The organism is Phaeobacter sp. CECT 5382 (assembly GCF_001457775.1).
Classification (GTDB): domain Bacteria; phylum Pseudomonadota; class Alphaproteobacteria; order Rhodobacterales; family Rhodobacteraceae; genus Pseudophaeobacter.
Window position 1 is genome coordinate 168,331 of sequence record NZ_CYSG01000007.1, and the last position, 46,558, is coordinate 214,888.

The following is a 46,558-nucleotide window of genomic DNA, read 5'->3' on the forward strand; positions in this document are numbered from 1 at the left end:
GATGATTGGCAACCACGATCATCGCGATACCTTTCGCCAAGTTTTTCCAAAGCATCCAGTTGATGCAAATGGGTTCGTCAACCATGCTGAAACCATCGAAGGTTGCCGGTTTATCTATCTCGACAGCACTGGCGACAAAACCCACGCCGGGCATTTTTGCGCCGCCCGTCTGGACTGGCTGGAAGCAGAATTGAACACAGCCCCGCACGCACGGATTTTCATGCATCACAACCCTATGCTGCTCGGCTTGCCAGCGGTTGATCAGATCGGGCTAGTTGCGCAGGATCGCCCTGGATTTCATGCCCTGATCGATCGCTTTTCAGACCGGATTGATTTCATTCATTTCGGTCACGTGCACGCCCATATCTCCGGTCGTTTCAAGGGCATTCCCTTTGCCTCGGTTCCCTCGACGGGCAACCAATCGATCCCTGACCTGCAAGAGGAGGTTTTCCTCAAAGGGGCCGGTATGGATCCTGGATATTTCGTCGTGCTTGCCCAAGGCCGAGACACGATCATTCACCAGGTTCCCTTTTCCTGGGATGGCCAGGTCAACCTGTCCGGAGTGAGTTGGGAGGATTGGAGAAAGCCGTCCCTAGCCGGGGCATAGGGACAAGACTGCGCCAACCGAACACAGGTGGATACAGCCCCACCGGACGGTGTCCACCATTAGGAACGGAGCCCGGTTTTGATCCCCGCGCGCTCGGAATAGCGTGACTTAGTTGGAGTAGCAGCGTGAGCGCTGACCAAAACCCGCAGGCGAGCAAATGTAGCTGCCGTTTCCAACTGCAACCCGTTTCCGGCGGGTTTGCGTGCCGCGTGAGGGCGCCGCGTTCAACAGGTTGAGCCCGCTGCTGGCAACGCGTACGTTGCTGACGGAACTGCCAACGGTTGCGGCCTTGGGGGTTGGGGAGGCCTGTGTCTCAGCCGTCGCCACGAGGGGCGCGACCGTGACCGCGCATACGATAGTTGCCGCATAAAACATGCGGCTGAATTGGAAGAACATCACTGTCTCCTGCCTGTATTGCCCTACATTTACCGGACTAGTTTTGTTCCAGTCTCGGCTCGTTTGGTGATGTGAGACATACCAAAAACTTGCTCCGGTGACAAAAACTTTACCGCAGCAACTATGAATCTAAGGTCAATGAAGGTTCGCTTTGGACAAGCGACAGGACAAATTCAATCCTTTTGATCGAAGCATATGTCGGCTCCGATCGGCTAAGTTATTGCAGTGAAAGCCGTCCACCGTGAAAAGAAAAACCAATGCCGTGCGCAAACCGCTCAAGCGGCAATCCGCCACTTCTGTTGCACGCCAGCCGCGCTTACAACCAGAAATCTATCTATTTCTCGCTGAAAATCCACCAGAGCGAGACCCGCTCCGCTGTCCGGGCCCATACTCAGGTTACTGCCCCAAAGCTGCCTCGCGACTGCCCAGCGAGTTCTGTGGGAAACGCCAATCCGGCAACCCATAATCATTCGGCCAGGGGTGCACCTCTTTTTGGTTGAAATAGACCACCGCTTGCAATTGCGAGAATTCCTCCAGGACTAGGCGCACTTCATTGTTCCATTTCTGTACGTAGTCGTCTGTGCCAACAAAGCCCAACTCCGCAACCGCGATCGGTAGATCAAACTCCAAGGCCCGTTTGTAGCGCGGCTCAAAAATATCGCGGAAGCTCTGCTCTTTGCCAAGCACATCCACTTCCCAGGCCTGCAGGCCAAAAACCGAAAGCCCGATGACATCGGCATAGTCTTTGCCGGGGAAGTAATCCGCCAGTTCCTCGTAGCCCAGCGGCGACCACATATAGTCGAACTTGTCAGATTGTTCGCGGCAGACATCAACGACCCGCCGATAGGCCGTCACATAGGTTTCCGGAACCCAATCGGCCCAGATGAACTGCCCCGAAGGATCCTCCATCTCCTGCGCCCAGCGGATGGTGACGGGGCTTTCAAACTCGGCCAGCGCACCGCAAATGGCGCGCATGTTTTCATCATAGAGCCCACTGGCAATCCCTGCGATCAGGATTTCCGGCGTATTGCGCTCGTCCTGGGTCCAGGTCCAGGGCTCAATGGTGACAAGAACCGACCGGCCACGCTCAACCGCATAGGCATCCGCATCCGCCAGAGAGGGCAAGAAGACATCCTCCCAGGGCAGGAACAGATGTTCGATCTGGACATTGCTATCTTCCGAGAAGCCGCCATTGGGGTCATAAACTCCAAAGGGCAGATCACCCGGAGGCGCAGCCAAGGATGCCGTTGCCCAGCCTGCAATGACTGGGAAGATGGCGATCCCCTGCAGCATGGTGCGGCAGCTTTTGGTAAAATATCGCGTCATTTTCCCTACTCCTTTTGATTTCCGGCACCGGCCGTCTTCCAGCCCGGATCGTAACTCAAAACAACTCTGCCCGGCCCGCCCAGACCGGCGCCTGCGACGGCATATTGCTCTCTTATCAGTCTGAAGGGTTCCAGCCCCTTAGACAGGGCATAGAGGCTTTCTAGCCCCCGTTCCTGTAAAGAAACCCCAGCGAGGCAGATCAGCAGCGACGGCACCGAGATCTTGGCCAGGTTGGCAGTTACCGCCTGGCTCGTTGCAAATCCTGTGGCAAACTTCGTGACAAATGGCACTTTTCGGAAATGCTGAAATACAATAACGGCGACAATTGCCGTGTAATATATCCCATTAATTGCGGTCAAAAGATAGAAACCCTGCGCATTGCGCAGACCGTCAACCAGCAAAACCGGTAGCAGACAGCCCAGCGCCAGAACACCATAGACCAGAAGCAGGCGCATCGGCAGCGTAGACAGCATCGCCTGGGCCGCCTCGCCCTTTGGGGTGATACGAAAGTCGACAAAACCGCCAAATATCCGGTCCCGGATAGCCATCACACAGCCGAACAGTACCCAGGGCCATTGCAGCCCCAAAAACAGTGTCTTTTCCCAACTGAGGACAGCGCCATCAAACGGTCGGAAATAGCCGTCTGCCCTAAGCAGTGAGGCAATGGCAAGCAGAGCCAGAACCTGAGGAATCGCGTGCAATAAAAAGGCCGGGTAAGTCACTTCGGCATAGCGAAAATCAAACAGCACTGCGAGCACTGGCAAAGCGTAGAACAGCGCCATGAAAAAGGCAAAACAGGGGTAAAGCAGCTGGCAGAACAAGAACAGAAATTTGAGCCTGAGTGATAGCTGCGAAAGATACCCAGGCGTAAAACGCAGCAGGATCGTCACCAAGCTGCGAGACCACTGAAACTCCTGCGTACACAGGTCTGAAATTGTGGCTGGGCCATCTCCTTCGGCAATCGCGTCCAGCGCGTGTACCCCCCGCCAGCCTCCGGCGTTCAGGATCATCGTGGTGGAATGATCCTCCGCCAACTCCGGCCCCAACCCGCCCACCGCCCGCAGCGCCGCAGTGCGCACCGCATAGTGTGATCCGATGCACATGGGCGACATGGTTCCGGAATAGCCCGCCTGAAAGATGCCGTGAAAGGCCGCCTCGGTGTGCAATCTCGTGCGTGCTGCCCAGCTATCAGCAGCATTTCGCGAACAGATACTCGGAGCACTTACATAGCCTACGCAGGGAGCGGAAAAGCCCCGCATGATCTCTTCCAGATAAGTCGGGTTGGGCACATGGTCAGCATCCATCTGCGAGACAAAATCATATCGATCATAGCCGTAAACGTCATAAAAATAGGCCAAATTCCCTTCTTTACAGCGCGTACGGCGCGGCCATTCCTTACGATGGTAGCCGACCTGCCCTTGTCGGCTGGACAAAAAGACACCATGGATCCGGCACCATTCGAGGGTCTCGGCACTGGGGTTTTCATCCGCCAGCCAAGTGTCATGGGGATAGCTCTGCTTCAGCATCGCCTCCAGCGTGATCTTCAGCACCGAAAACGGCTCCGAAGAGGTTTTGGTGACAATCATTGCCACCCTGGTCGTCGCCGGATCAGGTGCCGCTGCCGCCGGGACCATCGCCCGACGAAGAACAACAACAAAGAAGACCTGCAGAAACGACAGCCAGCTCAGGCCCAGCGTCGCGACCCAATACTGCAACCCGGTGCTGTTGTGTCCCGGGCTGAGCCACCAACCCCAGAACCAGAGCGCGGCCGCCAGCCAGACCAAGATGAGCAGGTCGTATTTCAGCTTTGCCCGCCCGGTGAAGACCGGCTTAAGCCCCGGAGTGTTCGGCCGCGGCAGGCCAATGCCAGACGCAGGGCCAGGATCTGGGCCGACGCCAGGGGCACGCTGAATGTCAGGCGCAAAGGTCATCTTGCACCTCCAATCCGAAACTTGGCGCCGCATCGCGCAGGATCGTCAACAGATCCGATTGGCGTGTGACAAAATCCAGCATGCGGGCAGCGCATCGGGTATCAGCCACAAGCATCGGTGGATCACCAGCGCGGCGCGCGGCTGCCTGCCACGGTACTTGGCGCCCGGTGACCACCTCGATTGCGGCGATGATTTCGCGGATCGAATGCCCCGTACCGCTGCCAAGATTGAGCGCAAGGTTCTGACCACCCTGTTCCAGGTTTTTTGTCTTCAGTGCCTTTGTCGCCAACACATGGGCCCGCGCCAGATCAGAGACGTGGATATAGTCGCGGACACAGGTGCCATCGGGAGTGTCATAATCCGTGCCGAATACCTTGAGCGCCGGACATCGCCCCGCTGCCGCCATCAAGGCGAGAGGAATGATATGGGTTTCAGGCGTGTGGCGTTCCGCTAGGCGACCGGCCGGATCGGCCCCACAGGCGTTGAAATAGCGCAATATGGCAAACCGCAGCCCCCAGCTGGCAGCGTGATCACGGATCATATCCTCGCAGATCAACTTGGTTCTGCCATAGGGGTTGATCGGCTGTTGTCTGGTTGTCTCGTGGATCGGCTGGGTCTCAGGTGTGCCATAGGTCGCACAGCTTGAAGAAAACACCAGATCTCTGACCCCCGCCTGTTGCATCGCCGCCAACAGCGCGATCATGCCGCCGACATTGTTGTCGTAATACAGTCCCGGCTCGCGCACCGACTCTCCGACATAGGCGGCCGCAGCAAAATGCATGACCGTCTCGCAATTATACTGCATCATCACCTGAGACAAAGCTTCGGTGTTGCGAATGTCCAGCGGCACGAAGGGCCCCCATTTGACCGCATCGGCATGACCTGTGCGCAGATTGTCGACAGCCACCGGCTGATAGCCTGCCTCGGCAAGATGCAGACAGGCGTGACTGCCGATAAAGCCGGCACCACCGGTGACAAGAACGCTGCCCCGCCTCATCTGACCATCAGCGGAACACTTTGGTGCCGCCCCTCCGCTTCGGCTCTGAAATAGTCGATGGTCTGATCCAGACCCTGATCGAGATTGACCCTTGGGAACCAACCAAGATGCTTTTGAGCGCGGCAAATGTCGGGGCGCCGCTGCTTCGGGTCATCCGTTGGCAGATCGACATGGACAATTTTCGACCCCGAAGGGATCTTTTCCAGCACCAGGGCGGCCAGTTCCGCCACCGTGAACTCATTCGGATTACCGATATTCATTGGCTCAAAGGACGTCGCCGGACCGTGCATCAGGGCGATCAACCCATCGACCATATCTTCGAGATAACAGAAGGATCTGGTTTGAGAACCATCGCCGTAGATGGTGATCGGCTTGCCCGCGAGGGCCTGATTGATGAAGTTGGAGACCACCCGGCCATCTTCCGGGTCCATCCCCGGACCGTAGGCATTGAAAATGCGCGCGATACGCAGGTCAATGCCAAGGCATTCGCGATGCTCGTGAAAAATCGTCTCTGCGGCCCGTTTCCCTTCATCGTAACAGGATCTGGGACCCACTGTATTGACGTTGCCCTGATACCCTTCCGGCTGCGGGCTGACTTCCGGGTCGCCATAGACTTCTGAGGTCGACGCCTGCAGGATCCGGGCTTTGGCCCGACCGGCCAGGTCCAAAAGATTAAAAGCCCCATACAAATTGGTCTTCATCGTCTGGATAGGGTCCGACTGATATTTCGGCGGCGAAGCCGGGCAGGCCATGTTGAAGATATAGTCAATCTGGCTATCAATCTTTATCGGATCAACGACATCATGTAGTACAAAAGAGAAGTTGGGATCTTCCATAAAATGGCTCAAATTGCCAATCCGCCCGGTCGATAAGTTGTCCAGACAGATGACCCGGCAGCCGTATTCAAGATAACGGCCACATAGCCGAGAACCCAAAAACCCGGCACCGCCAGATACCAAAATACTCTTTCTTTTTCCGCGCCCACCCGTGGAATGCCGATTTGGCCCGGAGACAGATTTTAGACGTGTAAAACTGGTAACAGAATTCATATTAAACGCTCCCAATGGAACGCGACATGTCATGCCCTGCTCGAAATTGGACGGATCAGGTTCTCGGTCTTTTAAACACCTGCCTGATCTCACCGCCGACATCGGAACATAAATAGTTCCCCCAAACGGGCGCGTCGTAATCGTGATGCCGACCTCAGCCAGCACCGTCAAGTATCTCTAAATATTCATTAGTTTGTCAAATATTTTAGGAATTTTTTTCACTTTGGCGGTATTTTGGCCCATATTTCTCCACTAGCAAAACTATTGGTTGTGCCAATTGCAAATTATCACTCATTAGGAATCAAATTTCCTCCACTAATCCAAATACCATCAAGACAGAATCACTCACGGCATCCTCTTCAAAAAACGAAACGAAAAAATCTCCTGTACTCTTGACCCACCTTTATCCACATAAAAATGGGAATGACTTTCACCAAATCGCCCAAACACGAAAACTGTCCAGGTACAATTCTGGGTTCATAATTTTAGAACTGATCGAAAATAAATTTCGAATTTCAAAACAAATATCGGCAGCACCGATCTTCCAATATAGCGCGCGACGAAAAGCATCACTGCTCACGAAAGGCGCGGATCATGCTATCCGTCACTGGTTTCATCAGATACTCCACAAAAGTCCGCTCTTCGGTCTGGATCATGATCTCAGCCGGCATACCCGGTGTCGGAGTAAAGCCTCGCACCCGATCCAGTTCGGACGGTGGCACCGAAACCCGTGCGACATAGACCTCCTGCGGCAACTCCTGACTTTTGTCGAGAATAGCATCCGCCGAAACATAGAAGACCTCCCCCGACAGGATCGGAGTGGTTCGGGCATTTAACGCCGTCAGCCTGACTGTGGCCTCCTGTCCCTTTTGCACCACGTCGATTTCGGTGCGCGGGATGCTGACCTCGATGATCAAAGGCTCCCCCGTCGGCAGAATTTCGGCAATTGCCTTGCCACTTTCGACCACACCGCCCGGAGTATGGTAATGCAGCGTGATCACCGTCCCGGAAACCGGGGCCAGAACCGTTGATCGGCGCAGCACGTTTTCCGCCCGTCGGGCTTGTTCACGAACGCTTTCTAGCTCGGATTGCACCAATTGCAGTTCATCCAATGCCGCGCCCTGTCGTTCACTGACCGTCTGCGCGATCTGGGCATCATAGCGCCGGACCACCTCTTCGATTTCATCCACCTCGGAGGTCAACCGCCCCACCTGCCCTTCGGCTTCGGCAATCGCGCGGCGGATCGTGTTCACCTCGGTGCGACGTACTAGCCCGCGCTCAAGCAGATGCTGTTTACTCTCGAGATCTTCTCTCAGAATTTCCATCTGGGTCAAAGTTGACGCAAGCTGAAGTGCATAGCCATTGGAGCGCACATTGAGTGCTTCGGTGCTGCGTTCCAGCAAAGCAATATCATTGCGCAGTTGCCGCGCAGCTGCATCAAACACGATCCGCTGCGCATCCAGCATTGAGGCCACATCGAAGTCGGCCCGCAGGTTTTGTAAATGATTGGGAAAACGCAGGGCATCGGCGCCGGAATGCTCTGCCAGAATTCGTGCCTCCATGGCCTCCAGCCGCACCTGCCGCAAAAATAGCTCGCGTTCCGTTGCCAAAGCTGCGGTTTCATCCAGCGTGACAATAGGTTGGCCCTGGGTGACTGTATCGCCTTCCTTTATCAAAATTGCACTGATGATGCCGCCTTCGAGGTGTTGAACGATCTTGTTGCGGCCGGTGGCGACAAAACTGCCCTGTGATATGACCGCTGCGGCCAACGGCGCCTTGAAGGCCCAGAGCCCGAAGCCACCGAAACTGACAATGAGCAGCGTGATCCCAAACACGATATGTTTGGCGACCGAGCGAGGCACATTTGCGTACCATTCAGCTGGTTCGGCATAGACAGTGATATCAGACATTTGGCTGGCCTCCGGAATTGTTCTGGGATTGCGGCAGATTGCCCCCGCCCTGGCTGCGTTGCGCCAGTTGTTGCAACACTTGTTGGCGGTATCCGAACAAGGCAACATTGCCGTCGGCCAGCAGCATGATCTTGTCCACCACACTCAGCAAAGAGGGTTTTTGCGTGATCACAACAGTGGTGATGCCATTTTCCGAAGCATGTCGGATCGCATTCGCCAAGGCCCTGTCCCCGGCGGTGTCGAGGTTCGAATTCGGCTCATCCAGCACCAGAAATCGCGGATTCCCAAAAAAGGCACGCGCCAGCGCGATCCGTTGTTTCTGCCCACCAGACAAGGGCGAACCATCCGCCTGCACCATGGTTTCATAGCCGTGCGGCAACTGCGCGATCATGTCATGCACATCTGCCAGAAGGGCCGCGCGGTGAATATCTTCGTCGCGGGCATCCCCCCGCATTCTGGCGATATTGTCCTTGATGGAACCAGGAAACAGCTGCACGTCCTGCGGCAGATAACCGATATTTTCGCCCAGCTGCCGTGTGTCCCAATTGCGCAGATCCATAAGGTCAAGCCGCACATTCCCCGATGTCGGCAGGATCGACCCGACCAACATCTTGCCCAACGTCGTCTTGCCGGCGCCGGAGTTGCCAATGACAGCCAGGGATTCACCCGGTGTCAGGGAAAACGACAGCCCGTTCAGGACCACCTGTTTGGTTCCGGCGGGCACATAAAGCAGCCGCTCCACATTGAGCCGCCCTTCGGGATTGGGCAGGCGCAGTTTCTCAAACCGCTGCACCGATTTATGCATCAAGAGACGCACCCGGTCATAGGCTGACCGGGACAGCAAGAACCCATTCCAGCCTTCGATCGAGCCTTCGATGGGACCAAGGGCCCGCCCGGCGATGATCGAAGCGGCAATCACCATACCGCCGGTGATTTCGCCCTGAATGGCGAGATAGGCACCCCAGCCAAGCATGGCAATTTGGGTCAGCAACCGGGACGCACGCGACACCGCCGCCCAGAAAATATTGCGATCCTGCGCCCGGACCTGTGCTTGCAGCGAATTGGCCGTATCACGCCCCCAAAGCGCGACAGCTTCAGGAACCATCGCCAGCGCATTGATGATCTGGCTGTTGCGCGACATCGAATCCAGATGCATATTCGCGCGGCTCTGCGCGATATTTGCCTCGGCAAAAGGCTTAGCCGTGGCCTTTTGGTTGATAATGGCGACCACCATCAGGATGAGCGCGGTGACAATGACAATCATCCCCAGATGCGGATGCACCAGGAAAATGGCAAAAATGAAAATCGGGGCAAAGGGGACATCCAGAAATGAGATCAATGTCCCGGAGGTCAAAAACCCGCGCAATTGCTGCAAATCACCCAGGGTCTGATATTGCCGACCGTTGTCCTGTAGCGAGGCATGCGCGGCTGCACTCAGCACCGGAGCGCCCAGCCGAACGGCGACCTCGACTGCGGTCCGCATCAGAATGAAACGGCGCACAGCGTCAAAAATCGCCTGCAGCACCACCGCCCCCACAATGAGCACGGTCAACATGACCAAAGTGTCAAGCGATCTGCTGGTCAGCACCCGGTCGGAAATCTGAAATAGATAAATCGGGATCGCCAGAACCAGCAGATTGGTGGCACAAGTCAGAACCATGACAAACCCGAGATTTCCACGCACCACCCGCATCCCCTTGGCGAGCTGTTCGACAAACTGATCAGGATTGGCGCGCTTGTGGAAATCCGGCGAGGCCCCCCGGTCACCGCCGCCACCGCCGCCACCATTGCCTCCTCCTGAGGAGACAGGCGGCTTGCCGCCCCTGCCCGGCTTCAGGATTGGCCCGGTATCGCCCTCGATCTGCTTACCTGGCAGCGGCTGAGCGGAGGTTCTTTGCGTTTCGCGAATGGGCGTTTCAGGGCGGGGGTCTTCCCGAATGGGATCTTCCGGAATGGGCGCCTTTCTGTCGACTCGTTGTTCGTCGACCCGTTGTTCCGGGCGCAATTTGAGTGTGTCAGGGGAGTGAGTGGTGGGTTGAGTGGTGGGCTTTTCGGCTTGTTTTTCGCGTCCTTCAACTGCTTTTCCCTGCGAGAAGGCATCATTTTCAGGCGCGTTTGTTCTGCTAATTACATTCATGAAATTCAGTTCCTGTTAGGCAAGCATTGTTTGCATCACGTCAGCTGAGGAGAAATCTTCAGGCGCGGTGGCCATGATCGCATCCTCACCCGGAGTGACCTCTGGCTGGAGCATGTCCTCAGCCAGAAAAGCCACGGCTTCAGAGGCAAGCGCGGAAAGATCGACGCCAATGGGATCAGCATCCGTATCGATGAGTTCAGCCTGATAAAGAAGCGCGTCGTCATAGACCTCGCCACCGACCGAGACCGTTGAATCGGTGCCATATTCGTGGATAGACGCCAGATTGATCACCGCATTGGATCCCGCCGTGACGTTGATCTCGGCTCCGGTTTCGCCCTCCAGGTTGGCCATAGCGAGGTGCACCTGATCTGAATCTCCCAGAATATTGGTCTGTTCGATCCAGTTGACCGCCATCAGGTCGCCTTCGACATAAAGAACCCGAAGAACGTCGATGCCTTCAAAAACCGGATCATTTGCAACGGCACTGTTGAAGCCCACGTTCCCGGCCTCAAGGCTTTCGGAGGCGCTTTCCATTGTGGTCGACATCTCTTCGTGCGTGTCCAGACCGATGCCATTGATCGTCGCACTGTTGAACAGCAGGTTGTCGCCGGATCCGATACTGGTGGGTGTGCCGTCGGAATAGGTCACCCAGTCATTGTCGATCAGCACATTCATCTGGTTGATCCAGTTGACTGAAATCATGCTGCCGCCTGCAAAGATCAAATCATAACCAAACCCCAACTCAGACAGGCTCGTGAGGTTGGCCACTGTGTTGTCACCCAGACTGATATAGGTATTGGTGCTGCTGAAACTGATCTCGGCACGGTCGTGATCCGTTTGGAAACTGTATTGATTGACATAGTTGTAGCTGATCAGATCGCCTTCTATCCGGGTGACCGCCCAGTTCGATGGTAGCCCGGTATCAGCCTCTGTTGTATCAGTCTCTGCTGTGGCCTCATCCTCGGAGGCCTCTGCAGTTTCATCGACTTCCTCGTCGGTGGGAAGCGAGCTGATAAAACTCATCCCGGCGCCGCTCAGCACGGCAGATGCAGTCAAACTGCCCGCACCAGCGCTGTAGCTGCCAGTGTCGCCACCACTGTCGTGGTTCACCAGGACGTTGACCTGTGCGATCACCTCAAGATTGATCGCATCCCCCATGACCGAAATCATCGGTGCATCCAGCCAAGCGGAATGGATTTGCACGTCGTTGACCATCGTGTTGCCGCCGACGACCACCGTATGCCCGGCCTCTATGTGAAAATCACCGGCACTACCGTCGTCTGTATTGAGCCCCTCAAAAGGATCTGGCCAGACATAGTCTTCCTCACTTGCGTTTTCGCCGGAATTCTCGCCAGGTGCCGCATCTGGCGCGCCTTCCTCTCCCGCACTGACATTTGAGCTGTCTTTTGAGCTTGCGCCGCTGCCATCATTAGGCTCGTCTGCAGTTTGGGCTCTCAGATAGGCTGGCAGAACCTCGTCCAGGCGCAGCAAATCTTCAACAGCCCCTCCATTTATATGTAGACCAAAAGCATCGTCTCCCTGCAGGATAGTTGTTGTCACACCGGAAATCGTGCTGGCCTCGACAGAGGTGATTTGCGCATGCAGCGCTAAAGCATCCGCCGTCGCCGTCTCACCTGGCTGCAGAAGTTGAGCGCTGACAGGGGCAGCAATCGCGGTCGCCACAGTTTGATACTGTTGCAAGGCCTCCAGGTAGGTGCTCGGATCGGCAAAGACAGTCTCGCCATCCCCGAGCAGCAGAAGGTCATTGTCAGACAAGAATGCACTTTGAAGGGTAATCACAGCAACACTGCCGGGAGGTTCCAGCACCAGCTGGGTATTTTGACCGTTCCAGACAGTTGAAAAAAGCGTCAGCGGGGCCACTGGCAGGGCAGATTCAACCGCGTTGCTTGGCAGATAGTCAGCGAAATTCACAATAACAGAAGCCGCCGGGCCAGAAGAATTCTCTTGCAGCCATGCAGGTGTGTAATCAAGGTTCGGCGCGAACCCTTCCAGCCGGTAACCCGCCTTGAAAGAAGCCGTGATCGCGTCGATCTCGTTGTTTTCCAGGTCTTCTGCCTGCAACGCCTTGAACTTGCCATAGACGTCGCGCAAACGCACCTCTTCCACACTGGTATGAAAAATACCGATCAAGTGGGCGACCATTTCGGTCGTTTTGTCCATTAACATAGCAGCCTCGCTTAAAGCCAAGTGGCTGCTCACCTCATTAAAACTTTGCTTTTGCCGCACGGAACCCTGCGGACGGTCGTCTAAAAAAACTTATTAAAAAAGCGGACCTGAGCCCGGGTTTCTCCGGGCTCAGGTCATTTCTTTATCGGCCTATGCGCCGTCGCCATCATCGCCGATGTAGCTGGAGCTGAACGAGCCGCCAACAACTGTCATATCAACAGTGTTGCCCAGCACATTGGCCCCCATCACGACGCTCTGGTTAAAGGCTGTGGTGTCAATCTGCGATGCCGCGGACGCAAAGGATTCACCGGTGACATAGCCGTCATCACCGTTGTTCGATCCCCACATGCCGGCGTTGCCACCGTCACCGCCGCCACCTGCAAAGGCATTGCCACCGCCACCGGCAACGCCGCCGGAAGCTTGGGTCCCGCCAGCATAGGCATGTCCGCCGTAGCCGTCACCGGTGTCACCACCCCAGGCATGGCCGCCGTAGCCGTCGCCGCCGTTTCCACCATCAGCTTCGTTGTCGCCACCGTAGCCTGCGGTGCTGGCATAGGCACCCGATGCCGCCCCGGCATCGCCACCTGCGCCACCGTTTGCATTGCCGGAATCAGCCCGACCTTCGCCTGCACCGGCAGCACCCGAGATAGCCCCGGCTGCACCGCCATCGCCACTGGTGCCTTCACCGTTGCCAAGACCTGCGCCAATCGCGCCGGCATCAGCATCTCCGGTTTCACCGTTTTCGGCACCCGCAAGACCAAGGTTCAGCAGTCCAAGCCCGCCACCGATCGCGCCGGCATCTCCAGTATTGCTGCTGTCAGCCCCAGCGCCAGCTGCGCCTACGCCTGCACCAACGCCATCGGCATTGCCGCTATCGCCACCGTCTGCGCCGGCACCGGACAGGCCGGTTCCCGCGCCCAGAGCAGCAGCCAGGGACCCTGCGTCGCCGCCGTCATCGCCTTCAGCATCCGCATCCGAAGAGGCGCCGCCAAGACCAAGACCAACACCGACGGAAGTCGCACCGCCACCGTTGCCACCGTTGCCGCCAGCTGCGGATGCATTACCACCAGCACCGCTGGTTCCTCCAGCCGCACCGGCGATGCCGCCAAAGCCCAAACCACCCAAGGCCGTACCGCCATGCGTATCTGCGCTTCCGTCACCTTCGCCACCGGCTGCACCAGCTGAGATTCCATCATCCGCGTCCGCTTCCCCACCTTTCGAGGTGTTGGTTTGCGACATCGAGCCACTGTTGCTGATGTTGGATGCGGTATCGTTGTCATCCAGATTGTTGGTCTGCGCATTGACTGTCGCCGAGTCGTTGCCCGCACCGTTCAGGGCATCGTCCAAGATGTCCTCAAGGTTCATGTCATCGCCTGGGCTGTAGTTCATGTCACCGTCGGCCATGACAAAATCTCCGGCTGACGAATTGTGCAGATCGATATCGGCAAAATCATCGTCGGTCGGCATCCAACCGGTTGTGTCCACAGTCACCGATACGGCAGTCTCGGAGGTATTCGAGTTCGCATTGCTATTGAGATTGCCGTTTGCATTGCCATTCAGATTGCCATTGCCATTCAGACTGGCGTTGGCATTCGAGCTGGCATTTTCGTTGGCGTTACCATTTCCGTTGCCGTTCAGGTTGCCATTACCGTTGCCGTTCAGGTTGCCATTGCCGTTGCCGTTCAGGTTGCCGTTGCCATTGTCGTTTTCATTGTCATTCTCGGACGACTGAGCTTGACCCTGAAGCTGGGCCTGCAATGCGGCCTGGGCCTGACCCTGGCCCTGTAGCTGGTCTTGATCCTGTTCCTGATCCTGGTTGCCATTACCATGATGTGGGAACATGAAGTTGTTGTTTCTTGAACCTGGCATTTCTAATTCTCCGTAAAAAATCATCCACGGGATCGCCACTCTATCAAAAGCGACCTACGCGCAGATATGTAATTTCTGTCTATTTAGAGGTTGAGATTTTGATCAGGAATGTTTGATTGAAGCGCTCTAACCAACCATTCCCCAGCGCACCACTCGCGCAAAAATTGAAATTATCCGTTCGCATTCCCCCCTTTAAATTCCCATGCAAATACCGTCATCACAGTTGTACTGCGTGGCCAAATTTTCGTGTCTGAAGAAGTGAGTCGCAGAGAAAAATTCCGACCCCTTAACGTTTTCTCAATACATTGCGAAAATAATTTTGATCACTCAGTAATCTCAAAAGTGTCGTCAAACTGGCCGCCTTCAGGAAGCTGGACAATAGGATTAGCCAAAAATAAGCCGACTAATCATTGTTTTCACTTAATTTTTTAGAGAACCTCTGCAAAAACCCTCTCAAAAATCGGAAGAATCATCGCTCGTTCGCCATAGGTTTCTGGCCTAAACGGCTCCCCCAGAAGCTGAACAGATCAATGTGTTAGGTGGACTTTAACCAAAAGTTTCGGTAAAAATACTATCCGTTCCTATTGCCACAATCATATCACGTGCTTTCGCTGAGTATTTTCCATGACGAAACGCAGCAGAACTAACCCTGGGAGAAATTACATCTCTCCGGTCGATGAGCAGAACGCCAAAACATAGAACCGGCATCAACCGGTATTTTGAAGTTCAAGTTTCTGAAGCGTGTCGACTCACCTGCGACATGGCAGATTCTCCATCGGGGAAGAGAGGCTATTAAAAATGAATGTTGAGTATATATTTACCCAAGACCCCCAAATCGGGTCTCAAAAATTAATTGGAGCTTTCTTCGGAAGCCCCCTGTGCTTTTCCGACACCCTTTTGAAAATCACCGACGGCGAAATCAACAACATGCGGTTTACCCGTCTGGAAGATATTTCTGATCTGGAACAGATCAGACACAATGCCAGCGATGAACAACGCGGATCAATACGAAACATTCTCGTTGACGAGTCGATGCTGGAGGCTTTCTGCAAGGATTTCTCCGGGCTGCAGAAGGCCTTTCCATGTGCTCAATTCGCGCTGGCCTACCGGCAGCAGCAGAATGCGCGTCACCTACTGACGTTGGCTGCGGAACAGAGTGAACTGCGGCAGATCAGCCTATTGCCGATGCATCTGGAAGTGGACCGTTGGCTTTCCGTTCTCCGACTTTTGATTTGCGGCGAACACTACGTTCCCTCTGAATTGATAGTCCCGCAGCAGCAACAGGAGGCGCCCGCCCCTATTCATGAACACTCCCGCAGCCCTGACTGCGACGTCTCGAAAGGACATTCTGCTAATACCGAGGCGGTGGAGCCCAGCGAAACGGTCCATTTGACAGAACGTGAAATCCAGGTACTGCGATCTGCGGCCGAGGGAAAACCAAACAAGATAATCGCCGAAGAATTGCGGCTATCTCCGCATACGATCAAACTTCACATGCATCACTTGATGGCCAAGCTCGGCGTTCACAATCGTACTGAAGCCGCAATCTGGTTCTTTGATCACCAGCATGAGGTCGCAGGTTCATAGACATGGCTGAAACTTCCACCCCAATCGATTTTGACGACTTCCTGCTGTTGATTGGAAAGCTGAACTATACGTGGACAAATACAGAAAGCTTGCTCATTCATTTTATTGCTGGCCTCTCCAAGATCGATAAGGAAACAGCCACGGTCATTTTTCTGACCCTGAATACCACACGTGCCCGGATCGATATTGTGGAGCGGTTGTCAAAACTGGACCGTATCCCGCAAAAGGAGCGCGAGCGGATCCTTTCTTTAACCAAACGCATTCAGGGTCAGTCCTCACTGCGTAATCGCTACAATCACTGTATCTATGCCTTTGACAGCGAAGGTGGCAGCCCGCGTTCCATTTTGATGCGAATTGCTGACCGGAAGGATCGGTTGGTTATGGGGCAGATGAATGCCCTGGATCAGTCGGCGGCCGAGGGCGTCGAAGAGGCTGTTTTCGCTCTGCAGCAGATAAACCAGGACATCTGGCAGAGCATCCGGGACCTCAGATACCCCCAATAACCTGCATCCCGAGGCTTTCTTGGAGCGATCTGGATCTCATGCACGATGAACGGCTTCATTGCAAATGATCTATCCTGAGACGACCCTTGCAGAGCAAATTACCTTTGCGCGGAATGAAGGGCTTCGAACACCAAAAACCACCCTGCCGTCCAAGGTGCTAGAGGCGTTTTCTTGCCAAATGAAGATAGTGGCGGGGAGACAGGGATTCGAACCCTGGGAACGCTCTCACGTTCAACGGTTTTCAAGACCGCCGCATTCGACCACTCTGCCACCTCCCCGGTCTGCGGGCGGTTTAAGCGGATCAGCTGCATCGCGCAAGAGGAAATCACCCCAAGGCGCGCATCCAGTGACGCGACCAGCTCTTACTGCCCCAGTCCTACATCTGATCAAGCCAGTCTTGCACTGAAGTGGCAGGGGGAAAACGCGCAAGAACACGCCCATACCCCGCCTTTCCCGACCGTTTCAGGCCGATACTCTCTGCACAGGGTTTTCACAGCACACAACGCAGGCTATCATTCCGCAAATCACAAGGATGACCGGTAAATCCGGCGAGCCGCGCAAAAGCGCAAACGAGCACAGGCCGAACCTGAACAGGCCAAACGAGCACAGGCAAGGGAACCCCCATGACAAGAACCATGCCGACAAGAACCATGCCCGCTTGGATATCAGGCGCAAAGATCTTTGTCGCTGCCACCTCGATGCTGGCACTGGCGGCCTGCGAAGAGGGGGCGAACCTGGGGTTCCTGAAGCCCAAACCAGAAACCACCGAGACAACCGGGTCTAGCAGCACCAAACTGGTTGAGCGCGACGTCGAAGCACCGGATGTCTTTCAGGTCACCGAAGCCGGGCTTTGGGATGGCCGTCCCTCGCTTGGCGGGGTTTGGGTGGCGCATCCGGACGCGCAGGAGCCCGAGCGCGTCATCATTCGCAACAGCAGCAATGGCAAGTTTGTCATTGGCGCCCTGTTTCGCCGCGAACGTGAAATCCCCGGCCCCAGGCTGCAGGCCTCCTCGGATGCGGCTGCGGCCCTTGGTATGCTGGCCGGTGCCCCGGTTGAGCTGAACGTGACGGCCCTGCGCCGCGAAACAGAAGAGCTGCCGCCCGAGCCAGACGAGACCTCCCCGGCTGACCCGCTTCAATCCGAAGCTGCCCCATTGGGCGCGGCCGAGGCCGCAGCCCTGAACACCGGCGATATTGCAGCGACACCGCTAGACCCGATTGCCGGTGCAGCCGCCGCCATCGAGGCGGCCCCGATATCAAAACCGGCAGCCGCTGCCCCAGCTAGGGTTTCCCCGCTGGAGAAACCCTTTATCCAGATCGGTATTTTCAGCGTCGAAAGCAACGCCAAGAACACAGCCGCACAGATGCGCAATGCCGGGTTGATCCCCGAGGTGCTGGAGCAAAGCAGCAAGGGCAAACCCTTCTGGCGTGTTGTTGTTGGCCCAGCCCAGTCCAAATCGGAACGCAGCCAGCTGCTCAAAAGCGTCAAGGCAGCAGGCTTCAGTGATGCCTATGCCGTCACCAACTAGCCTCTGGAGATCCCTACCGTGAGACAGATGGTCAGATCCTTCGTCCCCCTCATCACCGCCGCAGGGCTGGGCCTATGCCTGAGCGCACTGCCGCTGGCGGCCTTTGATACCAAGGCCCGTGCCGCCTATATCCTGGACCAGGGCACGGATACGGTGCTTTTGTCCAAGAACGCCGACCTGCCGCTGCCGCCGGCCTCCATGTCAAAACTGATGACGCTCTATGTTGCCTTTGAAGCCCTGCGCGATGGACGTCTCAATCTGGATGAACGCCTGCCTGTCAGCGCCCATGCCATGGGCTATGGCGGATCCACGATGTTTTTGGACACCACCGACCGGGTCCGTGTCGAAGATCTTTTGCGCGGCATCATCGTGCTGTCGGGCAATGATGCCTGCGCGGTGATTGCCGAAGCCCTGAGCCCGGATGGCACCGAAGCGGGCTTTGCCCGCTACATGACCAAACGCGCGCATGAGTTGGGCATGGAAAATGCCAGTTTCGCCAATTCCAATGGCTGGCCCGCTGCAGGCCATCGCATGTCGATGCGCGACCTTGGCATTCTGGCGGAGCGTCTGATCGAAGACTTCCCGCAGTATTACCCGCTGTTTTCGGAAAAAAGCTTTACCTTTGATGGCCGTGCGCCTTCCAACACCCGCAACCGCAACCCATTGCTAGGGCTGGGTATCGGCGCAGATGGGCTCAAGACCGGGCATACCTCGGAAGCAGGCTATGGCTTGGTCGGGTCCGCCATGCAGGGGGATCGCCGGGTGATCTTTGTCCTCACCGGCCTCGACAGCACCAAGGCCCGCGCAGAGGAGGCCGAGGCCGTGGTTAACTGGTCGTTTCGCCAATTTGCCAAGAAAACTGTCGCCAAAGCCGGTGTCCCGGTCGCCCGCGCAGAAGTCTGGCGTGGAGCACAACAATCGGTAGGGCTCGTGCCGGAAACCGATCTGGAAATCCTGCTCCCGGCACTGTCAGGCAAGGAAATCGCCGCCGAGGTGGTCTATACCGGACCAATCAGTGCGCCCATCAAGCAAGGACAGAAATTGGCGGAACTGGTGTTGCGGCCGGATGAGTTGCCAGAGATGCGTCTGCCGCTGGTCGCGCAACAAGATGTCGCCACGGGGGGCTTTTTTGTCCGTGTCAAAACCGCCGCTCAGGTGCTATCCAAACGGCTGATAGACGGACCAGAGGCCAGCCAGTGAATAAAACCGCCCCGAAAGCTGCGTCAGGCCTGTTCCTGACCTTTGAAGGTATTGATGGGTCGGGGAAATCCACCCAATGCAGGATGCTGGCCGAAACGCTGCAGGCGCGAGGCTACGACGTGGTGCTGACGCGCGAGCCTGGCGGCTCTGCTGGAGCCGAAGAGATCCGCCGTCTGGTTTTGGAAGGCGACCCTGACAAATGGTCTGCCGAGACCGAAATTCTGCTGTTCACCGCTGCGCGCCGTGACCATCTGGAACGCACCATCCTGCCGGCACTGGCAGCAGGCAAAGTGGTGATCTGTGATCGTTTTGCCGACAGCACCCGGATGTATCAAGGCCTGTCACGCGGCGATCTGCGCGCCACGGTCGACCAATTGCATGCGCTGATGATTGGCCGTGAACCCGACCTTACCCTGCTGATCGACATGGACCCTTCCACTGGCCTTGCCCGCGCCAAGGGGCGTCAGGGTTCCGAGGAGCGGTTCGAGGATTTCGGGGTTGAGCTGCAGGAAAAGATGCGCGCTGGTTTTCTGGATCTCGCAGAGGAGTTTTCCAGCCGGTTCCACATCATCGACGGGGCCCAAAGCATTGAAGCCGTTGCTGCTGATGTTTTGCGGGCCACAACGGCTGCTCTGACTTCAGATGCCCAGGCTTTGCAGCCATGAGCCGTGCGCCAAAACCCCAAAATGACGAAGACCTGCCTCGTGCTGACCAGGCCCCCGGGGCGCCGCACCCGCGCGAGACTGCGCAGATCTTTGGGCAAGATCAGGCCGAACAGGATTTCCTGACAGCTTTTAATTCCGACCGTTTGCATCATGGCTGGTTGCTGACTGGGCCACAGGGGATCGGCAAGGCAACACTGGCCTGGCGCATTGCCCGGTTTCTGCTGGCAACACCTCCTGCCGAAGACGGCCTGTTTGGCGCGCCACCTCCCGTCACCTCTTTGTCTATCGACCCTGATCATCCGGTTTCCCACCGCATTCATGCGCTGGCCGAACCCGGCCTTGCGCCCATCACGCGCAGCTATAACGATAAGGGCAAGCTGCGCGACCAGATCGTGGTAGACGACATTCGCAAACTGAACCGGTTCTTTGGCCTGTCAGCGACCGAAGGCGGCCGCCGCGTCGTCATTGTCGATGCCGCCGACGACATGAACACCAGTGCGGCCAATGCGCTTTTGAAAATGCTTGAAGAGCCCCCTGCCCGCACCACCATTCTGCTGATTTCGCATCAGCCCTCGCGCCTGCTGCCCACCATCCGGTCACGCTGCCGCACATTGCGACTGGGGCCGCTTTCACCAGAAGACATGCAATCGGCACTGGCACAGGCCGGAGCCGACCTACCCGAAAATACGGAACACCTGGCAGCGTTGGCTGCAGGATCTGTTGGCGCGGCCCTGCGGTTGCTGAACCTGGGTGGGTTAAAAATCTATGCAGAGCTGATCCAGATCCTCGACACGATGCCACGCTTGGACCGCCAGCGTGCCATGGCCCTAGCCGAGGCAGCCGCACAGCGTGGCGCTGCGGAAAAATTCGAATTGCTGCTCACTCTGGTTGAAGTCTCTCTGGCCAGGCTCGCACGGACTGGTGCCACCGGGAAGCCCCCCCTCCCCGAAGCCGCCAATGGAGAAAGTGCCGTTCTCGCACGACTGGCAGCAGACCCACAAAGGGGCCGCGCCTGGGCTGATTTGTCTGCCGAAGCCACGGCGCGCGCGCGCCATGGTCAGGCGGTGAACCTTGACCCCGCTTCACTTGTCCTAGATACGGTTTTTAAGATGCAGGACACCGCGTCCCGTTGACCTTTCAACAGGCGGCGCCCGGGTATCCGGCCAAAGACACGACGAGGCAGGCATGAGCAGCACGACCCCCCATATCACCGCCCCCCATATCACCGATAGCCACTGCCATCTGGATTTCCCGGATTTCGAAGGGGAGCTGGACAAGGTCATCGCCCGCGCCGCCGACGCAGGCGTGACCCGCATGGTCACGATCTGTACCAAACTGAAAAACGAACCCGCTGTGCGCGCCATCGCCGAGGCCCACGCGCCGGTGTTCTATGCCGCAGGCACCCACCCGATGAGCGTCGCCTCGGAACCGATGGCCAGTTATGAAGATTTGGTCACCCTGGCCGATCACCCAAAATTTGTCGGCATTGGTGAGACCGGTCTGGACTATCACTACACCGCCGAAAGCGCTGAGGTGCAGCAGCAGTCCCTGCGCACCCATATCGCGGCCGCCCGCGACACCAAACTGCCGCTGATTATTCATGCGCGCGATGCCGATGACGACATGGCACGGATCCTGCGCGAAGAGATGCAAAATGGCGACTACACCTGCGTCATGCACTGTTTCTCCTCTTCAGCAGAGCTGGGGCGGGCAGCTCTGGAACTGGGGTTCTATCTGTCGATGTCGGGCATAGCCGCCTTCCCCAAAAGCCAGGATTTGCGCGACATCTTTGCAGCCGCCCCACTGGAACGCATTCTGGTCGAGACCGACGCGCCCTATCTGGCACCGCCACCGCATCGCGGCAAACGCAATGAGCCCGCCTATTCAGCGCTGACCGCACAGATCGGTGCCAAGGCATTCGGGATTGAATACGCCGATTTTGCCGCGCAGACGCAGGCCAATTTTGATCGCCTGTTCTGGAAAGCCGCTCAGTTCGAGGCCGCCGCCTGATGGCAGAGCTGCGTTATACCATCCTGGGCTGCGGCTCTTCCGGCGGGGTGCCGCGGCTTGGTGGCCACTGGGGCGACTGTGACCCTAAAGAGCCCCGCAACCGTCGCCGTCGTTGTTCGATGCTGGTCGAGCGCGACGGCCCCGACGGCACCACCACGGTGCTGATTGATACCTCACCCGATATGCGCAGCCAGTTGCTGGACGCTGATGTCGGGCGGCTTGACGGCGTGGTTTATACCCATTCCCACGCAGACCACGTGCATGGCATTGATGATCTGCGCATGATCGTTTTCAACATGCGCGCCCGCGTACCGGTCTATGCCGATGGCGACACCCAGAACGCGCTGCTGTCCCGCTTTGGCTATGCCTTTGTGCAGCCCGAAGGCTCGCCGTACCCACCCATTCTGGATCTGCGCACAATCGACGGCGCTTTTACCATCGACGGCCCTGGCGGTGAAATTCCGTTTTTACCATTTGAGGTCAATCACGGAGCTATTGATGCGCTGGGGTTTCGCATTGGTCAGCTCGCCTATCTGCCAGATGTCGCAGAGATCAGCGAAGACGTTACCGAAGCGTTGGAAGGGTTGGACTGCTGGGTACTGGATGCGCTGCGCCGCACGCCGCACCCAACCCATTTCAGCCTGGATCAGGCGCTGGCCTGGATTGACCGGATGCAGCCCAAACGCGCTGTGCTGACCAATATGCATATCGATCTCGACTACGCCACAGTCAAAGCAGAAACCCCGGACCACATTACCCCGGCCTTTGACAGCATGGTGATCCACTGCCCGCTTTGAAAGCACAGTGGCCAGAACACCTGCGCTGAAATAAAAGATATTTACCGCCTCCCCTGCTGGAGAAACCGATGCTGCAAAGTTTGATTGACGTTATCCTACCGGTCTTTCTGGTAGTCGCCGCAGGCTATATTGCAACGCAAAGGACGCTCTTTTCCCCGGTGCAAATCGATGGGCTGATGAAGTTCACCCAGAGCTTTGCCATTCCCTGTCTGCTGTTCAGTGCCATTGCCAATCTGGATCTTTCGGCCAGCTTTGATCCCAAGCTGCTGATCAGTTTCTACACCGGTGCGGCGATCTGTTTTGCTGTCGGCCTGATGGGCGCGCGGTTGATATTCAAACGCGACTGGGAAGACTGCGTTGCCATTGGATTTTGCTGTTTGTTTTCAAATTCGGTCCTGCTGGGCCTGCCAATTACCGAACGCGCCTTTGGCCCGGACAACCTGACCGGCAACTATGCCATCATCGCTTTTCATTCGCCCTTTTGCTACGGCCTCGGCATCACTGCGATGGAGATCGTGCGCAATCGCGGTGGCGGTGGATTGAAGACAGTTAAATCCGTGCTGACAGCGATGTTCAAGAACGTGCTGATCTTGGGCATCGCGCTCGGCTTTGCCTTTAATCTGTCAGGTCTGATCGTTCCCGAGGCAGTTGATGCTGCATTGCAGTTGCTGATCCGCGCGGCACTTCCCACCGCGCTCTTCGCTCTGGGTGGGGTGCTGGTACAATATCGCCCCGAAGGCGATCTGCGCATCATCGCATTTGTCTGCTTCATCGTTTTGATGCTGCACCCCGCCATTGTCTGGACGCTGGGCACAAGCCTTGATCTGCAACAGGATCTTTTCCGCTCAGGTGTGCTGAATGCCGCCATGGCCACCGGGTTCAACGGCTATATTTTCGCCAATATGTATGGCCGGGCCAAACGTGTGGCGGCATCTTCCGTTTTGATCGCCACTGCCGCGTCAGTCCTGACAGTCTGGTTCTGGCTTTTGGTCCTGAGCTAAGCCCTAAATTGCGGGACCTTGAAATCCCAAGGCCCCGCAGTGATTGTTTTTAAACCTGCCGCTCAATCGCCGTCTGCAATCCCTGCCTGACGCAGCCGCGCGCGCCGGGCACGATACGTGGGCAGCACCACCAGAACGGCCGCCAGCACCAACAAGGCCAGCGTCATCGGCCGCTCCAGCAAAAAACCCAGCCCGTCATAAAGCTGCATCGCCCGAGAAAAGTTGTCCTCCAGCATCGAACCCAGAATGAAGCCGATCAGCAACGGCGCCAGCGGGTAGTCCGCAAACCGCAGCAGGGTGGCGCAGAAACCAAAGCCCACAAGGATCAGCAGCTCTGTTGCATTGTTCTGGCCGATATAGGCCCCCATGAGGGTAAAGAAAAAAATAAATGGGATCAGATAGTTGCGCGGCACCTCCAGCACCTTGGCGATATAGGGGATCAGGGGCAGGTTCAGGATCAGCAGAACCAGATTACCGATGTACATCGAGATGATGACCGCCCAAAAGATTTGTGGATCGTCCAGCATCAGGCGCGGCCCCGGGGTGACGTTGAGTGCAACCAGCGCCCCCAACAGGATCGCCGTGGTGCCGGACCCCGGAATGCCCAGCGTCAACAGTGGCACAAAGGATCCGGTACAGGCGGCGTTATTGGCCGTCTCAGGCGCTGCGAGCCCCTTGATCGAACCTTTGCCAAACTCTGCCTGTTCTTCCTTGGTCGCTAGATTGCGCTCAACCGCGTAGCCCAGAAAGGAGGCGATCGTAGCCCCTGCCCCCGGCAAGACGCCGATAAAGAACCCCTGTAGTGACTGACGGCCAATGACCGGAGCAATCTGGCGCGCCTCATCGCGGCTGATACGCAGATCCTTGATCTTGCCATCCTCAGCGCTACCAGCGGCCTTGGGGGGATGCATCACGAGAAACAGCGCTTCTGGCAGGGCAAACATCGCCATGGCCAGGGTGATAAAGCTGAAGCCCGATTGCAGATCCATCACGCCCATGGTGAAGCGTGGCATGTTGAACAAGGCGCCTTCTCCCACGGTCGCCATGATCAGCCCCAGCAGGGTCATCAGGATCGCCTTGGCCACCTGGCCGGTTCCGGCAAAGGCCGCAATCGCCGACAGGCCAACCACCATCAGGGCGAAGTATTCGGCGGAATGAAACAGCAAAGCCACCGACGACAGCGCCGGCGCAAAGATCATCAGCAACAGCGCGCCAATGGTGCCCCCTGCAAAGGAAGCAATGGCGGCAATAGTCAGCGCCTTTCCCGCCTTGCCAGCCCGCGCCATCGGATAGCCATCGAACGACGAGGCTACGGTGCCCGCCACCCCCGGTGCATTCAGCAAGATCGACGAGGTCGAGCCGCCAAAGATGGCACCATAGTAGACACCGGCCAGCAGGATCAGCGCCGCAGACGGATCGCCCAGCGAGATCGCAACCGGGATCATGATGGCGATGATCGACATCGGCCCCAGGCCTGGCAACATGCCAATGAATGTGCCGATCAGACAGCCACCGATGACCATCAGAATATTGGTGAGCGACAGCGCTGTTCCAAGGCCAATCAGAATACCTTCGAGCATAGTGTCACCCTCCCAGACCAGCAGGCAGTGGCTTCAGGTAGATCCCCAGAACGCCCTGCACCAGATACCAGACAACCCCGGCAGCTATAGCGGCCACGGGGATCAGAATATGCAGCTTGCGTTCGCCCAAAAGGGCCGCCCCACAGCTAATGAACCCCACAGTTGCGAGCAAAAAACCCAATGGCCGGATCAGCAGCGCATAGGCCACCATCAGCGCCAAAAGCCCCAACGCCTGTTGCCAGTTACCGGAAAAGATCCGCTCTGTGACGGACTGGCGCGGTACCTGCGCCGTTCTGTCGCCTGCCTTGGGCTGTTCCAGCCCCAGCACAATCACCCCAGCCGTCAACACGGCCAGCACCGACAGCACCTTGGGAAAGGTGCTGGGCCAGATTGGATTGAACTTCATGAAGGGCGGCAACAGCCCGTCCATGGTAAAATAGGCCGCATAGCCATAGGCCAACGAGATCATCAAAATGATCAGCGCGATCCAGCGATCCAACGCCATGATCCCCACCTCCTGCTGTGATTGAGTAGCTGCCACGTCCGCCATCGCGCGGCTGTTCAAAGAACGCGCCCGAAAGATCCGGACGCGTTGGACTGTTATAGATGTTTCAGAAAAAACCGGACTTACAGGAAGCCGAGTTCTTTCATCAGATCTCCGATGGCTTTTTCCTGACCTTCGAGGAAGGTTTTGAAGTCAGCACCTGAGTTGTGGATGTTCACCCAACCGTTGCGGGCACGCACCTCTTCCCATTCTGGCGTGTCATACATTTTGGCGATGGCCGCCTCATACATTGCCAGTTTGTCCGCAGGCAGGCCGGGGGCCGCGAAAAATCCTCGCCAGTTGACGAATGAGGCGTCAATGCCCTGCTCCTGCATCGTGGGCGCGCTTTCATAGGCCGCAACGCGGTCATTTGCCGTAACGCCGATGATCTTCACCTCACCCGCATTGGCCAGATCGACGGCTTCTGAAAAACCCGTCGACAGGGCTGCGATCTCGCCGGACAGCAGGGCTGCCATGGCTTTGCCGCCTGCGTCATAGGGGATGTATTTCACGCCTGTGGGGTCTTCGCCTGCGGCCTTCATCACCATGGCCGCGACGAGATGATCCATGCCGCCGGGCACGGACCCGCCACCAATGGCGGTCTTGCGCGGATTGGCCTGATAGGCCGCCAGCAGATCACTCATTGAATTGATCGAACTGTCCTTGCCAACCACAATGGCGGCATAGTCACCGATGGTGCCAGCCACCAGCGTCAGATCACGAAAGTTATGCGGGAACACCCCGGTCAGTGACCGGATCACGATGGGCGTGGAATTCACCATCAGGGTGCCGTGGTTGCTGTCAGCGTTTTCGATCAGATAGCCAATCGCCTTGCCACCGCCACCGCCGGACATGTTTTCAAACGACGCGGTGCCAACCAGCCCTGCCTTGGTGAGGGCTTCGCCAGTTCCGCGGGCCGTACCGTCCCAGCCACCGCCCGCACCGCCGGGGATCAAAAAGTGGATACTGTCAGCTATTTTTTCTTCGGCCCAGGTGGGTGTCGCCACCGTCAGAGTTGCGAGGGTCAGCGACGCGGCTGCCATCACCGCACGTCGTGTCAGATCCTTTGTCAGGGTCAATGTCATTATTTCTCCTCCCGTTTGACATTTGGCGGTCGCACCGCCCATGACTGAAAGGGAACACGCCAAGCTGACGCCAAGCTGTCATACAGCAAGCGTGGCACCACAAAGCACGAGAGCCACTGATGCGTTTCCTCCTGGTCGAAGACAATGCAAGCCTCGCAACTGCAGTTCTGGACCGGCTGCGGCTGGATGGCCATGTGGTGGATCACGCAGGCGATGTCGAGACCGCTGAAGGCTTTGCCGCCACCATGGATTACGATTTGATTTTATTGGATATTATGCTTCCAGACGGGGATGGTCGTGACTTTTTGAAACGCCATCGCGCCCGGCAGGAAAAGACCCCAGTCATTGTGCTGACGGCGCGCTCCGAAGTGTCGGACCGGGTCGGGGTTCTGGATCTTGGAGCAGATGACTATATCACCAAGCCCTTTGATTTTTCCGAACTCGAAGCCCGGTGCCGAGCAGTGCTCAGACGTCATGGCGGCAATGGCTCAAACCAAAAGCGATTCGGGGATCTGCTGTTTGATCCGATGGGTGGCACCCTGACTCTGGGCACAAAAACCACATCTCTGCGCAACAAAGAGCTGCGGCTTTTGGAGATTTTCCTCGCCAGCCCGGAGCAGATTCACTCCAAGACCAAGCTGGTGGACCGGCTGTTTTCCTACGACGAGGATGTGTCGGAGAACGCAATCGAAGTCTATGTGGCGCGACTGCGAAAGCACCTGGCTGGGTCCTGCGTCAGCATTCTTACGGTGCGTGGCCTAGGCTATCGAGTCTCGCAGGAATGAGCCCTGCCCCTAACCCCGCACCCCAGCGCCCTGGGGCGGCTGCAAAAACACCGGGCAGGCTGCGCTCCAGCGGATCTTTGCGCCGCCGACTGGCCCTACAACTGGTTGGCAGCGCCGCCATTTTGGCCTCAGTGCTGTTTTTTGCGGTCCTGGGATTTGCCCGTGATCTGTCGCAACGCAGCCATGACAGCATTCTCTTCGCCTCGGCCACATCGATCCTGGATTCTGTTACCGTGCAGGGTGGTGAAGTCACCCTCGACATCCCCTATGCGGCCCTGTCGATGCTAGGCAATATCAGTGATGACCGGGTGTTTTACCGCGTGACCCTGGATGACACCCTTTTGACTGGCTACCCGGATCTGCCAGTTCAGGCTACGCCCCCAAAGGGCGTGCCGATCACAGACAGGCGGCAGGGTGAGCCAAGTTTCCTCACCACCCGGTATCGCGATAGCAGCCTGCGCATGGTGACGCTCAGTCGGCTCATGGCCCTGCAGGAGGGCGCGCGGGAGATATCAATCTCCGTGGCCCAGACCCGCGATGGTCAGGCCGCCGAACTCGCAGCTCTGACCCGATCCGCTTTGCAGCTGGGCGTCGGTTTTTTCTTGATTTCAGCGCTTCTGGCATTGTGGACGGCGCAGTGGAGCATCCGCCCGCTGGATGTGCTCACCGGGGTTGTGTCGCGCCGTGGCCCCAAAGATCTGCGCCCTGTCAGGCACGCCGTACCGACCGAAATGTTACCATTGGTGCATTCCCTCAACCGGTTTATAGAACGTCTGCGCATCTCGCTCACCCGGTCAGAAGATTTTATCGCCGAGGCAGCACATCGGGTGCGCACGCCGCTGGCCACGGTACGCACCCAGGCAGAGATCACCCTGCGGCGGGTGGATAAGCCGGAAAACCGGACTTCTTTGCGCGAAATGATCCGCGCCATCGACGAAAGTTCGCGCGCAGCAGGGCAGCTTCTGGATCACGCCATGGTCACCTTTCGCACCGACAGTCTGGAACGCAAACCCGTTGAGCTGAGTGCGCTGGTAGCCGAACTGGTGGACCGCCTGCGCCCGGTGGCAGAACTGAAAGACATTGATCTTTGCTGTCACACCCGAAATGTGCCCGCCTTGCCCGGCGATGCCATTCTGATCCAGAACGCTGTGCGCAATATTCTGGACAACGCCATCAAATATTCCGCGGCAGAATCCCGCGTCGATGTCACGGTTCACCAGACGGCTCTGGATGCGGTCGTCACTGTCACCGATGCCGCGGGTGGCTTTCCCGATCCTGACACGACAGCGCTCACAGAACGGTTTGTGCGCGGCAGCAATTCCGTCGGCACCATCGGCTCTGGTCTGGGGCTCACCATCGCCCGCGAAGTAGCCGAGGCCCATGGCGGACAGCTGGACATCTCCCCTTCTGATACAGGAGCCGGCGCATGCGTTTCTCTCGCGTTCCCTTTGCAATAGCAGCACTATTTTGGGCGGTTTTCTCAATTAAGGCCACCGGTGCAGGTTCAGACGTCGGCTATGAGGTCGAGGCCCAGCGCCAATTTGGCACGCCCAATCCGGCAAGCGTGGAATTGCAGATTCTTTCCACCACGGATACGGCGCTACTGGCCCCCCTGATCGAAAGCTTTCTGCAAAGCCATTCGGATGTGGTGATCGACTATAGTGAACTTAGCAGTGCCGAGCTGATGAAGGCCGTCCTGTCGCAGGATACGACCAGTTCTGATGGCTTTGATCTGGCGATTTCGTCAGCTATGGATCTGCAGGTCAAACTTGCTAATGACGGCTTCACCCGCAAGCACAGCTCCGGAGTTCGCGCGCTGATGCCGGGCTGGTCCAACTGGCGTGATCATGTCTTTGCCTTTTCCCAGGAACCCGCCACAATCCTGCTGTCGCGTGCAGCCTTTGCGGATCTGCCACAGCCCAAAAGCCGCCAGAACCTGATCGAGCTGATGCGACGGCATCCGGATCGTTTCAGAGGTCGCATTGGCACCTATGACGCAGGCACCAGTGGGCTTGGCTATTTGTTTGCCACGCAGGATGCGCGCAGTTCAGACAGTTTCTGGCGCTTGATGGAGCTGTTTGGCAGCCTAGATCTGCGGCTCTATTGCTGCTCGGGGGCAATGATCGAAGATGTCGCCAGCGGCAAGCTGGTTATGGCTTACAACGTGCTGGGTAGCTATGCACAGGCGCGCCGTGATCTGGTCGAAAAAATTCTGATCCTTGAGCCAGAGGACTACACCAACATGATGCTGCGCAGTGCGGTCATTCTGAAGACCTCATCTGAACCTGATCTGGCCGGGCTGTTTGTCGACCACCTGCTCGAGGCCGCTTGGGGGGATGACGCCGATGACCTGACCTCTGGCTATCCGTTTCGCCATTATCCAGTGCGCAGTTCTGGTGAAAGTGCACCCTATCGCCCAATCCAGCTGGGGCCCGGTCTGATGGTCTACCTTGACCGACTAAAGCGGGCGAAGTTCCTGCGTGAATGGCACAGCACGGTAGAGCAGAACTAGCTTTTGTCTCCGTCCGGCCAGCTACCAGCGCGGGTCATCCAGCTCCAGATCAAACCGGTGCGGCATAAGGCCTGCCTGAAACCAGCTGACAAAGCTGTGGACTGAAAAGACCGGCAGGCCAGTGACGCGGCGCAGATCCCGCGCATAGGGCACCATGTTGGTGCACTCCAGCACGATCGCCCCCAGATCCGGATTCTGCGCCACCAAGGCCCGCGCCCCATCTATCATGTCCAAACGACAGGCGGCAAAATCGATCTGCGGCGCATCAGCGAGGATATCACGCGTGAAACAACGCAACCCATCGGTGCCGCCCACAGGCGTATCCGCCGGAGCCCCAGCGGCAACCAGATGCGCAGGCGTTAGAGTTTCTTTGGAAATCGTCAGCACCCCAACCCGTTTGCCACGTGGCAACAGCGCCTGCACCATCGGCACCTGCATCAGCGAAGAGGTTGCAACAGGCACCCCAAGAGCCTCGCGAACCTGATCCTGGATTAATGCCAGAAACCCGCAATTCGTGGTGATGCCATCGCATCCCATAGCAACCAGATCCCGCCCAGCATCCACAAACAAATCCAGCAAGGCCGTTGGGTCCCCGCGCACCACCCGATCCGGGGTAGCGCCCCGCACCACCCGGTAATGCACCGGAAAATCCCAGCTGAGTGCATTCCCCATGTCGCCGTGAATGCGGGGAAACTGGGTCTCCAGCATCAGGATCCCCACTGCGGCCCCATAGACCGTCTTGCCGCCCTGTTCCATGCTGTCTCTCCTTGGGTTTCTCAATCGTCAGGCACATAGAGCTGCGAAAAGGCAATGCGCACCGCCTCGGTCGCCTGTTCACGCCGTTTCTCAATATGGTTGCGCAGCGCCTCGGTGGCCGCCTGCGCATCGCGTGCGACCAGCCCCTCCAAAACGCGGCGGTGCGCCGAGACATCACCGGGGGCGCACCCTTCTGCTTGGTCACGCATACGTCTCAGATCGATCAGTCGGATATAGCGAATCCGCCCATTTAGGTTCTTCAACATACGCTGCAGCTCATGATTGCCGGACAGCTGCACCAGCCGGGTGTGAAAGCTCTCGTCCAGCGCCAACAGCTCTTCCAGTTCGGTGACGGTTTGATAGTCGGGCTCCATCCGGTCCAGATAGTCAGACAGAGCGGCTATGTCGGCATCAGAGGCCCGCGCGCAGGCGAGGCGCAGCGCCTCGCACTCCACTGCCACACGGGCCTCGTAGAGATCCAGAATATAGCTTGGTGTCAGCGGGCGGCAAAAGAAACCCCGATTGATCTGAAAGGTCAAAAAACCCTCTGCTACTAAACGGTTAAGCGCCTCCCGCAAGGGGGTGCGACTGGCACCCAAGACCTCGGAGAGTGCACTTTCATTGATCCGCTGATCCGGTTTAAAGGCAAAATCCGCCGCCATACGGCGCAGAGCCTCATAGACCCGGTCAACATTGCTTTCTCGTTTTGCCATTTCGCCTCGTCCGTGAACCTTGCCTGTGTAGCCTGCTTTTCCTGCGAAGACTGCTTTTCCTGCGCACCAGCACCTGTTGATTTAGGGCTAAACTAGGTCAGGCTTGACTTATCCGCAATAATGAATTCCAAACTGTATACAATCTTGAACGCAATTATTGATTCTGCCGCAGCAAACCGACTAGCAAGAGGGAAGCCCAGTATGAGCAACACAATGAACGGCGCTGAAGCCATGGTCAGGATGCTCGAGGCCCATGGTGTGCGCCATATTTTTGGCCTGTGCGGTGACACCACCCTGCCCTTTTATGATGCGATGCACGGGCTGGATCACGGCATCACTCATGTTCTGACCCGCGATGAGCGCAGTGCGACCTATATGGCCGATGGTTATTCCCGTGTAACTGGCCGCCCCGGCGTGGCCGAAGGTCCGTCCGGTGGTGGCGCCACCTACATTCTGCCCGGCCTCATCGAGGCCTCTGAAAGCTCCTATGCAGTGCTGGGCATCACCACGGATATCTCGGTGGCCTCTTATGGCAAATATCCTTTGACCGAGGTCGACCAGGAAGCCCTGATGCGGCCCCTGACCAAATGGAACACGGTGATCAAGCAGTCCCAGCATATCCCACGCATGGTGCGCACCGCCTTCAAGGCGATGACCACCGGGCGCTCTGGTGCAGCACATTTGGGCCTGCCTTATGATGTGCAATATGACGCGGTGGATCCCAGCGACATCTGGGCTGATCCCAAACATCAAAGCTACCCCGCCTATCCGCAAGCGCCAGAACCCGGAGCTGCTGAAGCAGCGATCGATGCGATCCTGTCGGCAAAATCACCGCTGATCATCTGTGGCGGCGGCGTGGTGATTGCCGGCGCCATGGAGGAGCTTGCGCGCCTTGCCGGTCGACTTGATATCCCGGTTGCCACCTCGATCTCTGGGCAAGGTTCGCTGGCGGATAGCCATGCCAACTGCCTCGGCGTTGTCGGCTCCAACGGCGGCACGGATGAGACCTGGGAGATGATGCAGGCCGCCGATCTCGTGGTCTTCATGGGTTGTCGCGCCGGGTCTACCACCACGTCGCGCTGGGAGGCCCCGGCACCCGGCACCCGCGTGGTGCATTTCGACAGTGACCCGATGGTGATCGGGGCCAATTACCGCGCCGAAGTCGGCGTGGTGGGCGATCTGCGCCTCTCGCTGGCAGAGGTCAACGCAGTGCTGGACCAGCACAAACAGGGCACCGCCACCTTTGGCGGGGCAGCTGCCATCGCCGATATCAAGGCCCGCAAATTCGAAAAATTCCATCATCTGGCGCAGAGCCGCGAGACCCCGATCCGCCCCGAACGGGTGGTGGATGCGCTTATGAAGGTGCTACCACCGGACGCCACAGTGGTATCCGACCCCGGCACCAGTTGCCCCTATTTTTCAGCCTACTACCAACAGCAACAGCCGGGACGTTTCTTTATCACCAACCGCGCCCATGGTGGCCTGGGCTATGCGCTCTCGGCCTCGCTCGGGGCTTGGTATGGACGGCCCGGTTCCAAAACCGTGGCGCTGATGGGAGATGGCTCCTTTGGCTTCACCGTCGGAGAGTTGGAAACCGTTTGCCGCGCCCGCGCTCCGATCACCTTTGTGGTGTTTTCCAATGCCAATTTCGGCTGGATCAAGGCCAGCCAGTTCGCTGACAAGGGCGCGCGCTATCACAACGTCGATTTCAGTCGCACCGATCATGCTGCCATCGCGGCTGCCTATGGGATCAAAAGTTGGCGCGTCGAAAACCCTGCCGACCTGGAGCGCATCATGCGCCAAGCGGTCGATCACGACGGCCCAACCCTTGTGGATGTGGTCTGTCAGGCGCTGGAAGAAAGCAACGCCCCAGTGCGGCGTTGGATGGGGTGAGACCCGGGTTCATTGCAGAACGGGCGCTGCGCCGGATGCCATGCCGAACAGGTTTAGCCCTGACCACAACTGCCTGTGCTTATCCCCCGCAGAACTCTGTTCCGCACCGTTCTCTGAGCAGCCACCAACCGCGCCGCGCGACAGCGCGGCGCCCGACCCAAGGGCGGTGTGGCAATCTCAGATTGCCGCTCGCGCGCGGGAGCCCCCCCCGTCTGGCTCTCCTTGCTCGGCCCACTCCACTGCCCTGTGCTAAGCTCATTGATACCAAGCGCATATCAGGCAATGCAGTAGGGAGCCAATTCGGATTTCAGCAGAGTCAGAAATTCCTGCCCGATAGAGGACAACGGACGGGTCTTTGAGGTGATCACAGCCATTTCCATCAGGATCTGCGGCTGAAAAGGCCGCGTCACAAAGCCACCTTCGCGATCAAAATCCAGCACGAAGGGATCCAGGACCGCCACTCCCATCCCCTCCTTCACAAAGCTCAGCAGGTTCTTGAACAGCTGCGCATGCACCCGCGTTTTCCAAGGTACTCCGGCCTCCTGAAAGGCATCTCGCGTGCGCCGATGAGTCATGTGATCCGGCCCCATGACCAGAAATGGCTCCCCCTCCAATAGCTGTGGCGTCAGCACTGCATGACGCGCCAGCGGGCTACCTTCAGGCAGGGCAATCAGGGTCTCGACCTTGATCGGATAGGCCTCCAACCCATCGTGCAATAGCGGGGTTTCGCAGATGCCGATCTCAAACAGCCCCGACATCACCCACTCCTGGATTTTCGACGAATACTGCGACTGGAACGAAATCGACATATCCGGGCGATCCCGGGCAAAACGCGCGATCAATTTGGGCATAAATCCAAATGACATCGAATGCTGCGAGGCCACCTGCAACTGCCCGGCCTGTTTGTTCTGCAGATCGATCACCGCTTGGGTCACATGGTCAAAGCCGCGCACCACCGTGTCAATTTCGCGAAACAGCAAGTTGGCCTCGGGCGTGGCCCGCAATCGCCCCTTATCACGTTCGAACAATTTGAAGCGGGTCTGGCGCTCCAGCTGATACAAAAGATTGGACACCGCCGGTTGCGACACCCCCAAAAGGGCCGCAGCACCGGTCACGGTTCCCGTCTCTATGACGGCGTGAAAGGCCTGAAGCTGTCTGAAACGTAAATTCATGCCATACTATATCAGTTTTCATTATGGATTGCATCGAAGATTGTATTTGAAATGATACCGGGCAATGGGCATGGTTTCAGAAAACAAGAATAGGAAGATCAGGGATGCCCCGCAAAATTCACCACGCTCTAAGGATCTTCTTCGCATGAGTGGACAACACACAGTCGTCGTGGGCGCAGGTATTGTTGGCGCGGCAACTGCGCTTTGGCTCAAACGGGCTGGCCATGAGGTCAAGCTGATCGACAAGGGCGAGCCCGGCATGGGGGCCTCTTATGGCAACGGCTGTCTGCTGGCGAGCTGTGCCATGGTGCCGGTCACCACGCCAGGGCTGATCCCAAAGGGGCCGAAGTATCTTCTGGACCCCAAATTCCCGCTGTTCATGCGCTGGGGTTATACGCCTAAGTTGCTGCCTTGGCTGGTGAAATACCTCTCGCATGCCAATGACAGTGATACCCGCCGCATTGCCAAATCGCTGACCCATATCGTTGGCGACAGCGTCGAGCAGCATCAGGCGCTGACCGCAGGCACTCCGGCGGCCAAATGGATTCAAGAGAGCGACTATAACTTTGCCTACGCAGATCGCGCCGCCTTTGAAGCCGACGCCTACGTGTGGGAACTGCGCCGCGAGGCCGGGTTTGTGCCCGAACTCATTGAAGGCTCAGCCGTGCAGGAACACGAGCCGATACTAGGAGAAAACACCAAACTTCTGGCGGTGAACAAGAACCATGGCTTCATCCTGAATCCGGCCAATTACGTCAAGGATCTGGTCGCGCTGCTGGTCGAGATGGGTGGAACGTTCATCCAAGCAGAGGTCAAGGATTTCGACCTCTCGGGGGGGCGCATTTCAGCGGTTGATACCGATCAGGGGCGTATTGCCTGCGATCAGGCGGTGATCTCCGCCGGGATCTGGTCAAAGCCTTTGATGCAGAAACTCGGCCTCAAGGTGCCGATGGAGGCCGAACGGGGCTACCATATCCTGTTCAAATCCCCCAACATCCACCCGCGTTACCCAATGATGGTAGCCGCCGGAAAATTCGTTGCGACACCAATGGATCAGGGACTACGATGCGCGGGTGTGGTCGAATTTGGCGGCTTGGATGAAACCCCGTCAAAAGCGCCGTTGGCCCTGCTGCGACGCACCGTGGCGGAGACCTTTCCGCAGATGCAGGCCACTGAAGAAGAAGAATGGCTCGGCTTTCGCCCCGCCCCGACCGACAGCCTGCCACTGATTGGCGAGGTCGGAACCTCGGGCGTCTATACTGCCTTTGGCCATCACCATATCGGCCTGACAGGCGGGGCCAAGACCGGGCGCATGGTGGCCAGCCTGATTACCGGCCAGCCAATGAATTTGGATATGCGTCCCTTTGAACCTGACCGGTTCGCCTGAAATCGAGACGAAAACCTATAATAAAAAACTGAAAAACAACAAAAACCAATCTTCAGGGAGAAGATAATGACTATAAAAACTTCGATCAAAATCACCGTTTCTGCTTCTGCTTTGGCCCTCACAGCCGCTGCTGCCTCAGCCGAAAGCTGGGACATGCCCATGGCCTATGCCGCCACCAACTTTCATTCAGAGATGGGCGTGGTCTTTGCCGACAAGGTGCGTGATTACACCGGCGGCGACATCGACATCACCGTGCATGCCGGCGGCTCCCTGTTCAAAGGCGGTGAAATCAAGCGTGCGGTGCAGACCGGTCAGGCGCCGATTGGTGAACGTTTCATGTCTGCCCACGCCAATGAGGCGCCTCTGCTTGGCTGGGACAACCTGCCATTTGTCGCAACCACATATGCTGACAATGAAAAACTGTGGCATGCCGCCAAGGATAAGGTGAACGGGCAGCTGGGCGATCTGAACCTTGTCGCTCTCTACACCTGCCCTTGGCCCGGTCAGGGCTTTTATTTCAAGAAAGAGGTCAACTCCTCAGACGACACTCAGGGTATCAAGTTTCGCAGCTATAACACCGCCACCGCCACCTTTGCCGAAGAGCTGGGCATGATCCCTGTCCAGATCGAGGCCGCCGAGCTGAGCCAGGCGCTGGCAACGGGCGTTGCCGAGGCGTTTATCTCGTCCGGGTCCACTGGTTATGACCGTAAGGTCTGGGAACATCTGACCCACTACTACAAGGTCAACGCTTGGCTGCCGCGCAACTATGTCATGGTCAACAAGCAGGTCTGGGAAGGCCTGAGCGCCCAGACCCAGGGCCAGGTGCAAAAAGCCGCTGATGAAACCGGTGCTGCCTGCTCTGCCAAATCCGAAGAGCTGGCCAACTGGTATTTTGAGCAGCTCGCGGGCAATGGTATGGATGTGACCGACGCAGGCCCCGCGTTCCTGGCAGAGCTGCAGGAAATCGGCACCAAGATGACCGCAGATTGGCTCGAAGCTGCGGGTGATGACGGCAAAGCCATCCTGGACGCCTATAACGCCCACTAAATCCATCCTTCACATGACGGCTCCTGCCCTTTTGGGTTGGAGCCGTTTAAAATACACCTTTCGGGGGATTGGGAATGCGCGACTGGCAACCTTTTCTTGGCCTGCCGCTATGGGCATGGCTGTTTGTTTTTCCTACGGTTCTGGCGCTTATCTGTCTGGCAGCCCCAGAGCAGACAGGCCGGACCCTGCGGCCACTGCAACGGTTGTTTGACAGGCTGTATCTGCTGTCCGGCGTGCTGGCCTCGGTCTGTATGGTGACCATTTTGCTGCTCATCGTGGCGCAAATGGTTGCCCGCTGGAGCAGCCTGACCTTTCCCGGCTCCACCGAATATGCGGGCTACGCAATGGCGGCGACCTCGTTTCTGGCGCTCGCCCATGCCTTGACGCGCGGGGCCCATATCCGGGTTTCGATTTTCCTCAACATGGGGCATCGCTTTGGCCTGTGGCTGGATGCTTTTGCCATGTGGATCGCCGCCGTCACCGCCACTTATTTCGCCCGCTATGCGATCAAGACCAATATCATGTCCGAGATGCTGAATGACCGCACCCAGGGGCAGGATTTCACCCCGGAATGGTTGCTCTCGTTCTTTGCGATGTTTGCCACCTCTCCTGCGGACTGGGGCAAACTCTGGGCCGAAACAGGCTCTGACTGGGTCTATACCCCTGTTTGGTTGCCACAATTGCCGATGTCGATTGGCACCGTCCTGTTGGCGCTGGCGCTTTGGGATTATCTGTGCCGTCTGCTGATCACCCGCCGGGCCAGCGTTACTTCGGAGGCCGTGGAATAATGGGCGAGATTTATACAACCCTCATCTTTGTTTTTGTCCTGTTTGCCCTGCTTGGCAGTTCGGTCTGGATCGGCCTTGCGCTGATGGGCGTCGCCTGGGTCGGCATGGAGCTGTTTACCACCCGCCCCGCCGGTGACGCCATGATCACCACTATCTGGACCGGGGCGTCCAGCTGGACCCTGACGGCGCTGCCGCTGTTCATCTGGATGGGAGAGATCCTGTATCGCACCCGGCTGTCGCAGGACATGTTCCGCGGTCTTGCCCCCTGGATGCGTTGGCTGCCCGGCGGGCTGCTACACACTAATATCGCGGGCTGCACCATCTTTGCGGCCGTATCAGGATCGTCTGCGGCGACACTCACCACTGTCGGCAAAATGTCGATCCCCGAGTTGCGCAAACGCGGCTATCCCGAATACATGATTGTGGGCACCCTGGCCGGTGCTGCCACGCTGGGTCTGATGATCCCGCCCTCGCTGACACTGATCGTCTATGGGGTGTCGATCAATGAATCGATCACCAAGCTGTTCATGGCCGGCATCTTTCCCGGCCTGGTGCTGGCGAGCCTGTTCATGGCCTATATCATGGGCTGGCATTTCTTTGCCAAGGATCAGCGCCCCGCCCCCGAGCCCGCCATGTCCTTTGGCGAGATGCTTGCAGAGAGCCGCTTTCTGATTCCAGTGCTGATGCTGGTCACCGTGGTGATTGGCTCGATGTACCTCGGGCTTGCCACCGCCACCGAAGCCGCCGCCGTTGGCGTCCTTGGCGCGCTGACGCTGGCGCTGTTCCAAGGTTCGCTCAGCTGGAGCACCTTTACCGAGTCGCTGATGGGGGCCACGCGCACCTCGGCAATGATTGCCCTGATCCTGATGGGGGCCTCTTTCCTGTCCTTGGCCATGGGCTTTACAGGGCTGCCCCGCGCCCTGGCAGCCTGGATCGACCAGATGAACCTGTCACCGCTGGTGCTGATTGTGGCGCTCACCCTGTTCTACGTGGTGCTGGGCATGTTCCTGGATGGTATCTCATCTGTGGTGCTGACCATGGCCATTGTTGAGCCGATGATCCGACAGGCTGGCATCGACGTGATCTGGTTCGGCATTTTCATCGTTGTGGTGGTTGAAATGGCGCAGGTGACACCCCCGATCGGTTTCAACCTGTTTGTGCTGCAAAGCATGACCCGGCACGAGATCTCCTATATCGCCAAAACCGCCATCCCAATGGTGGGGCTGATGCTGGTGATGGTGGTGATCCTGGTGGCCTGGCCCGAGCTGGCAACCTGGCTGCCCAACAACCTGCGCAGTGGCGCCGCCAGCGGCTAGTATCGGCGCAGGTATCATGGACAGATAAGGATGATCGTCAAAATGCTGACCAGTGTGGCCCGCCACGGGCAGGTGGCATTGGTCCTTGGGTTGCTGGCCGGGTTCCTGCTCAAGGATCTGGCTGCCGCGCTGAAACCCTGGCTGCCAGAAATGGTGGCCGGGTTGTTGTTTCTAACGGCTTTCCGCATTGGTGCGCCGCGGGCCTTTGGAGGGCTGAAGGACGGGGTGTCCAGCCTCAAATCCGTACTGATCTTGCAGATGCTGCTACCGATGCTGGCGGTGGGCCTGTTCTGGCTGCTTGGTCTCTCTGCCACGCCATTGGCAGTGGCGTTGGTTCTGATGCTCGCAGCCCCCTCGGTCACTGGCAGCCCTAATATCACCCAGCTTTTGGGGCATGCCCCTGAGCCTGCTTTTCGCCTGCTGATCCTTGGCACAGCATTGATGCCCCTGACGGTGATCCCGGTTTTTCTGCTGTCCCCGGATCTTGGCAGTCTGTGGCATGTGCTGACGGCCTCTTTCCGGCTGACCGGGACCATTGCCCTGACTGTGGGGCTGGCATTTGCCTGTCGCCATTGGTTCGCCCGCGACCTGTCCGAGCGACGGGCGCGGGCCGTAGACGGGCTTACCATTCTAGCCCTCATGGTGATCGTAATTGGTCTGATGGCCGCTCTCGGCCCTGCTCTGTATCGCGCCCCCTTTGAGGTTGCGCAATGGCTGGCCGTTGTATTGGTCGCCAATCTGGGGCTGCAGTATCTGTGCTTTCGCTGGCTTTTGTGGCGCGGTGCTGGAAACATTTCGGTCCCGACCGCCGTGGTTGCCGGAAACCGCAATTTTGCACTGTTTCTGATTGCTCTGCCTGCCAGCACTACAGATCCGCTGTTGATCTTTCTTGGGTGCTATCAAGTGCCGATGTATCTGACGGCCATGGTGATGCGCCCGATCTATGCCAGGGCCGCACAGCCGCAGAACTGATCCTGTAGCGGCCTGCTAGCTCGGAAAGATCTGCGCCATTTCTTCTTCGAACCGCGCCCAGCTCAACACCGCACGGTTGCCCGCCAACCCGTGATAATAGGACTTTCCGTTAGAGGTCGGCAAACCCGCCCAGATCTTGGCAAGATTATTCATGAAAGCCGTGCGGCTCATTTCTTTGGCTATCATCGCGCTCAAACCCGCTTCTTCGAGAAGTTGATGCGCCAGACGGTCCTGCAAGTTTGGCGAAAAGACATCACCGCGCTTGGCGCCAGCCTTTTTGGCAAGACGTTTGAGCGTGGCGGGAATAAACTGATAGCGGCCGATGGCATGCTGCTGGCCTGGCGTGCGGGCGATCCAGTCGTATATTTCACCAAGGGTCATCGCTGTGGGCTGCTTGCCCGGGCGAATTCTAGCCGCATGCTGTACCGCATCATATTGCGCGCTGCCTGCCTCTGCACTTGCGATCAGTTGCATCAGCTTTGCCACCGCATCCTGAGCCTTGCCGCGCGGCAAAGCACGAAACAGGCTGGTGCCGCTGCGTCCGGTGAACAGACTGGCAAGGGTAGATTGAACGGCTTCCATCTCGGCCTCGATATCGGCCGCCCCAGTAACCTCGTTGCGGCCCGACGACAGCACCGACACCGGATCATGGCGCGCCAGAACAGGCTGCGCGGAAGACAGCGCCCCTTGCTGGAAGAAACCTTCGTTCACGATGGAAAATCGCTCCGCCGCCTGGAGCGGACGCGCAAACACAGCAAAGCTGAGAAGCAAAAGAGCGAGGAGAGCTGGGGCAGCACCTTGTCTGGTCATGTCAGCCTTCTGTCTGAAACCAAGGATTGGTGACACATTGACCGGACAGTCTTGATATATTCTTAGCGGGCAGCCGTTCAGTGGAGCAAGACTGCTTTCGCAGTGCCTATGTGCCCAATGCCTTGTGAAACGCCACTTTGAGATCCGGCATTGCAAAGGGTTTTTGCAGCATTGTCACGCCCTCCTCCAGACGGCCCTGATGGACTATCGCATTCTCGGTGTAGCCCGACATGTAGACGACGGCTGCCTCGGCAAATGTTTCCAACAAGGTCGCAACGACGCTGGGACCATTCATGCCGTTTGGCAAGATCACATCGCATAGGATCAGATCAACCTGAGAAAGCGTTTTTACCAGATGCAACGCTGCTGGCCCGTCAGACGCCACATGCACCAGACAGCCAAGCTTGCGCAACTGTGTCTCAAAGGTTCGGCGCAGACTGTCATCGTCTTCGATCAGAAAAACGTGCAGCCCCGCGAGATTAATACCGGCCGCGGTGCCTTCGGTGGCAGCCGGGCTCTCACCGGCAAGAACAACACGCGGCAGGTAAATCTTGACCGTCGTGCCGCTACCAACCTCGGAATATATCTTGAAATGACCGCCGGATTGTTTGGTAAACCCATAGGCCATCGGCAGCCCCAACCCGGTCCCCTTTCCCACCCCTTTGGTCGTGTAGAAAGGCTCCAGAGCGCGGTCAATGGATTCACTATCCATCCCCGTTCCCATGTCTGAAACAGCGATGCAGACATATTGCCCGGGTTCGACCTCTTCGTAGCTATTCGTATAATCCCGGTCGAGCCTCGCATTGCTGACTTCGAGTGTCAGTTTGCCTCCATCCGGCATGGCATCGCGGGCATTGATGACAAGATTTAAAATTGCGGTTTCCAGCTGGGTTTTGTCGGCCTCGATGGCCCATAGCCCACCGTCCAGCACAAACTCCAGATCAATGGTCTCCCCAACGGTGGTATCCAGCAGCGCACGCGACTCATCCAAAAGTTGTGACGCATTGATGATCTCCGGCCGCAGCGGCTGCTTACGCGCATAGGCGAGCAGCTGACTGGTGAGCCCGGTTCCACGTCTGACCGCCATCAGGGACGTATCAAGATACCTGTGCTGCGCCTCATCGGAAATCTCTTCCTGCAGCAGCTCCAGATTGCCCAGAATGATCGCAAGAATATTATTGAAATCATGTGCCAGTCCCCCTGTCAGGCTCCCCAGAGATTTCAATTTCTGGGCCTGCAGGTAATTCGCCTGTAGCTGTGTCATCTCGGTCACGTCCTGGGCAATGGTGCGCACGATTGCCCCCCGGGATCGGCCGCCAGTGTCCAGCATGAAAAACTGGCGGATATATCGCTGATCTCCCGACGGGTGGCCAAACAAGAAAACCCCATCAGCAGTGCCGTTGGCCGCCAGTCTGGCAGCAATCCCGCGCGCCTTCTCTGCGTCTGCCACATCAATAATGGTCGGAATTATATCATCGGTGAAAGAACAGCAGGCGAGCTCCTGCTCGGTCATACCAAACAGGTTTGCAAAGTTCTTGTCGCATTCCAGATATCGCCCGGTCTCCAGCTCGTAGGCGCTGAAACCAATCCCGGCAAATTTCGCGGCAACCAGCAGGCTTTGCTCATGCGACTTTATGATTTCATGCGAAGACAGGATCTGATTGCGCATGGAATGGATGGAATGCACCAACCGGTCGAGTTCATCTCCTTCGTCTACGACATCACCGTCGCACCGTCGGCCAAGATCGATCTCGAAAGCCCGCCAGTCTCCTCTCCAGTTTTCAAGCCCATCTGCAATTCTGAGGACCGGCAGAATGAGCCGCCGGTTTAAAAGCCTTTGAATAATGAGGACGGTCGCCAAGACTGCAAGCGCAGCCACCGCCAAAGTCGCCAGCACCCGGCGGCCCACGTCCCATAACACGCCCTGTCGGCTCATTTGGAGTGTCAACATCCCGAGCTGCGTCTCTTCACCCCGGAAAGAACGCATGAGCGGCCAGGTATAGGAGTAGTAAGAACTGCCGCTTTCCATCGTGCCTGCCACAAAAAGAATTTGACCTCTGGCAGTCAGTTGTGCCCCCGTGACAGCCCCAAGCGTGATGTGTTCGTCCAAAAGAAGCTGGATTGTATCATAGTCAAGTTGCCACAGCAGATCTTCGAACAGCACGGCGCTGCTATGCGCCAATGTCTCCACCCGTTTTTCAAGTCTAGTGTTTCCAAGGCGATAGCTTGAAACTGCAACCACCAGTGCTGCCAGAAAAACCAGAGAAACGATCGGCAGGATGAGGCTTCTGTTGACCTTTTGGCGAATGCCCGATCTGCCTCCCGCTGCGTTCATAAAATTCACCTTTCCAAATAGTAGTCAGACACAAATGCGTCATAGGTGCCGTCTGCTTTCATTTCCCTGAGGTCGGGCTGCTGCTGGCCAATGAGGCTGTGATGGGCCGAGTTGAAATGCAGGTGCAGGTACTTCTCAATGCGAAAATCGGTTACTTTCTAGCCCTTTAGTTCAACCTCACCAGCGATATGTTTCGTAGTCGGCGTAGAGAAAAAGACCAGGTCAACGCGATCTAGAGCCAGCATTTCCGTCAATAAAAATGGGCGGCGCACCTGTTCGACATTGCCATGTCCAGCAAACAGATCTTCGGCTTGCTTCCACCCCCGAATATGGGCGACGCTATACTCTCGGAAATCCTCCGGTTTGGTTATTGCAATATCATCACGCAAGAATATGCCCGCAAATTCCAAGGGGAGAACCGGCTCTGGCATGGGGATTAGCGTTGGATATATTTCGCGCAGGTCGGCATGCGGAATTGACACTCCGTGAATGGTCCCTTCTGCCGCATCGATGACGCCACGCCGGGCTGAAATTTTCACAAATTGATAGTCAATATCGGCCCGGGCCAACATTTTCCGCACAATCAAATCCATGTAACCACCGCCCGCAGATGTGATCATCGGAGGAATACCTGCGACCGACAGGCTGACCAGATTTGGCTGTGCAAGAGCAGCAGCGGCGTGGCCTTGCGCATGCCCCGCAGGCATGGTCCACAAAAGCAGGTTCAAAACGATGGACAGGGTTTGAGCACACTTTAAAATTGTGCACAGGGAAAGTCCGAGCCGTTCCCTTGTTTGGATCTCTGTATGCCCCCCTGGACCATCGACAGCACGATAGTATTCTGAATTGACGAGCCTGTGCCTTGACGGAAGCCAGCAAGACAACCGTACTTCAGCTGCGACCTTCTTTGACGCCTTGTTAGAGGTAAAAAGGCAAGGCCAATGGCCAATGCCCCAACGGAAAAAACCTACACACATCACATTCACACATCCAGCATTCCGCTCGACCATGAGCCTGGATCACATACAACGCTAGAGGTAGTAAGTTCTTCTGTAAAGCCCGCAGGCAGGACGCCGCCGAGGCAGTGCAAGCTGTTCTGCTCTGACTATTCCGTCATTGCCATCCTCTCAGGAGAACCGGGTAGGATGGCTGGGACCGGCTGCCCGTTCCTGCAAACGACAAGCCTGACACCCAAAGTCTGTGAGAGGTCCGGCTTCAAACAGGCTGAGCTCGACGTGATGCGAACCTATCCCAGCCCCCTTCAGAACGGAGTCAGGCGCCGCTCGAAACTCTCTTTCGAACGACGCCTGGCCTGTTTTAACCATACTGGCTGTTCAAACTCAGAAGTCTTGCCAGCTGGCGTTCCCTTCCAGAGGCGCCGGATGACTCGCGGGTTCTGTTGTCGCCCAATCCTCTGCATTGGGCTCATCTGCCTCAGGCAGCGAGGCTGCGTTTTTAACAACGATCTTAGGTGCGTCAGCCAGGGTGAACTCCTGCATCAACGTTGCCAGCTTTCCGGCATCGCTGTGCAACAAATGCCCGGCCGCTGTGGTCTCTTCAACCATGGCGGCGTTCTGCTGGGTCACCTGATCAAGCTGGGTCATGCCGGTGTTGATCTCGCTCAGACCAGTCGCCTGTTCAGAGGTGCCGGCAGCAATTCCTGACACCAGGGTAGAGATTTCATTGACGCGTCCAACAATACTGTTGAGCGCTTCACCGGCCTTGCCAACCAGCCCCACGCCCTGTTCCACTTGTTTGGAGCTGTCGCTGATCAGAGTTTTGATTTCGGTCGCAGCATCTGCAGATCGCTGCGCAAGACCACGCACCTCTGATGCCACAACAGCAAAACCCCGACCTGCTTCGCCGGCCCTTGCTGCTTCGACACCTGCGTTCAGCGCCAAAAGATTGGTTTGAAAGGCAATATCGTCAATCACACTGATGATCTGAGAAATCTGCACCGACGAATTCTCAATCTCGGTCATTGCCGAAACCGCCTCACGGACAACAACTCCGCTCTTCTCTGCTTCCTGACGCGCTTCGCCCATGGTTGCTTCCACGCTGCGCGCACCTTCGGCGGCAGACTTCACAGAGGCCGTCATCTCTTCGAGAGCCGCTGCAGTCTCTTCCAGGGTCGCAGCCTGACTTTCCGTGCGATTGGACAGGTCATCTGTGGCCTGGCTGATCTCGGCTGCTCCATTGTGAATACTGCCGGTTGCTGAGATCACCTGCAACATGGTTGATTTCAATGTCGCAACAGTTGCGTTGAAACTGGCGCGCACCTCTTCATATTCTTCAGGAAACGCCTCCGTGATTTCACAATCCAGATCACGCTCAGCCAAACGCCCAAGGTGGGTATCCAGTTTCCCTACGACAGCGCCTCGGTCAGAGACACGATTTTTTTCGATAGCTACAAGTTTCTCTTCTGCCTCCTGCAACGCGGCGCGCGTAACCTCCATAGCCTGGCTGAGACGCCCGACTTCAGTATTCTGGTCCAGGTTTTCCGGTGTGAAATCGAATTCCTTGCGAGAGATCCGGTCCAGATCGCGTTGCAGAGACCCAAATTGTTTTGTGAAAGACAAAATCAACCGTGCCCCAATGGTCGCGCTGACAAGCAATGCCAAAAGCACGCAAACAGAGGTAACAACCAGTGCCATCCAGGCTTTACTAGCCGCGTCTTTTGCAAGGTTGTCCATATTGCTTGCAATTTCGCCCTCTATCTCGTGGAGATAGGTCAACCAGGCAGAAGCATTTCTGAACCATTCCTGGGCTGAAAAATCAGGTGTTTTCCCTTCTGGACCTGCGGCAAGAATAGCCTTTCGCATCTCTGGCAAATCCGTTTCGACAAGACCTTTTCGCAGGTCCAGATCCGGGAAATGCGACCGTAAGGCAAGTTCGGCAACTTCCAGCAGCCTTGTTTCATTGCCGCCGGTTTCAGCAAACTTGAGATAGACTGGCAGCGGGAAGGCCCCTTTGCCCAGACCACCTGCGCCGGCTGCCCTTTGTTGGCCGGCGGCTTCCTTGGCTGACAAAAGCGCAACCAGACCCGACCCGATCTGGGCGATCTGAGGGTTCTCCTGCAGAATCAGCCTTTGGCCTACTCCGCTGAGCCCGCATTTCCCAAGTAACTTGACGTTTTCGCGCCTCCAACGGCCACTAATGTGT

The 46,558-nt window shown here is 57.3% G+C and carries 38 protein-coding genes and 1 tRNA gene (1 of these 39 cut by a window edge); 19 read left to right on the top strand and 20 right to left on the bottom strand.

The window, feature by feature from the left end; genetic code table 11:
* On the top strand, positions 1 to 607 hold the 3' portion of the coding sequence (locus PH5382_RS09860) for a phosphodiesterase (protein ID WP_058334207.1). Its footprint begins 224 nt before the window's first position; 607 of the gene's 831 nt are visible here — the last part of the coding sequence; its start codon lies off the left edge, out of view; the stop codon is at positions 605 to 607.
* Positions 608 to 715: 108 nt separating this feature from the next.
* Here the strand turns inward: PH5382_RS09860 and PH5382_RS09865 are convergent, their stop codons facing one another.
* From PH5382_RS09865 to PH5382_RS09905, 9 genes are all read right to left on the bottom strand, one after another.
* A complete protein-coding gene (locus tag PH5382_RS09865; RefSeq protein ID WP_058334208.1) occupies positions 716 to 1,003 on the bottom strand; it encodes a hypothetical protein in 288 nt (95 codons plus the stop codon).
* A gap of 396 nt (positions 1,004 to 1,399) precedes the next feature.
* Positions 1,400 to 2,329, bottom strand: a complete 930-nt coding sequence (locus PH5382_RS09870; protein ID WP_058334209.1) for a glycosyl hydrolase — start codon at positions 2,327 to 2,329, stop codon at positions 1,400 to 1,402.
* Positions 2,330 to 2,334: 5 nt separating this feature from the next.
* Positions 2,335 to 4,260: a glycosyltransferase family 2 protein gene (locus tag PH5382_RS09875; protein WP_082645622.1), complete on the bottom strand. Its 1,926-nt coding sequence runs from the start codon at positions 4,258 to 4,260 to the stop codon at positions 2,335 to 2,337.
* Positions 4,244 to 5,257: a UDP-glucose 4-epimerase GalE gene (galE, locus tag PH5382_RS09880; protein WP_058334210.1), complete on the bottom strand. Its 1,014-nt coding sequence runs from the start codon at positions 5,255 to 5,257 to the stop codon at positions 4,244 to 4,246. Before galE ends, PH5382_RS09875 begins: the two co-directional genes overlap by 17 nt.
* A complete protein-coding gene (locus PH5382_RS09885) occupies positions 5,254 to 6,306 on the bottom strand; it encodes a UDP-glucuronic acid decarboxylase family protein (RefSeq protein WP_197410031.1) in 1,053 nt (350 codons plus the stop codon). Before PH5382_RS09885 ends, galE begins: the two co-directional genes overlap by 4 nt.
* 569 nt (positions 6,307 to 6,875) lie before the next feature.
* The gene (locus tag PH5382_RS09890) at positions 6,876 to 8,216 is read right to left on the bottom strand and encodes an HlyD family type I secretion periplasmic adaptor subunit (RefSeq protein WP_058334211.1); all 1,341 of its coding nucleotides are present in this window, start codon (positions 8,214 to 8,216) and stop codon (positions 6,876 to 6,878) included.
* Positions 8,209 to 10,353: a type I secretion system permease/ATPase gene (locus tag PH5382_RS09895; protein ID WP_231751841.1), complete on the bottom strand. Its 2,145-nt coding sequence runs from the start codon at positions 10,351 to 10,353 to the stop codon at positions 8,209 to 8,211. The genes PH5382_RS09890 and PH5382_RS09895 overlap by 8 nt, the downstream gene beginning before the upstream one ends.
* Before the next feature lie 15 nt (positions 10,354 to 10,368).
* The gene (locus PH5382_RS09900) at positions 10,369 to 12,534 is read right to left on the bottom strand and encodes a hypothetical protein (protein WP_058334212.1); all 2,166 of its coding nucleotides are present in this window, start codon (positions 12,532 to 12,534) and stop codon (positions 10,369 to 10,371) included.
* 156 nt (positions 12,535 to 12,690) lie between these two features.
* On the bottom strand, positions 12,691 to 14,409 hold the full coding sequence (locus PH5382_RS09905) for a hypothetical protein (RefSeq protein WP_058334213.1): 1,719 nt from the start codon (positions 14,407 to 14,409) through the stop codon (positions 12,691 to 12,693).
* Between the two features lie 798 nt (positions 14,410 to 15,207).
* Between PH5382_RS09905 and PH5382_RS19735 the strand changes: the two genes are divergently transcribed.
* Both PH5382_RS19735 and PH5382_RS09915 read left to right on the top strand, forming a co-directional pair.
* Positions 15,208 to 15,996 carry a helix-turn-helix transcriptional regulator gene (locus PH5382_RS19735; protein ID WP_082645626.1) on the top strand — a complete coding sequence of 263 codons (789 nt, stop codon included), beginning with the start codon at positions 15,208 to 15,210 and terminating at the stop codon, positions 15,994 to 15,996.
* Between the two features lie 2 nt (positions 15,997 to 15,998).
* Positions 15,999 to 16,499, top strand: a complete 501-nt coding sequence (locus PH5382_RS09915; RefSeq protein ID WP_058334214.1) for a hypothetical protein — start codon at positions 15,999 to 16,001, stop codon at positions 16,497 to 16,499.
* A 188-nt stretch (positions 16,500 to 16,687) separates the two neighbouring features.
* Here PH5382_RS09915 and PH5382_RS09920 read toward each other — a convergent pair.
* A tRNA-Ser gene (locus tag PH5382_RS09920) sits at positions 16,688 to 16,777 on the bottom strand.
* A gap of 372 nt (positions 16,778 to 17,149) precedes the next feature.
* Between PH5382_RS09920 and PH5382_RS09925 the strand changes: the two genes are divergently transcribed.
* From PH5382_RS09925 to PH5382_RS09955, 7 genes are all read left to right on the top strand, one after another.
* Positions 17,150 to 18,028: an SPOR domain-containing protein gene (locus PH5382_RS09925; protein WP_197410033.1), complete on the top strand. Its 879-nt coding sequence runs from the start codon at positions 17,150 to 17,152 to the stop codon at positions 18,026 to 18,028.
* 27 nt (positions 18,029 to 18,055) lie between these two features.
* Positions 18,056 to 19,228 carry a D-alanyl-D-alanine carboxypeptidase family protein gene (locus tag PH5382_RS09930; RefSeq protein WP_058334216.1) on the top strand — a complete coding sequence of 391 codons (1,173 nt, stop codon included), beginning with the start codon at positions 18,056 to 18,058 and terminating at the stop codon, positions 19,226 to 19,228.
* Positions 19,225 to 19,893 carry a dTMP kinase gene (tmk, locus tag PH5382_RS09935; protein ID WP_058334217.1) on the top strand — a complete coding sequence of 223 codons (669 nt, stop codon included), beginning with the start codon at positions 19,225 to 19,227 and terminating at the stop codon, positions 19,891 to 19,893. Before PH5382_RS09930 ends, tmk begins: the two co-directional genes overlap by 4 nt.
* Positions 19,890 to 21,026 (top strand): DNA polymerase III subunit delta', encoded by a 1,137-nt coding sequence (locus tag PH5382_RS09940; protein ID WP_058334218.1) that lies wholly within the window; start codon positions 19,890 to 19,892, stop codon positions 21,024 to 21,026. Before tmk ends, PH5382_RS09940 begins: the two co-directional genes overlap by 4 nt.
* Positions 21,027 to 21,078: 52 nt before the next feature.
* Positions 21,079 to 21,903, top strand: coding sequence for a TatD family hydrolase (locus PH5382_RS09945; protein ID WP_058334219.1), 825 nt, complete (start codon positions 21,079 to 21,081; stop codon positions 21,901 to 21,903).
* The gene (locus tag PH5382_RS09950; protein WP_058334220.1) at positions 21,903 to 22,700 is read left to right on the top strand and encodes an MBL fold metallo-hydrolase; all 798 of its coding nucleotides are present in this window, start codon (positions 21,903 to 21,905) and stop codon (positions 22,698 to 22,700) included. Before PH5382_RS09945 ends, PH5382_RS09950 begins: the two co-directional genes overlap by 1 nt.
* A 68-nt stretch (positions 22,701 to 22,768) precedes the next feature.
* Positions 22,769 to 23,701, top strand: a complete 933-nt coding sequence (locus PH5382_RS09955; protein ID WP_058334221.1) for an AEC family transporter — start codon at positions 22,769 to 22,771, stop codon at positions 23,699 to 23,701.
* Positions 23,702 to 23,763: 62 nt separating this feature from the next.
* On the opposite strand, the gene PH5382_RS09960 is transcribed toward PH5382_RS09955, so the two are convergent.
* The 3 genes from PH5382_RS09960 to PH5382_RS09970 form a co-directional block, all read right to left on the bottom strand.
* Entirely contained in the window at positions 23,764 to 25,281 is a 1,518-nt protein-coding gene (locus PH5382_RS09960) for a tripartite tricarboxylate transporter permease (RefSeq protein WP_058334222.1), read from the bottom strand.
* Between the two features lie 4 nt (positions 25,282 to 25,285).
* On the bottom strand, positions 25,286 to 25,786 hold the full coding sequence (locus PH5382_RS09965) for a tripartite tricarboxylate transporter TctB family protein (protein WP_058334223.1): 501 nt from the start codon (positions 25,784 to 25,786) through the stop codon (positions 25,286 to 25,288).
* A gap of 122 nt (positions 25,787 to 25,908) precedes the next feature.
* The gene (locus PH5382_RS09970; RefSeq protein WP_058334224.1) at positions 25,909 to 26,910 is read right to left on the bottom strand and encodes a Bug family tripartite tricarboxylate transporter substrate binding protein; all 1,002 of its coding nucleotides are present in this window, start codon (positions 26,908 to 26,910) and stop codon (positions 25,909 to 25,911) included.
* 119 nt (positions 26,911 to 27,029) lie between these two features.
* On the opposite strand from PH5382_RS09970, the gene PH5382_RS09975 reads away from it, so the two are divergent.
* Genes PH5382_RS09975 through PH5382_RS09985 form a run of 3 tightly spaced genes read left to right on the top strand, consistent with a single transcriptional unit; the run spans position 27,030 to position 30,207 of the window.
* Positions 27,030 to 27,695, top strand: a complete 666-nt coding sequence (locus tag PH5382_RS09975) for a response regulator transcription factor (RefSeq protein ID WP_058334225.1) — start codon at positions 27,030 to 27,032, stop codon at positions 27,693 to 27,695.
* Positions 27,692 to 29,152 carry a sensor histidine kinase gene (locus PH5382_RS09980; RefSeq protein ID WP_058334226.1) on the top strand — a complete coding sequence of 487 codons (1,461 nt, stop codon included), beginning with the start codon at positions 27,692 to 27,694 and terminating at the stop codon, positions 29,150 to 29,152. Before PH5382_RS09975 ends, PH5382_RS09980 begins: the two co-directional genes overlap by 4 nt.
* Positions 29,122 to 30,207, top strand: a complete 1,086-nt coding sequence (locus PH5382_RS09985; RefSeq protein WP_058334227.1) for an ABC transporter substrate-binding protein — start codon at positions 29,122 to 29,124, stop codon at positions 30,205 to 30,207. Before PH5382_RS09980 ends, PH5382_RS09985 begins: the two co-directional genes overlap by 31 nt.
* A 21-nt stretch (positions 30,208 to 30,228) precedes the next feature.
* On the opposite strand, the gene PH5382_RS09990 is transcribed toward PH5382_RS09985, so the two are convergent.
* Entirely contained in the window at positions 30,229 to 30,963 is a 735-nt protein-coding gene (locus tag PH5382_RS09990; RefSeq protein ID WP_058334228.1) for an aspartate/glutamate racemase family protein, read from the bottom strand.
* A 20-nt stretch (positions 30,964 to 30,983) separates the two neighbouring features.
* Positions 30,984 to 31,676, bottom strand: coding sequence for a GntR family transcriptional regulator (locus tag PH5382_RS09995; RefSeq protein ID WP_058334229.1), 693 nt, complete (start codon positions 31,674 to 31,676; stop codon positions 30,984 to 30,986).
* Positions 31,677 to 31,877: 201 nt separating this feature from the next.
* On the opposite strand from PH5382_RS09995, the gene PH5382_RS10000 reads away from it, so the two are divergent.
* On the top strand, positions 31,878 to 33,569 hold the full coding sequence (locus PH5382_RS10000) for a thiamine pyrophosphate-binding protein (protein ID WP_058334230.1): 1,692 nt from the start codon (positions 31,878 to 31,880) through the stop codon (positions 33,567 to 33,569).
* A gap of 275 nt (positions 33,570 to 33,844) precedes the next feature.
* Here PH5382_RS10000 and PH5382_RS10005 read toward each other — a convergent pair whose 3' ends face one another.
* On the bottom strand, positions 33,845 to 34,741 hold the full coding sequence (locus PH5382_RS10005) for a LysR substrate-binding domain-containing protein (protein WP_058334231.1): 897 nt from the start codon (positions 34,739 to 34,741) through the stop codon (positions 33,845 to 33,847).
* Positions 34,742 to 34,886: 145 nt separating this feature from the next.
* Between PH5382_RS10005 and PH5382_RS10010 the strand changes: the two genes are divergently transcribed.
* The 5 genes from PH5382_RS10010 (at position 34,887) to PH5382_RS10030 (ending at position 40,251) form a co-directional block, all read left to right on the top strand.
* A complete protein-coding gene (locus PH5382_RS10010; protein ID WP_058334254.1) occupies positions 34,887 to 36,128 on the top strand; it encodes an NAD(P)/FAD-dependent oxidoreductase in 1,242 nt (413 codons plus the stop codon).
* Positions 36,129 to 36,194: 66 nt separating this feature from the next.
* Entirely contained in the window at positions 36,195 to 37,175 is a 981-nt protein-coding gene (locus PH5382_RS10015; RefSeq protein ID WP_156414878.1) for a TRAP transporter substrate-binding protein, read from the top strand.
* A gap of 74 nt (positions 37,176 to 37,249) precedes the next feature.
* Entirely contained in the window at positions 37,250 to 37,963 is a 714-nt protein-coding gene (locus tag PH5382_RS10020) for a TRAP transporter small permease (protein WP_058334232.1), read from the top strand.
* The gene (locus PH5382_RS10025; RefSeq protein WP_058334233.1) at positions 37,963 to 39,279 is read left to right on the top strand and encodes a TRAP transporter large permease; all 1,317 of its coding nucleotides are present in this window, start codon (positions 37,963 to 37,965) and stop codon (positions 39,277 to 39,279) included. Before PH5382_RS10020 ends, PH5382_RS10025 begins: the two co-directional genes overlap by 1 nt.
* 30 nt (positions 39,280 to 39,309) lie before the next feature.
* Positions 39,310 to 40,251, top strand: coding sequence for a hypothetical protein (locus PH5382_RS10030; protein ID WP_058334234.1), 942 nt, complete (start codon positions 39,310 to 39,312; stop codon positions 40,249 to 40,251).
* A gap of 15 nt (positions 40,252 to 40,266) precedes the next feature.
* Here PH5382_RS10030 and PH5382_RS10035 read toward each other — a convergent pair whose 3' ends face one another.
* The 4 genes from PH5382_RS10035 to PH5382_RS10050 all read right to left on the bottom strand — a co-directional run bounded on the left by PH5382_RS10035 (position 40,267) and on the right by PH5382_RS10050 (position 46,554).
* Positions 40,267 to 41,061 (bottom strand): lysozyme family protein, encoded by a 795-nt coding sequence (locus PH5382_RS10035; protein ID WP_058334235.1) that lies wholly within the window; start codon positions 41,059 to 41,061, stop codon positions 40,267 to 40,269.
* A 106-nt stretch (positions 41,062 to 41,167) separates the two neighbouring features.
* Positions 41,168 to 43,396 (bottom strand): ATP-binding protein, encoded by a 2,229-nt coding sequence (locus tag PH5382_RS10040; RefSeq protein WP_058334236.1) that lies wholly within the window; start codon positions 43,394 to 43,396, stop codon positions 41,168 to 41,170.
* 158 nt (positions 43,397 to 43,554) lie between these two features.
* Positions 43,555 to 44,103, bottom strand: a complete 549-nt coding sequence (locus tag PH5382_RS10045; protein WP_058334237.1) for a hypothetical protein — start codon at positions 44,101 to 44,103, stop codon at positions 43,555 to 43,557.
* Positions 44,104 to 44,736: 633 nt separating this feature from the next.
* Positions 44,737 to 46,554, bottom strand: coding sequence for a methyl-accepting chemotaxis protein (locus tag PH5382_RS10050; RefSeq protein ID WP_082645627.1), 1,818 nt, complete (start codon positions 46,552 to 46,554; stop codon positions 44,737 to 44,739).
* Positions 46,555 to 46,558 lie beyond the last annotated feature (4 nt).

Bases quoted from the DNA above. Each gene is read 5' to 3' on its own strand.
- PH5382_RS09915 (WP_058334214.1), top strand. From the start codon at position 15,999: ATGGCTGAAACTTCCACCCCAATCGATTTTGACGACTTCCTGCTGTTG.
- PH5382_RS10045 (WP_058334237.1), bottom strand. From the start codon at position 44,103: ATGCCTGCGGGGCATGCGCAAGGCCACGCCGCTGCTGCTCTTGCACAG.
- PH5382_RS10040 (WP_058334236.1), bottom strand. From the start codon at position 43,396: ATGAACGCAGCGGGAGGCAGATCGGGCATTCGCCAAAAGGTCAACAGA.
- PH5382_RS09940 (WP_058334218.1), top strand. From the start codon at position 19,890: ATGAGCCGTGCGCCAAAACCCCAAAATGACGAAGACCTGCCTCGTGCT.
- PH5382_RS09885 (WP_197410031.1), bottom strand. From the start codon at position 6,306: ATGAATTCTGTTACCAGTTTTACACGTCTAAAATCTGTCTCCGGGCCA.
- PH5382_RS09930 (WP_058334216.1), top strand. From the start codon at position 18,056: ATGGTCAGATCCTTCGTCCCCCTCATCACCGCCGCAGGGCTGGGCCTA.
- PH5382_RS10015 (WP_156414878.1), top strand. From the start codon at position 36,195: ATGACTATAAAAACTTCGATCAAAATCACCGTTTCTGCTTCTGCTTTG.
- PH5382_RS09995 (WP_058334229.1), bottom strand. From the start codon at position 31,676: ATGGCAAAACGAGAAAGCAATGTTGACCGGGTCTATGAGGCTCTGCGC.
- PH5382_RS09870 (WP_058334209.1), bottom strand. From the start codon at position 2,329: ATGACGCGATATTTTACCAAAAGCTGCCGCACCATGCTGCAGGGGATC.
- PH5382_RS09990 (WP_058334228.1), bottom strand. From the start codon at position 30,963: ATGGAACAGGGCGGCAAGACGGTCTATGGGGCCGCAGTGGGGATCCTG.
- PH5382_RS09965 (WP_058334223.1), bottom strand. From the start codon at position 25,786: ATGGCGTTGGATCGCTGGATCGCGCTGATCATTTTGATGATCTCGTTG.
- PH5382_RS09865 (WP_058334208.1), bottom strand. From the start codon at position 1,003: ATGTTCTTCCAATTCAGCCGCATGTTTTATGCGGCAACTATCGTATGC.
- PH5382_RS09900 (WP_058334212.1), bottom strand. From the start codon at position 12,534: ATGGACAAAACGACCGAAATGGTCGCCCACTTGATCGGTATTTTTCAT.
- PH5382_RS19735 (WP_082645626.1), top strand. From the start codon at position 15,208: ATGAATGTTGAGTATATATTTACCCAAGACCCCCAAATCGGGTCTCAA.
- PH5382_RS09975 (WP_058334225.1), top strand. From the start codon at position 27,030: ATGCGTTTCCTCCTGGTCGAAGACAATGCAAGCCTCGCAACTGCAGTT.
- PH5382_RS09905 (WP_058334213.1), bottom strand. From the start codon at position 14,409: ATGCCAGGTTCAAGAAACAACAACTTCATGTTCCCACATCATGGTAAT.
- PH5382_RS09970 (WP_058334224.1), bottom strand. From the start codon at position 26,910: ATGACATTGACCCTGACAAAGGATCTGACACGACGTGCGGTGATGGCA.
- PH5382_RS10005 (WP_058334231.1), bottom strand. From the start codon at position 34,741: ATGAATTTACGTTTCAGACAGCTTCAGGCCTTTCACGCCGTCATAGAG.
- PH5382_RS09955 (WP_058334221.1), top strand. From the start codon at position 22,769: ATGCTGCAAAGTTTGATTGACGTTATCCTACCGGTCTTTCTGGTAGTC.
- galE (WP_058334210.1), bottom strand. From the start codon at position 5,257: ATGAGGCGGGGCAGCGTTCTTGTCACCGGTGGTGCCGGCTTTATCGGC.
- PH5382_RS10010 (WP_058334254.1), top strand. From the start codon at position 34,887: ATGAGTGGACAACACACAGTCGTCGTGGGCGCAGGTATTGTTGGCGCG.
- PH5382_RS09980 (WP_058334226.1), top strand. From the start codon at position 27,692: ATGAGCCCTGCCCCTAACCCCGCACCCCAGCGCCCTGGGGCGGCTGCA.
- PH5382_RS09875 (WP_082645622.1), bottom strand. From the start codon at position 4,260: ATGACCTTTGCGCCTGACATTCAGCGTGCCCCTGGCGTCGGCCCAGAT.
- PH5382_RS10025 (WP_058334233.1), top strand. From the start codon at position 37,963: ATGGGCGAGATTTATACAACCCTCATCTTTGTTTTTGTCCTGTTTGCC.
- PH5382_RS09950 (WP_058334220.1), top strand. From the start codon at position 21,903: ATGGCAGAGCTGCGTTATACCATCCTGGGCTGCGGCTCTTCCGGCGGG.
- PH5382_RS10020 (WP_058334232.1), top strand. From the start codon at position 37,250: ATGCGCGACTGGCAACCTTTTCTTGGCCTGCCGCTATGGGCATGGCTG.
- PH5382_RS10030 (WP_058334234.1), top strand. From the start codon at position 39,310: ATGATCGTCAAAATGCTGACCAGTGTGGCCCGCCACGGGCAGGTGGCA.
- PH5382_RS10000 (WP_058334230.1), top strand. From the start codon at position 31,878: ATGAGCAACACAATGAACGGCGCTGAAGCCATGGTCAGGATGCTCGAG.
- PH5382_RS09890 (WP_058334211.1), bottom strand. From the start codon at position 8,216: ATGTCTGATATCACTGTCTATGCCGAACCAGCTGAATGGTACGCAAAT.
- PH5382_RS09925 (WP_197410033.1), top strand. From the start codon at position 17,150: ATGCCCGCTTGGATATCAGGCGCAAAGATCTTTGTCGCTGCCACCTCG.
- PH5382_RS09945 (WP_058334219.1), top strand. From the start codon at position 21,079: ATGAGCAGCACGACCCCCCATATCACCGCCCCCCATATCACCGATAGC.
- PH5382_RS10035 (WP_058334235.1), bottom strand. From the start codon at position 41,061: ATGACCAGACAAGGTGCTGCCCCAGCTCTCCTCGCTCTTTTGCTTCTC.
- PH5382_RS09895 (WP_231751841.1), bottom strand. From the start codon at position 10,353: ATGAATGTAATTAGCAGAACAAACGCGCCTGAAAATGATGCCTTCTCG.
- PH5382_RS09960 (WP_058334222.1), bottom strand. From the start codon at position 25,281: ATGCTCGAAGGTATTCTGATTGGCCTTGGAACAGCGCTGTCGCTCACC.
- PH5382_RS09985 (WP_058334227.1), top strand. From the start codon at position 29,122: ATGCGTTTCTCTCGCGTTCCCTTTGCAATAGCAGCACTATTTTGGGCG.